A 55,848-nucleotide genomic window follows, 5' to 3' on the forward strand; every position below is an offset into this window, starting at 1 on the left:
GACAGTTCCCCGTTGACGTACGTCGTCGATGACGCGCTCATCTTCGAGAACATAGTATCCGTGGTCGATCCGGTCGCATCCCAGCACATCGAGACAGGTCAAGGTGTTATCGGCGCTGGGTACATGTTCCGAAGCGTGGGCAGTGCGGCCGAGACCGGCTTGTCCGGCGAGCCGGTAGGCATCCTCGAAGCGTTCCGGCGGACCTGCCGTCTCCAAGTTGTCGAGTCCGATCCCCGCAAGGTACTCGTGGGGCGTGTCGACGACCTGGCGGACCTGATCAAGAGCATGTTGTCCGGAGCAGGAACGGTCGATGCCTTTGATCATGCGTCCAGTCATCCCGAAATCGTGCTCGGCTTGGCGGATTCCTTCCGCGTAGGCTTCCATGGATCCGGCGAGCCCGAGATGTGTGAGGTGTTCGGGAACATCATCGAAGAACAGTTCCAGGTGGACGGTGTTGCTGAGCTCATGTGCATCCTCGAATGCTTCATAGACGATGCGGGTTAGGTCATCAGCGGAACGGAGCACATCCTTTACCCAGTTCGAGGTCTGGAACAGAGAATAAGACACTTCCGGCTCTCCGGGAGCGCTTCCCTGGGGGACCGGGATTTTCGTGTTCCTATACAGATCGGGGTCTGGGGGAAGGGAGTTGATATCCCTCCAGATGTGTTCCGGGGTGTCCGGCAGTTCCATTCCTTCACGGTGGGCGAGCTCTGCGAATGTGGACCCGCGCACGGTGCCGATCAGGTGGCAGTGCAGGTCGATCTTCGGGATCCGAGCGATCCAGTCGGTGCTTGCCGGGTGTTCTGATGGGCCCTCGGGTCGTTCCGGTGGGCTGGCCAGTGTTTCTTCTGCACCGCTCATGAGGCACTCACCTCACGTGCGAAGCGGTCAATCCATTGGTCTCTGGTTGGAACTAACTTTCGGGGGTCGAGTGTCGAGAATCCGGCTCGAACCGGATCGTCGGCGACGTCGCCGACGGTTTTCCGAATCTTTTCCGGAATGATGGCGTCCGGATTCACCGGCAGATCGCCGATGGAATCCGCGGACGCCGACTGAGCGTCGTTTCCGAGAAGATAGTTAATGAAATCGTGGGCTTCATCGGAGTGTGCGGCACCCCGGGGAATCATCGCGCGGTTGGTCGCCATGAAGGCTCCTGTCGTCGGTGTGGTCCACGCAACAGGCTCACCGGCGTCGATGAGGTCCGTGGCGAAACCACTGATGCTGTCTGCGGCGGCGATCTCACCTTGCGTAAGCAGGTTCGTCACCTCGGTGGTCGAGCTGTAGAACTGTAAAATCCCGGGCGCCCAGTCGTGCATGGTCTCGAAGGCGGTGTCGACATCGTAGGGACCGTCACCGAGAGACTCGGCGACGCCGCTGATGGCCAGTTGTCCGGCGGTCACTGAGATGTCGGGTAGGGCCAGACGTCCTTCGTAGTCCGGGTCATCGAAAAGGCTCCACTCCGAGGCCTGTTCGCGTGTCAACTCGTCAGTGCGGTACATCACCCCGTTCGGCTGGTAACTGTAGGCGGGCCCTTCGTAGGCATCTTCCTTGGCGAAGTCGGCGATGTCCTCCAGCGCCGGCACCTTCGACGGGTCGACGTGCTGAAATAGGCCTCGTTCCTGTCCGTACGCGGCGTAGAAGTCGCTGATCATCATGACATCCACGCCAGGGCCCTGTCCGCGGCTCAGTTCCAATTGTGAGATGCGTTCGGAGTTTGACCCGGTCGCCACTTCGATCTCGATGCCCGTCTCCTCTGTGAACGGATCGAAGATGGACTCCTGCATCTGCTCGACACCGAAAGGGAAGGTGCTGATAACGAGGGCGTCTGGATCCGGCTTGTTGCCGAAGGCAGTGCACCCCCCGGCCATCAGGGCGCAGACGAGGACGCTGGCTACGAGTGTCGCACGTCGTCTGAACTTCATGGTGGGGATTCCTTCCTGGTGGTGTTCAGTCGGCCAATGAGATGAGGTGTCCGGCGTCGGCGCTGACCGTGACAGCGTCCCCGCGTGTGGGTTGGGTATCACCGGTGACCCTCACAACAGACTGCAGGGTGGTCTCCCCCTGCTCATCGTGAGTGGAAACTGTGACGACTTCGTCAACCCCCCGGTAGGCCACGTCGGTGACAGTTCCGGTCAAGGTGAGTTCGCCGGAGTCTCCCTTACCGGTCGGGGACGCTGATGAGGAAGGACGGACCACCAGGTGTTCGGGGCGTACCGTTACAAGGCCGGACGATGTATGGAGGAAGTTCTCGTAGCCGAGGAAATCGGCGGCGAACTGGCTCGTCGGATGCCCGAACACGGCATCGGGGGTGCCCTGCTGCATGATTCTTCCCTCGCGCATGAGCACCATCTCGTCACTCATTTCCAGTGCCTCATGCTGGTCGTGGGTGACGAGAACGATGGTGAGACCTGTCTCCTGCTGGATTCTGCGGATCTCGGCACGCATGCGAACGCGTAGGCGTGCATCCAGATTGCTCAAGGGTTCATCGAGCAGCAGGAGTTTCGGGCTGATAGCGATGGCACGTGCTAGTGCCACACGCTGTTGCTGACCACCTGACAGGGAGCGGGGTTTACGATCGGTGAGGTGGGAGAGGCCGACAAGTTCGAGGCATTCGGCAACCTTGTTGGTTCGTGCCTCGCCTGTGATCCGGCGAAGCTTCAGTCCGTAGCCGACGTTGTCGCCGACGGTCATGTGGGGGAACAGGGCGTAGGACTGAAAGACCATGCCAAGACCGCGCTTCTCGGGAGGGGTACGGGTCGCGTCCTCGCCGTCGATGATGATGCGTCCCGAGGTGGGCTGGAGGTATCCAGCCATCATTCTGAGGGAGGTTGTCTTCCCGCAGCCACTGGGTCCCAGCAGGGTCGTGAGCTGGCCGCGGGGGATGGTGAGGTTGATGGAATCCACGGCGGTGGTGCCGCTGAAGACCTGGCTGACGTTATGGAATTCCGCTGCGGCGGTCATGAGTTGATTCCTCCGAAAATTTTGGTGAACCCGACTGCCCGTTCGGCGATGACGGCAATGACGACGGTCGCGGCGAGGATGAGTGTGGACGTCGCGGCGATCATCGGGGTGTAGCTCTGCTGGACATATTCGAGCATGGTGACCGGCAAAGTCTGCGTGTACCGGTTCTGAAGCAGCAGGGACAGGGGGACGTTATTGAACGAGGTGATGAAGCTAAGCAGGCCTGCGGAGAAGATGCCGGGACGGAGCATCGGGAAGGTGACAGTCCAGAAGGTCCGCATCGGGGAGGCGCCGAGGCCGCGGGCAGCATCCTCGAGGGTTCCGTCGGAACTGGCGAGCGTTGCGCCAGTTACCCGCACGGTGTACGGGATGAGCAGTGCGGTGTGCCCGATGAGTAGGACTGGCCAATTGTCGATGTTCAGTGTGACGATCAGCTGCTGGAAAAGGGCTAGTCCGACAACCAGTTCAGGGACAACGAGTGGTGAGAGGAACAGTGCCTCGACAATTCCCTTGCCCGGGAGTCGCCCTCGGTGGATGGCAATGGTGGCTGGGACACCGACGGCGAGAGCGAGGATCGTCGCGTAGAGGGCGATTTCCGCGCTAACCGCGAGGGAGTCGATGAACGGGCTGTAGTTCAGCGCTTCGGTGAACCAGCGGGTGGACAGCCCCTCGGGCGGAAAACGCAGGGTTTCTCCGTCGGTGAAGGACGTTGCCACGACAAAGAGGATCGGGACGATCATGATGATGTACGCGGCGACCGCGAGAACGGCGGCAACGGGGTGTCGGCTGGTCATGCGGTGGCTCCTTTTCGTCCGACCAGAGATGAGATTCCAGACATGAGGAAGACGAGAATGGTCATGATGATCGCCGTCGCGCTGGCGCTGGCCCAGTCGAGTGTCGAGGTCGAGTAGGAGAACAACTGGGTGGACAGCAAACGATTGGTGGATCCGCCCAGCAGGTATGGGGTCGTGTAGGCGGTGATGCATCCGGCGAAGACCAGGGTCGCCGCGACGACTATTCCAGGCAGGGACAATGGCAGGACAATGTTCCAGAATGTGCGTGTCCGGCCTGCGCCCAGGCCGCGAGCAGCATCATCGAGCCCCGGATCCACCTGGGTCACCGCCGAGTAGCAGGTGACGATGGCGAGAGGGAGGAAGAGTTGAGTGAGTCCCAGGATGATGGCAATCGGGGTGTAGAGCAGCTGAGGTGGGGTGTCGGAGAAACCCAGACCAGTGAAGAGCTGGCCGACGACACCGTTGGAGCCGAGGACCACGAGCCAGCCGAAGGTGCGGACGACATTGCTCAACAGCAGTGGGAAAATGGCGAGAACGAGGAGCACACCGGTCCAACGCGAGCGGCTCCGCGCGAGCATGTAGGCAACCGGGATTCCGAGAACGAGGCAGATCGCGGTGACCGCGACACTGTAGAGGAGGGTACGCCCGATAATCTGCAGGTCGAACGAGTTGGTGAGCATCTCGGCTATACGGCTGAAGATCTCACCCGGGCCAGTGTCCGGTGGTGCGAAGAGCATGGCTATCGCTGGTGCAAGACATCCGACGCCGAGAACTATCAGCCCCGGTAACAGCAGGAGCACAGGGGTGGAGCGGGAGCGCATGGGGATACTTCCGTCGAGGGGGTGAATGTAACCGGTTACATTCACGCTATGCGAACTGGGACAGAAGCGCTGACAGAGGCGTGTAAAATGTAGGTTTCACGAGATGCGTGTATGCGGTTTCATGGGTATGCGGGTGGATGATTCACTCGTTAGCCTCACGATGGAGGGAAGAATGGCAACACTGGCGGATGTCGCCGCGCTCGCCGGAGTCTCCAAGGCCACGGCCTCCAGGGCATTCTCTCGCCCGGAGGTGGTTTCCGCGGCCACGGCAACAAGAGTGATGGATGCCGCGGAGAAGCTGGATTTCGTGGCAAGTCGTGTGGCTCGGCAACTCGCGAGGGGTCGCACGGGAGTGATTGCCTTGACGGTTCCCACCCTCGACAACTCCTTCTTCACTCCGATCATCGCAGGTGCACAGGCTCAGGCCGACACCATGGATATGCAGTTGACAGTTGTGGTCCACCCGCTCGCTGACGTGGACGAGCTGCGATCGATCAACCGACTCCGGAAGAAAGTCGATGGCATCATCGCCGTCGCACCCGCAGGCTCCGACGATCTGGTGGCACTGGCTACCATGCCTACGGCTACCGTCCTGGTGGACCGCGAGATCAACGGGATCGACTCGGTGGCCGTCGGTACTCCGGAAGCGTTTGGAGTCATGGTCTCATCGCTTGCAGACTGCGGATGTCGGCGTATTACCTACATCGGCGGCCCGGCCGGATCCTGGCAGGACAAGGCTCGTGAATCCGCAGTGGCTACGGCGGCCGCTGTGGCGCACCTGGATCTGGACATCGTGACCTCCTATGATCCCACTTTTGCTGCCGGAGTCAGAGCCGCTGAGGAGGTGCGCAGTAGCTGTCCTGATGCGATTATTCCCTACGCTACGGCGGTTGGTTTGGGTGTCCAGCATGTCTACTTGGCCGCCGGGGAGAAATTACCTGTGATCACCAGTGAGCGTGACATCGCCGAGGCGCTGGGGCTCAACGTCCCGACAATTGACGTCGATGGCGAGGAACTTGGTCGACATGCGGTTTCGATGCTGATGGACCGGATGGCGAATCCTGATGGGCCACGTGATCGTCAACAATTGCCGGTCCACGTCCAACTCCCCAAGCGCGATGCTTATGGTTGTCAGTGATCGTTCCTGGCTTCGCGTTGTAGCCGGGTGATTCACGCCACCGGCGCCAGAAATATGACCTGATCAGGTCTTCTTCTGGCGTGACATTGGGTTTCGACTAGGCTGGACCGGTGACTCAAACAGCTCTTCTTCGAACGTGCGCGGCAGTGGCAGGTGCCGGGCTGCTGCTCGGAAGCGCCGCCTGCAGCTCCGACGACAGTGGCAACGGAAACGGTTCCGGGGACGGCTCCGATGCCGACCCGTCCGACCTGGCATTGACCGACTCGGCCGCCCCCGCCGGCTACGACTGGAATGACGTGGGCGAGGTCCTCAGTGACGAAGGTTTCAGCGACGACCTCCAGGCGCCCCTCATCGACCCGGAGCAGTGTGCCGCACTGGATCCCTCAGCGTTGAGCGTCCTGGTGGAACTCCGTGACAACCAGGACACCTCCGCCGCCGTCGAGTTCCTCCCGCACGACGAGACAGACCCCGCAATCGTCAACGCGATCGTCTCCACCGACCCGGACTTCCTGGCAATGCCGGAGGACATTAGCGAGTGCGAGACCTTCACCCAGACTTCCGAGGAGGACCCGCAGGCGGAGCCGGTGACCTACCAGGCCTCCGCTGAGCAGTCCGAGATCGTCGGGGCAGAGGACACGGAGGTCATCACCATCGTGAGCGATTCGGAGGGGGCCGGTGGGGGAGAGGCCACCTCCATCGTCACCGGCACCGTCAACGGCGTGGCCTTCCGTGTCAGCGGCAGCGGCATCGAGGAGCCCAGGATCCTGATGGACCTCGTGGACCGGCAGGTGGACCAGATCCGTGAGCATACCGACGAGGCGGAGGACTAGTGTTCGGCCGAGGGAACAGGAAGTCGCACAGGGACGCCAGGGACGCAGCCGCTCCCGACGTCCTGACCGAGTCCGCCGAAGTGACCGCCGCTGTCCGCCGGGTCGTGGCGCATATCGGCTGCGGGTACAGCCCGGACGGCGGGAACGTCCTCAGGCTCGGCGTCGAGGACGTCGACACGTCCGTCACGGTGGAGACGTCCCCGCTGGCGCTGACCCTGGGTGCCGTATGGCTGGGGCTGCCGGGCGAGGACGTGAAGGATGTGCGGCGCGTCCTCAACGACTGGAACGGCGGTCACTCCGTACCGCGCACATGGACCGCGCCGGATGAGGACGGGGATCTGCGCGTCCTCGCCGACACCACCATGACCTGCGCGGCGGGAGTGACCGCCGCGCAGATCGACGAATGGGCGCGCCGGGCCCTGGCCGGACTCTCGGAGCTCTCCGACTTCCTGGAGGGGCAGTGGCCGGACGCGGAGTACATGGAGGCCGATGAACTGGACGACGCCGGGGACGAGACTGAACCGGAACCGACGCTTTCCGCGCTGCAGCCGGTCACCCTCGAGCGCATCGCGGAGGTCATCCCTGGCAAGACGGTGACCACCAGCGAGGACGGGGCGTCGGGCAGACGCGGCAACGGCTTCGTCCGACCGGTCGGCGGCAATGATGCCGGAGCCGACATTGCGCTGCATGAGCGGGTCATGACGGTGACCGCCGGAGCTGTGTTCGGTGAGGCCGATGCGGACGCCGTCGACTGGCTCCGGGACGTGTGCACGCAGGCGAGCGCGCTGCCGGGCGGCGCGGTGTCGGTGGTGGATGAGGCCGGTGCCGGCGACAACGCGGGAGTCACGGTGACCTGTGCGCTGCACCGGCCCGTCGGCGCCGGACTCGCCGATGTGCAGCTGGTGGATGCCGTCTCCCGGGACCGCGAGACCGTGGAACGCTGTTTCGGCGAACTGATTGCCGTGATCACCGGGGACACCGATGCCTGAGGGGCACGTGATCCACCGACTCGCCACGGCGCTGAACAGAGAATTCGCCGGACGCGAGGTGGCGGTGTCCTCACCCCAGGGACGGTTCGGCACGGAGGCCGCGCAGCTCGACGGCGGGGTGCTCGTCGAGGCGGAGGCGTGGGGGAAGCACCTGTTCATCCACTTCGACTCCGGCATCGTGCACATCCACCTGGGATTGATCGGAACACTGGGATTCGAGCCTCCCGCCGCACCACGCGGCCAGGTCAGACTGCGCATCGCCAATGACGACATTGCCGCCGACCTGCGCGGGCCGCAGCGCTGCGCGCTGATCAACCCCGCGGAGGAGGACGCGGCGATCGCGAAGCTCGGCGCCGATCCGTTGCGTCCCGAGCCCGCGAAAGTGCAGCGGACCTCGGAACGTACGCGGCGTTCGTCGAAAGCCATCGGCGCGCTGCTGATGGACCAGTCCCTGTACGCGGGGGTCGGCAGCATCTACCGCACGGAGGTGCTGTTCCGGCTGGGGATCCACCCGTCAATCCCGGGCACGTCCCTTTCTGGGGAGGAGGTCGCCGCGATCTGGGCCGACATGGTGCCGCTGATGCGCTACGGCGAGGACGTGGGCCGCATTGACACGGTGCGCCCGGAACACACGCCCGAGGCGATGGGACGCGAGCCACGCAAGGACGACCACGGTGGCGAGGTGTACGTCTACCGTCGGGCGGGACTTCCGTGCCTGGTGTGCGGGACGCCGGTCGAGGTGGGGGAGCTGGCTGCGCGGAAGATCTACTGGTGCCCGGTGTGCCAGCCGGAGTAACCGGCCCCCACGCTGAACGTGCCGGGGGTCAAACGGCGCGCCCTGCCTCGGTGGCGGCGGGAACCTCGACGAGCCGACCGGTCTTGACGTCGTAGATGTAGCCGTGGATGGGAATGTCCGCGGGCACGAGCGGGTGCGACCTGATGCGTTGGACGTCCTCGAGGACGGATTCCTGCTGGTCGGGGATTGTGAGCCAGTTGATGTAGTCGCCTTCGCGCGATCCGGGGCCGGTACCGGTGTCACGGAACCCGTCCGGCCCCAGTTCGGCGGTCTCGAGACTGTTGGCGAGAAGGCCACGGATAACCTCGTCCGTGAAGAACTCCATGCCGCAGTCGCTGTGGTGGATCACGAACCACTCGCGTGTTCCGAGGAGCTTGTACGAGATGACCAGCGAGCGGATCGCATCGTCGCTCGCCCGACCGCCGGCATTGCGGATCACGTGCGCGTCCCCCTCCGCCAGGCCCGCGTAGGCTGCGGGGTCGAGTCGGGCGTCCATGCAGGTGAGAATGGCGAAGCCGCGGGCAGGCGGCAGTGCGAGTTCACTCTTGTCGCCGAATGATTCCGCGTAGGCGTTGTTGGCGGCGAGGACTTCCGGAAGGACTGACATGTCAACTCTTTTCGTGGAGGTCGGGGCCACGATTCTACGGTGGTCCGCCCACGGCAGAAAGGTTTCGATTCCCCGTGTACCGGTGCCTCAGTCCCCGTCGACGCCGAAGATCTCCGCCAGGTCCGTGAGAATGTGATCCGCCCCTACCGGGCTGACCGAGGTCATCCACGTGCCTTCGTCGACGTCGATCTTCTCCCCGTCGAGGGCCTTCCATGTTGCCGTGTCGAACACAGGCTTCGAGGCGGCCTCGAACTCCGTGGCCTTCGCGGTGCCGTCCTCCGGGACGGAGACGAGGACCATGTCGGCCTCCGCCTGCTCCAGGTTCTCCCTGGACACCACGAACATGCCGTAGTCCTGACCGGGGAATCCCGCTTCCTGGTTGTCGGGCCGCGGTAGGCCCGCCTTCGCCAGGACCGACCCGGAGAATGTCTCCTCCCCGTAGAGGCGGATGGTGTTGTCGTCGACGATGCGGACAATGCTGACGTTGCCGGGCTCGTCGAGCCGTTCCCTGATCCTCTCCGCGCGGGCGTCCAGATCATCAAGGCGTTGCTGTGCCTCGTCCTTCTTTCCCAGTGCTTCGCCGGTGAGCAGGAAATTCGCCTCCCACTCGTCGCCGGTTTTCTCACTGAACACCGTCGGTGCGATCTCCTCGAGCTGATCGTAGAATGCCTCGTGGCGGACGTCGGAGGACAGGATCAGGTCGGGCTCCAGTGAGGCGATCTTCTCCAGCTCGGGTTCGGATATATCGCCGACGGCTTCCACATCCTTCGCCAGGTCCTTCTGTTCGTCGCTCAGGTAGGACGGCACGAGATCCGCACCGATGTCGGATACCCCGACGACCGTGCCGCCGAGGTCGACGGCGTAGTCGAGGAAGGCATTGTCGAGCGCGATGATGCGCTCGGGGGCTTCGGGGATCTCGGTTGTGCCGCGGGCGTGCTCAATTGTGACGGGGAAGGAGCCGGATGCTGCGGTGGAGGAGGACTGGGAATCACCCGGGTCATCCTCCGGGGAGCAGGAGGCGAGGGACAGGACGAGCGTGCTGGCGGCAATGGCCGCGACGAGGATGCGTCGTGTGTTCACCACATAAAGATAGCATTACCTGACTCACTGGGGAAGAGGGTTCCCGGAGACCGGGATGGTGCACTGCTCATCGACGCCGTCCCCTGTGGCAGTGACCTCGACCCGGTCGACGAGGTCGGCGGAGGAGATCCATGGTGTCCATTACTTACTTTGTGTCAGCAACCCCAGGGGATGGCGGGACCAACCTCTGGGGTTGCCGACGGAAAGTAAGTGGCGGCCCGGCTTCGGTGGAGGCCCGCCAGCACCCCGCCAGCACCCCGCGCCGCATGTGGGATACTGGATCCCGTGGCTGACAACAATGGCAAGAAGAAGATCTCGAATGTCCTGGCGAACCGGTACGCCTCCCCCGAACTGACCCGCATCTGGAGCCCCGAGGACAAGATCCTCGCCGAGCGCCGCCTGTGGATCGCGGTGATGAAGGCACAGAAGGGGATGGGCGTCGATATTGCGGACGGCGCCATCACCGACTACGAGCGGGTCATCGACAACATCGACCTGGCGTCCATCGCCGAGCGGGAGAAGGTCACCCGCCACGACGTCAAGGCCCGCATCGAGGAGTTCAACGCCCTGGCCGGTCACGAGGACATCCACAAGGGGATGACCAGCCGCGACCTCACCGAGAACGTCGAGCAGCTGCAGATCCACCGGTCGCTGACCGCCGCCCGTGACAAGGCCGTCGCCGTCCTCGCCCAGATCGGACGCCACGCCGCCGAGTACCGCTCCCTGGTCATGGCCGGCCGCTCCCACAACGTCGCCGCCCAGGCCACCACCCTCGGCAAGCGCTTCGCCTCCGCCGCCGATGAGCTGATGATCGGCATCGAGCGCATCGAGAACCTGCTGGACCGCTACCCGCTCCGCGGGATCAAGGGCCCCATGGGAACCAGCCAGGACATGCTTGACCTGCTCGGTGGTGACCCGGGCAAGCTCGCCGGGCTGGAGCGCACCATCGCCGATGAACTCGGCTTCGCCCGCATCCTCGATTCGGTGGGCCAGGTCTACCCGCGCTCCCTCGACTTCGATGCGCTGTCCGCCCTGGTGGAGATCGGTGCGTCCATGTCCTCGCTGTCGATGACCATCCGTCTGATGGCAGGCAACGAGACCGTCACCGAGGGCTTCAAGGAGGGCCAGGTCGGCTCCTCGGCGATGCCCCACAAGATGAACGCCCGGTCCTGCGAGCGCGTCGGTGGCCTGCAGATCATCCTGCGCGGCTACATGACAATGGCCTCCGACCTCGCCGGATCGCAGTGGAACGAGGGCGATGTGTTCTGCTCGGTGGTGCGCCGTGTGGCCCTGCCGGACGCCTTCTTCGCCTTCGACGGCATGTGCGAGACCTTCCTCACCGTCCTCGACGAGTTCGGTGCCTTCCCCGCCATGATCGACCGCGAACTGGAGCGCTACCTGCCGTTCCTCGCCACGACCCGCATCCTCATGGCTGCGGTGCGTACCGGGGTCGGACGCGAAACCGCCCACGAGGTCATCAAGGAGAACGCTGTCGCGGTCGCGCTGAACATGCGCGAGAACGGCGGTGGCCAGGATCTGGTGGAGCGTCTCGCCGCCGACGAGCGGCTTCCGTTGGATGAGGACGCCCTGAACAACGCCCTCTCCGACCGCCACGCGTTCATCGGGGCGGCCGAGGACCAGGTCGACCGGGTCCTGGACCGGATCAGCACCCTGGTCAAGCGTTACCCGGACGCCGCCGCCTACACACCCGGGGACATCCTGTAGCGATGACCGGTACCGGACCCCACCCCGGCGAGCCCCACGACCTGTCCTACAGTTCGCGGCTGAATGCCCTGCGCGCGGGGGTGCTGGGGGCGAACGACGGGATCGTGTCGATCGCGGCGATGCTGCTTGGTGTGATCGCCACCGGGGCCAGCGCGACGACGGTGTTCGCCGCGGGACTCGCGTCCACGATCGCCGGTGCGGTGTCGATGGCATTGGGGGAGTACGTCTCGGTGTCCGCCCAGCGCGACTCCGAGAAGACCATGATCGCCAAGGAGACCACCGAGCTCCGGGAGATGCCGGAGGCCGAGCGCCGGGAGCTCTCCGGGATCTTCCAGGGCTACGGGGTCACGAAGGAGACCGCGGACCGGGCTGCGGAGGAGATCGCCGCGGGGGATCCCCTCCCGGCGCACCTGCAGCTGGAGCTCGGGCTGGACTCCGAGGACCTGACCAATCCGTGGACCGCCGCCGGGGCCTCGGCGGTGTCCTTCATCCTTGGTGCTCTGCTGCCGCTGCTCTCTGTGCTGATTGCGCCGGACAACGCCGCCGCGGTCGTCCTCACCGTGGTGACGCTGCTGACGCTTGCGTCGACCGGGTGTGTCTCGGCGAAGCTCGCCGGGAACCCTGTGCTCCGCTCCGCGGCGCGCCTGGTCGTGGGTGGGGCACTGGGCCTGGCGCTGACCTACGGCGTGGGGTCGCTGTTCGACGTCCCGGCGTAGGCATGTTCCGCCGGGGTCCACCCCGCCGACGCCTACTCCACGACGACCAGCAGGTCGCCGCCCTCGACCTTCGTCGGCTGGCTCATCACCACGCGGGCGACCGTGCCGGCGACCGGGGTGGTGATCGTGGCCTCCATCTTCATCGCCTCGATCACCGCCACGGCGTCGCCGGCCTCCACCTCGTCACCGACCGACGCGTTCACGGTCACCACACCGGCGAACGGTGCGGCGACGTGGCCTGCGACGGACGGGTCGGCCTTCTCCGCGGCGGCGGTCACGGACTCGACCGACCGGTCGCGCACACGCACCGGGCGGATCTGGCCGTTGACGTTGGCCACGACCTGGCGCATGCCCTTCTCATCCGGCTCACCGACCGCGTCCAGGCGCACCACCAGCGGGGAGTGGTCCTTGATGCGCACGGCGGTTTCCTCGCCCTCGACCAGGCCGTACAGGAACTGGCGGTCGGACATCACCGAGGTGTCGCCGAAGGTGCGGCGGTGCTCCTCGAAGCTGGTCGTCTCCTTCGGGAACAGTAGGCGGTTCAGCGCTCCGCGCCGTCCGTCGGAGGCGGCATCGACGGGCACGTCCGGGCCCTCCAGCAGCGCCTCCTCGTCCCCGGGCACGGAGACGGTCCGCGAGGACGTGTCGCCGCGCCCCTCCAGTGCCCTGGTGCGAAGTGGCTCGGGCCAGCCGCCGGGAGGCGTGCCCAGCTCACCGCGCAGGAACGCGATCACGCTGGCCGGGATGTCGTACTTCTGCGGATCCTCAGCGAACTCCGCCACTGAGACACCGGCCCCGACGAGGTGCAGTGCCAGGTCACCGACGACCTTGGAGGACGGGGTGACCTTCGTCGGGCGTCCGAGCAGGTCGTTGACCCCGGCGTAGGCGTCCTCGATGAGCTCGAAGCGGTCGCCCAGGCCGAGAGCGACAGCCTGGGTGCGCAGGTTGGACAGCTGACCACCGGGGATCTCGTGGGTGTACACGCGGCCCGTGGGCCCGGGCAGTCCGGACTCGAAGGGGCCGTAGAGCGAGCGCACGGCCTCCCAGTAGGGCTCCAGTGAGTTCACGTTGTCCAAGGACAGCCCGGTGTCGCGGCTGGTGTGCGCGAATGCGGCGACGATGGCCGACAGCGACGGCTGCGAGGTGGTTCCCGCCATCGCGGCGGAGGCGCCGTCGACCGCGTCGGCACCGGCCTGCGCGGCGGCGAGGTAGGTGGCGAGCTGGCCGCCGGCGGTGTCGTGGGTGTGGACGTGCACCGGCAGGTCGAAGTTCTTGCGCAGTGCGGTGATCAGGGTGGACGCCGCGGCGGGGCGCAGCAGTCCGGCCATGTCCTTGATGGCGAGCACGTGCGCACCGGACTCCACGATCTGCTCCGCCAGCCGGAGGTAGTAGTCCAGGGTGTACAGGTCCTCGCCCGGGCTTGACAGGTCGCCGGAGTAGGCCATCGCGACCTCGGCCACACCGGTGCCGGTTTCCAGTACGGCGTCGATGGCGGTGCGCATCTGGTCGATGTCGTTGAGTGCGTCGAAGATGCGGAAGATGTCCACACCGCTGGCCGCGGCCTCGGTGACGAAGGACCGGGCGACCACATCGGGGTAGGGGGTGTAGCCCACGGTGTTGCGCCCGCGCAGCAGCATCTGGATGTTCGTGTTCGGCATCGCCTCACGCAGCTGGTCGAGCCGCTCCCACGGGTCCTCCTTGAGGAACTGCAGGGCCACGTCGAAGGTTGCGCCTCCCCAGGCCTCCACGCTGAGCAGTTCGGGGGTCAGCCGGGCGACGGCGGACGCGGCGTCGACCAGGGCGTTGGTGCGTACCCGGGTGGCCAGCAGCGACTGGTGGGCGTCGCGGAAAGTGGTGTCGGTGACGGCCAGGGCGTCCTGCGCACGCAGCTGGCGCGCGAACTCGGCCGGGCCGACCTCGCGCAGCACGTTGCGGGCGCCGCGCGGCAGGGCGGGCTCGTCGGCGTCACTGTTGTCGCCGGCGTTGCGGGCGTCGTTGATCGGGACGATGTCCGGCAGCTTGTGGTGCGGGACCACGTCGGTGGGGCGCTGTCCGTTGGGCTGGTTGACGGTGACGTCGGCGAGGTAGTCCAGGATCCGGCCGGGTTCGTCGTCGGCCGGCGGGGCCTGCAGCAGATGCGGGTGGTCGGTGATGAAGGACGTGGCGATGCGCCGGGTGCGGAAGTCCTCCTCGCGCAGCATCGCGCGCAGGAAGCCGATGTTGGTGGCGACACCGGAGACGGTGAACTCGTTGAGGGCGCGCTCGGCGCGGGCCACGGCCTGGGCGAAGTCGGCGCCGCGGCAGGTCATCTTCACCAGCATCGAGTCGAAGTGGGCGGTGATCTCGCCGCCCAGCGACGCCGCACCGTCCAGGCGCACACCCGCGCCGCCCGGGGAGCGGTAGGCGGTGACCGTGCCGGTGTCGGGACGGAAACCGTTGGACGGGTCCTCGGTGGTGATGCGGCACTGCAGTGCCGCACCACGGGTCACGATCTCGTCCTGGCGCAGACCCAGCTGTTCCAGGGTCGCGCCGGCGGCGAGGTGCATCTGGGATTTCACCAGGTCGACCTGGGTGACTTCCTCGGTGACGGTGTGCTCGACCTGGATGCGCGGGTTCATCTCGATGAACACGTGGTTGCCGGCCTCGTCGACGAGGAACTCCACGGTCCCGGCACCGGAGTAGTTGATCGACTCACAGAACTTCACCGCGTCCGCGCAGATGCGCTCGCGCAGTTCGGGGTCGAGGTGCTGGGCGGGGGCGATCTCCACGACCTTCTGGTGGCGGCGCTGCAGGGAGCAGTCGCGCTCGTAGAGGTGGATGACATTGCCTTCGCCGTCACCGAGGATCTGCACCTCGATGTGCTGCGGGTTGATCACCGCGCGTTCGATGTAGACCGCCCCGTCACCGAAGGCCGCGGCGGCCTCGCGGGACGCCTCGGCGGCCAGTGCGGGCAGTTCCTCGGGGGAGGGGATGAACCGCATGCCGCGTCCCCCGCCGCCGGCGACGGCCTTGACGAACAGCGGGTAGGTCCGGCCCTCGGCGAAGGACACGAGTTCGTCGATGTCGGAGCTCGGCGGTGAGTCGTCGAGGATCGGCAGCCCGGCCTTGGCGGCCGCCTCGACAGCGGCGGACTTGTCACCGGTCAGGTCGAGGGTCTCCGGCGACGGGCCGATGAAGGTCAGTCCGTTCTCGGCGCACCGGCGGGCCAGCACCGCGTTCTCGGACAGGAAGCCGTAGCCCGGGTAGACGGCGTCCGCCCCGGTCTGCACCGCGGCGCGAACGATCTCGTCGATGTCCAGGTAGGCCTTGACCGGGGACCCTTCCACACCGATCCGGACAGCCTCGGACGCGAATGACCGGTGGAAGGAGTTGCGGTCCTCCCTCGGGTAGACGGCGACCGTGGCCGCGCCGGTCTCGTAGGCGGCGCGGAAGGCGCGTACCGCGATCTCGCCGCGGTTGGCGACGAGGATCTTGTCGAACGATGGGAGGGCCATGTGAGGCATCCTTTCCGGTGAGGTACGTGGGTGCTAACCAGGATACCTTCACAGTTGTTTTGGGTAGTTAACCAGGCAGCGCGAGCGCCGTGCGGGGGGGTGAACCGCACAGCGCTCGCGCTGGTCAGGGAAGGGAAGTGAGGGTGTGGGTCAGCGGTGCCCGGTGGCGTCGGTCTGCTCCGCCACCGAGCGCTGAGGTTCGCCGCTGTAGGCCGACAGTGGGCGGATGAGGGCGTTGTTCTCGTTCTGCTCCACGATGTGGGCGGTCCAGCCGACGACACGCGACATCACGAAGATGGGCGTGAAGAACGGGATGTCGATGCCCATCATGTAGTAGGTCGGGCCGGCGGGGAAGTCCAGGTTCGGCAGGATGCCGGTCCGCTCCTCCATGGCGGCCTGCATGTTGTCGTACATCTGGACCCATTTGTCGCCGTCGTGGTTGTGGGCGGTCCGGCGCATGGCGGCCTCCATGGAGGGCACACGCGAGTCGCCCTTCTTGTAGACGCGGTGGCCGAAGCCCATGATCTTCTGCTTGTTCGCGGCCTTGTCCAGGACCCATTCCTTGGCCTTGGCGGGGTCGTCGACCTCGAGGAAGTTGTGCATCACGGCTTCGTTCGCACCACCGTGCAGGGCACCCTTCAGTGCGCCGACGGCACCGGTGACCGCCGAGTACACGTCCGCGGTGGTGGAGGTGATCACGCGTCCGGTGAAGGTGGAGGCATTGAAGGAGTGCTCGGCGTAGAGGATCAGGGACTCGTCGAAGGCCTTGACGTCGTCCATGTTGTTCGCCGGGGAGTCCGGGCCGTCACCGAAGCACATGTACAGGAAGTTCGACGCGATCCCGCGGGTGCGTGACGGCGGGATGAACTCCAGGTCGTGGCGGCGACGCATGTCGTAGGCGACGATCCCCGGCAGCTTCGCCAGCAGGCTCACCCCGGTACGGCGCACGGTGTCGGCGCTGCTGTCCTCGTTGGTGACGTCCTGCGTGCCGAGCCAGCTGATCGCGGTACGGACCACGTCCATGGGGTGGGCGGTCTTCGGCAGGGAGTTGATCAGGTCGAGCAGGCCGCGGGTGAGGGGACGCAGCGCGCGCTCACGCTGGCCGAACTCCTGGAACTCGCGCCAGGAGGGGAGTTCCTTGTTCCACAGGAGGTAGGCGACGTCCTCGAAGCTGCAGTGCTCCACGAGCTCCTGGACGGGGTAGCCGCGGTAGGTCAGGGAGTTGGTCTCCGGGTTGACCTTGGACACGGCGGTCTCGTCGACGACGACGCCGTTGAGGCCTTTGCGGATCTCGGTGTTCTCACTCATGGTTGAAGTCCTTTCAGTGTGTGGTGTCGCCGGGACTACTCGGCGTCGGGGCGGGTGTAGGTGAACACGCCCTGGTCGAAGGCGTTGTACTCGTTGTAGCGGAGCAGTTCGTAGAGCCGTGAGCGGTGCTGCATGCGGTCGAGCCATTCGGACTGGGTGCCGGTGTCGGCGATGTCGCCGAGCGCCTCCTCGACCTGACCCATGGCCACGCGCAGGGTGGTGACCGGGTAGATCACGGCGTTGAAGCCGATGTCCTCCAGCTGCTTCGCGGGAAGCAGCTGGGACTTGCCGAATTCGGTCATGTTCGCCAGCAGGGGGATGTCCACCGCCGCGCGGAACCTCTCGAAGTCCTCCGGGGTGTGCAGTGCCTCGGTGAAGATCAGGTCGGCACCGGCGTCGGCGTAGGCCTTCGCCCGCTCGATGGCGGAGTCGATGCCCTCGACTCCGGCGGCGTCGGTCCGGGCGCAGATGACGAACGAGTCGTCCCGGCGCTCCTTGACCCCTGCGGTGATGCGGCGGAGCATCAGCTCGGTCGGCACGACCTCTTTGCCGTCGAGGTGGCCGCAGCGCTTCGGGTTGACCTGGTCCTCCAGGTGGCAGCCGGCGACTCCGACGTCCTCGAGCTCGGAGATGGTGCGGGCCGCCGACATCGGTTCACCGAATCCGGTGTCCGCGTCGACGAGTACGGGCAGGTCGGTGGACCGGGCGATCTGGCGCGACCGTCCGGCGACCTCGGTGAGCGTGGTCAGTCCGATGTCCGGCAGGGCCAGGTCCGCGGCGACGACGGCGCCGGAGACGTACACGCCCTCGAACCCCTTCTCCTGGATCGCCCGGGCCACCAGCGGCGAGAATGCGCCGGGCAGCCGGGTGATCGAGGAGGACGCCAGGGACTCGCGGAACGCCTGACGGCGGTCGGTGGGGGTGACGTTGCTGGAGAAGAGGCCGGCCATCTAGAACAGCCCCCCGTTGATCGTCGGGGCCGTGGCCAGGACGTCCTCGGAGAAGGTGACGGTGAGCTGGTTGAGCTCGCCGGCGCCCAGCGACAGGGTGTTCTGGGCGGCCTCCAGGAAGCGGTCCTGCTCCTTGTCGTCGACCAGGCCCTCCGCCAGGGTGCGGAACTTGTTGATGTACTGGTCCCGGGTGAAGGGGTGGGCGCCCAGGGGGTGGGCGTCGGCGACGGCCAGCTCGTCCTCCAGGACGGTGCCGTCCCTGAGGGTGATGACGGCCTTGGCGCCGAAGGCCTTCTCGGCCGGGTCGGTGGAGTGGTAGCGGCGGGTCCACTCCGGGTCCTCGACGGTGGTGATCTTGTTCCACAGCTCGATGGTCTCGGGACGGTGGGCGCGCTCGGGGGAGTAGCTGCGCTCGTGGTGCCACTCGCCGTCCTCCAGTGCCACGGCGAAGATGTACATCACCGAGTGGTCCAGGGTCTCGCGGGAGGCGTCCGGGTCGAACTTCTGCGGGTCGTTCGCGCCGGTGCCGATCACGTAGTGGGTGTGGTGGCTGGTGTGCAGGACGATGGACTCGATCTGCGACTTGTCGCTGATCTGCCTGCCTATGCGGCGCGCCAGGTCGATCGGGGCCTGGGACTGGTACTCCGCGGAGTGCTCCTTGGTGTAGGTGTCCAGGATGCCGCGCTTCTCCTCGCCCGCGCCGGGCAGCGGCACGGTGTAGGACGCGTCCTTGCCGTCGAGCATCCAGGCGATGAAGCCGTCCTCACCCTCCCAGATGGGTGCGGGGGCTCCCTCGCCGCGCATCGCACGGTCGACGGACTCGATGGCCATCTTGCCGGCGAAGGCGGGGGCGAAGGCCTTCCAGGAGCTGATCAGACCCTTGCGCGACTGGCGGGTGGCCGTGGTGGTGTGCAGTGCCTGGCCGATGGCCTGGTAGATGGTCTCGGTGTCGAGGCCGAGCTGCGTGCCGATGCCGGCGGCGACCGACGGGCCGAGGTGGGCGACGTGGTCGATCTTGTGCTCGTGCAGGCAGATGCCCTTGACCAGGTCGACCTGGACCTCGTAGCCGGTGACGATGCCGCGGACCAGCTCGGCGCCGCCCAGACCCTTGTGCTGGGCGGTCGCCAGGATCGGCGGGATGTTGTCGCCGGGGTGGGAGTACTCGGCGGCGAGGAAGGTGTCGTGGAAGTCCAGTTCACGCACGGCCGTGCCGTTGGCCAGGGCGGCCCACTCCGGGGAGTAGGTGCCGGGGACGCCGAAGACGGTGGAACCGGGGGAGTAGGGGTGGCTCAGGGCCTGGGAGCGCGCGGTCGACGGCGGGCGGCGGAGGACCGAGGCGACGGCGACGGACGCGTTGTCGATGATGCGGTTGACCGCCATGTCGGCGGAGTCTGCGGGCACGGCCACCGGATCAGCCGCGATTTCGGCGATCTTCCAGGCGAGGTGCTCCTTCTGCGGGAAGTCCTCCGCTGAGGGGTGGACGCGGACGTTGTGCTTCTCCACTGCGTGGGTCTCCTAGGGGTAGGCGTTGAGCTGGCTGGTGTACACGCCCGTGATGCCGGTGACCGGAGTTACGTGGGAACTTCGGCTGTGACCGAAGACACAGGCTGTTGTGGTGACCACTATGCCATCTCGTCGTCCGGAAGTTGTTTGTTTCTTGAATCGACGGGGGTGGGGATGCAGCCTCGTGGGGTGCCGGGCACCCGGAGCATGGCCGCTGTGGTCCAACCACCGGCTATCTGCGGTTTCGGGAAACCGTCCACGACATTCCCCCGGATGCCGGAGCCCTCCCCCGGTGAGTATCCGTGGACCGTCCGCCGAGCGTTTCCGCGGGGGTGGTTCGAGTCCGCCGGGGCAGGCGGATCCCCGGGGCCCGGACGGCGGTGCGTCCTGTCCTTCCGCGATTACCCCTGGTGCAGCGGGATTGCCCCTCCCGGGATCGATTCGAGCAGATGACGGGTGTACTCCTGCTCCGGGTGGTCGAACAACGCGTCCGTCCCGCCCCGCTCGACGATCCTGCCGTGCTGCATCACCAGTGTCTCGTCGGCGATCTGTTTGACCACCGCGAGATCGTGGGTGATGAACAGGTACGTCAGGTCCATCTCCCGCTGCAGTTCATTGAGCAGGTCCAGGACCTGCGACTGCACCAGCACATCGAGCGCGCTGACCGCCTCGTCGAGGATCAGTGCGTCCGGCCCCAGCGCCAGCGCCCTGGCGATGGCCACGCGCTGGCGCTGACCGCCGGACAGTTCGCCGGGGAAGCGGGTGAGCATCGACTGGGGCATGGCGACCATGTCCAGCAGGTCACGCACCCGCTTCTCACGCTCCTTCCTTGATCCCGCCCCGTGGATCCGCAGCGGCTCGGCGATGGTGTTGAACACGGAGTACATCGGGTCGACCGACCCGTAGGGGTTCTGGAACACCGGCTGGACGCGTCGGCGGAACGCCAGCTCGTCCTTGGTGCCGAGACCGGTGACGTCCGCGCCGTCGAACAGGACGCGACCACTGGTCGGTTCCAGCAGACCGAGGACCATCTGGGCGACCGTGGACTTGCCCGAACCGGACTCGCCGACCAGGGCGAGGGTGTGGCCCCGGGGCAGGGAGAAACTGACGTCCTCGGCGGCGGTGAAGTCGGTCTTGCGCCATGGCCTGTCGCCGGGCACCTGGAAGACCCTGGTGAGGTTCTCGACCGCGATCAGGGGATCGGACGACGCGGGTTCAGCGGCGTCAGCGGTCCCGACGGCCCCAGGGGATTCCGTGACCGCCACCTGCCGGTCCGCACGCCGCGCCGCGACGGACGGCGCGGCGGCCACGAGCTTCTTGGTGTACGGGTGCCACGGATCCTGGAGGATGTCCAGGGCCGGTCCGGACTCGACCACCTGTCCCTGGCTCATCACCACGATGCGTTGGGCGCGCTCGGCGGCGAGACCCAGGTCGTGGGTGATCAGCAGGACGGCGGTCCCCAGTTTCCTGGTCAGTCCCTCGAGATGGTCGAGGATCTGGCGCTGCACGGTGACGTCCAGGGCGGACGTCGGCTCGTCGGCGATGAGGAGCCGGGGACGCGCAGCCAGGCCGCAGGCGATCAGCGCGCGCTGGCGCATTCCACCGGAGAACTGGTGCGGGTACTGGCCGATTCGCCGGGAGGCGTCCGGCAGACCGGCCTCCTCCATCAGCTCGATCGCCCGGGAGTGGGCGTCGGAGCCGGCGGCGATGTTGTTGGCCTTCAGCGCCTCCTTGATGTGATGGCCGATCGTCCACACCGGGTTCAGGTTGCTCATCGGGTCCTGGGGGACCAGCCCGATCTCCTTGCCGCGCAGTTGGGTGAACCGGGTGGGCGACGCGTGGGTGATGTCCTCGCCGTCGAAGGTGATGGTCCCGGCGGTGACGTGGCCGGAGGCGGGCATCAGGCCCATGATGCTCATCGCCGTGGTGGATTTGCCGGAGCCGGATTCGCCGACCACGGCCACGGTCTCGCCGGGGTGGACGTCCAGGTCGAGTCCGGAGACGGTGGGCAGGGGTTGCTTGCGGGTGCCGAAGGCGAGGTCGACACCGCGCATCGAGAGCAGGGGGGCGTCGTTCATCGGGTGCGCTCCTTCGGGTCGAGGGCGTCCTTGAGTGTGTCGCCCAGCAGGATGAATCCCAGGACGGTGATCGCCAGGGCACCGGCCGGGTAGAACAGGATCTCCGGGTCGATACGCAGAACGTCCTGCGCGGCGGAGATGTCATTGCCCCAGGACACGGTGTCCGGCGGCAGGCCGACACCCAGGTAGGACAGTGTCGCCTCGGCGACGATGTAGATGCCGAGGTTGGTGGTCATCATCACGATGATCGGCGCCAGGCAGTTCGGCAGGATGTGCCGGACCAGGGTCCCGGTCCGTGACAGTCCCAGGGCGCGGGACGCGGCGACGTACTCGTTGTTCTTCGCCTGCAGCACCGCCCCGCGGACCATGCGGGCCATCTGGGGCCAGCCGAAGGCGGAGAGCACCAGGACCACCGTCCAGACGTTCCGCACGTCGAAGACCTGCATCAGCACGATGGCGGCGAGCAGCAGCGGGACGGCGAAGAAGATGTCGGTGAGCCGGGACAGGACGGCGTCGACCCATCCTCCGAGGTAGCCGGCGAGGGCACCGACGACGATGCCGAGGATCGCGACGACCAATGTGGTGAACACCCCGGTGACCACCGACGCCTGGGCGCCGTGGATGGTGCGCGCGTAGACGTCGTAGCCCTGCTGGGTGAAGCCGAAGGGGTGGCCGTCCCGGGCCGGCTCGAGCGAGTCCTCGAGGGTGGCGGTGGTCGGGTCGGTGCCGGTGAACAGGCCGGGGGCCACGGTGATGGCCAGGACCGCGAGGATGATCACGACCGACACCCAGAACATCGGCCGGCGGCGCAGGTTGCGCCAGGCGGTGCCCCAGAAGCCGGCGGGGGCCTTGTCGGGGAGCAGCTGGTCGCGGGTCAGGACGTCCTCGGTCTCGACCTCGGCGACCCAGCGTTGGTTGCGGTTGGTGGGGTCGGTGGTGTCAGGCATATCGGATCCTCGGGTCGAGCAGGGCGTAGAGCAGGTCGATGACAATGTTCGCCACCACGAAGATGACCACCAGGACGGTGACCACGCTGACGACGGTGGGTGCCTCGCCGATGCTGACGGACTGGAAGATCAGTCCGCCGACACCGTGGATGTTGAAGATGCCCTCGGTGACGATCGCCCCGCCCATGAGGACGGCGAGGTCGGCGCCGAGGAAGGTCACCACGGGGATCAGTGAATTGCGAAGGACGTGGTCGCGGATCACGTGCCACCGGGACAGCCCCCGGGCTGAGGCGGTGCGCACGAAGTCGGCGCGCAGGTTCTCCGCGACCTCCGAGCGGGTGAGTCTCAGGACGTAGGCGAAGGACACCAGCCCCAGGACGATGGCGGGGAGCAGGAGTCTGCCGAAGGAACCGTCGGAGCCGACCGTCGGTGGGACGACACCCCACTGGATGCCGAAGAGGAACTGGCCGACGAAACCGATGACGAAGGTCGGTACGGCGATGATCACCAGCGAGACGACCAGCAGGGTCGAATCGAAGACGGAGCCCTTCTTCAGCCCGGCGACCAGGCCGAAGGCGATGCCGAGCACCGCCTCGATGACCAGCGCCATGATCGCCAGCCGGATGGTGATCGGGAACGCCTCCCCGAGGACCTCGGTGACCGGTCTGCCGGAGAAGGTGTTGCCCATGTCCCCGGTGAAGAAACCGCCGAGGAAGAGCAGGTACTGGACGATGAACGGCTTGTCCAGGTTGTAGTCCGCCCGGATCTGGTCCAGGACGGCGGGCTCCGCGGCCTTGTCGCCGGCCAGGGCCAGGACGGGGTCGCCGGGCATCAGGAAGACCATCGCGTAGATGAGGAAGGTCGCCCCGAAGAACACGGGAATCAGTTGGAGGAGTCTCTTGCCGAGGTACCAGGCCACGGGTCACTCACCGTCCTTCGTGATCTCGGTGTAGACAGGCATGCCCTGCCAGTTCGTGTGCACGTTCTCCAGGTCGGGGTTCCAGGCGGTGGACGCCGCGTAGTACCACAGCGGGATCTGCGGCAGGTCCTGCATCAGAACCTCCTGGGCCTGGTCGAAGTACGGCTGCGCCGCCGCCGAGTCCGGGGAGGACGCCGCGTCGGCGAGCAGGTCATCGAACTCGGGGTTGGAGTACTCGCCGTCGTTGGAGCCGCCGCCGGTCCGGTAGTTGGACACCAGGAACGAGGAGATCGACGGGTAGTCGGCGTTCCAGCCGGAGCGGAACGCGCCGCCGACGGTCTTGTTCACCACGGCGTCCCGCACCCCCTGGAAGGTCGGGTAGGACTTGCCGGAGGACGGGATGTCCAGGGTCTGCCGGATGCTGTTGGTCACGGCCTCGATCCACTGCTCGTGACCTCCGTCCCCGTTGTAGGCGATCTGGAAGGAGTCCCCGCTGTAGGGCCTGATCTCGTTGGCTTTCTCCCACAGTTCGCGGGCCTTCTCGGGCTGGTAGGTCAGGACGTCCTTGCCGGGGATGTCGGCGATGCCGCCCTCGAGTGTGGGGGCACCGAAGTCCTCCGCGATGCGCCGGGAATTGAAGTAGACCTTCTCGATGATGGTCTCCCGGTCGATGGCCATGGAGATCGCGGCGCGGCGCAGGCGTCCCTCCTCGTCGGTCTGGAAGCCGGGGAGGTCCTCGGGGATGGTGAAGTTCTGGATGGCCGCGTAGGGCTTGTCGTCGTTGCTGTCCGGGAAGTCGGCGCGGTAACTCGGGTAGGCGTTGGGGCCGACGTCCTCACGCATGTGGTCCAGGTCGCCGGACTGCAGGTCAGCGTAGGCGGTGGACAGGTCGGAGTAGGCCTTGAACGCGATGCCCGGATTCTGGGGCTTGTCCTCCCCGTTGTAGTCGGGGTTGGCTTTCAGCTGGATCGACACGTTGTGCTGCCAGGCGTCGTCGCCGTCCATCTCGTAGGGGCCGTTGCCGATGGGGTTCTCGCCGAAGGCGTCCATGTCCTCGAAGGCGACCTCGGGGAGTGGCGCGAAGGCGTAGTAGCCGAGCTGCGTGGGGAACGACGCGTCCGGCTCGGACAGGTCGACGGTGAACTCGGTGTCGCTGATTTCGGTCAGGCCGGACATCTCTGTAGCGGAAGCCCCCTCGGCGGCGACGTCGTCGTAGCCCTCGATCGCCGAGAAGAAGTCGGCGCCGAGCTGGGCGTTCGCGGAGGTTGCCCCGTAGTTCCAGGCATCGATGAAGTTGCTGGACGTCACGGGCTCATCGTTGGTGAACTCCCAGCCGTCCTTGAGGGTGATGTCGAAGCTGGAGGAGTCCTCGTTCGGCTCGATGTCCTCGGCGACGGCGTTGTAGGGTTCGCCGTCCTCCGAGTACGCGACGAGGCCGGTGAACAGGGCCCGGAGGGCCTCTCCGCCGTTGATTTCGTTGGTGTTCGTCGGGATCAGCGAGTTCTGTGGTTCGCCGCCGAAGAAGGTGATGTAGTCGGACGGGATGTCGTCCCGGTCCGGTACACACGCCGTCGCCGTGACGGCCAGGGCGAGCCCGGTGAGGGTCGCCGCCAGCGCTCGGCCCGGCTGGGGTCGGATTCTCATTGAAACGCACTTTCATGGGTGGGCAGTGTCGACCGGAGAGGACCGGAAGTTCTGATTCCACACGATACAAAAGTCGGTTATGGAAAATCGGCGTTTCGGTCACGTTGCGCCGAAGTGCTCAGTCCGGGGACGACACTGCTCCGTGGCTTTCGCGCCACGTGCGGGCTAGACTCTGCAGGCCATGCAACAGATGCGTCCTGACCTGTCCGATTACACCCACTTCTCCGCGGGGAAGGTCCGGGAGATCTACGAGATCGACGGGGATACGCTGCTCATGGTGGCCACCGACCGTATCTCGGCCTACGACTTCATCCTGGACTCCCCGATCCCGGACAAGGGCCGCGTCCTCACCGCGATGAGCGACTTCTTCTTCGATGCCCTCGACTTCCCGAACCACCTGGCGGGTACGGCGGATGACGGGCGCATCCCCGAGAGCGTGCTGGGGCGGGCACAGGTCTGCCGCAAGCTGGAGATGCTCCCGTTCGAGTGCGTGGTGCGCGGGTACCTGACCGGATCCGGGCTCAAGGAGTACCGGGGGAACGGTGCGGTGTGCGGGGTCGCTCTGCCGGAGGGGCTCACCGAGGCGTCACAGCTGCCCGAGCCGATCTTCACCCCGGCGACGAAGGCGGAGATCGGTGACCACGACGAGAACGTCCCCTTCGAGCGCGTTGTCCGTGACCTGGGTAAGGAGCAGGCGGAGGAGCTGCGCGACGCGTCCATCGCCATCTACACCCAGGCCGCGGGGATTGCCGCGGAGCACGGGATCATCCTCGCCGACACGAAGTTCGAGTTCGGGCTCGACGAGGACGGCAACCTCGTCCTCGGGGACGAGGTCCTGACCCCGGACTCGTCACGCTACTGGCCGGCGGACTCCTACGAGGTGGGCAAGGTCCAGCCGAGCTTCGACAAGCAGTACGTGCGCAACTGGCTGACCGGCCCGAAGTCCGGCTGGGACAAGGACGCCGGGACACCTCCGCCGGAGCTGCCCGGCCAGATCGTCGAGGCCACCCGGGAGCGCTACGTGGAGGCCTACGAGCGGATCTCCGGGAACCGTTTCGCCGACTGGATCGGCAGCTGCTCCGGCATCTGAGAGTCCGCGCTACGATCGTGAGCCATGCATGTTGAACCCCCGGTAGCGAAGAAGCACCCGATCACCCGCAGTTTCCACGGCCGCGAGGTCGTTGACGACTACGAGTGGCTGCGGGACAAGGACAACTCCGAGGTGCTGGCCCACCTCACCGCGGAGAACGCCTACACCGATGCGCACACCGCGGATATCAAGCCGCTGGAGGACGCGGTCTTCACCGAGGTGAAGTCCCGTATCCAGGAGACCGACCTCTCGGTGCCGGTCCGCTCGGGGGCCTGGTGGTACTTCTCCCGGACCCACGAGGGCCGGAGCTATGTCTCGATGTGCCGCATCCCGGTCGATGAGTCGGATCCGTGGACCCCGCCGGAGATCGTCGCCGGGGAACCCGCGGCCCGCGAGGAGGTCATGCTGGACTGCAACGTCCTGGCGGAGGGCAAGGAGTTCTTCAGCCTGGGGGCCGCGAGCGTCACGCTGGATGGCACCCTGCTGGCCTACTCTGTGGACACCGTCGGTGACGAGCGGTTCACCCTGCGGGTCAGGGACCTGGTCAACGGCGTGCTGCTGGATGACCGGCTCGACAACATCGCCTACGGCGCCACCTGGGTCGGCGACGAGTACCTCTTCTACCAGCGGGTGGATGAGGCGTGGCGTCCCCACGAGATCTGGCGTCACCGTATCGGCACGCCCGAGGGCGAGGACGTGTGCGTGTTCCGGGAGGACGACGAGCACTACTGGACCGGTGTGGGGGTGACCCGGTCCGAGCGGTTCCTGCTCGTGTCGACGGCGTCGAAGACCACCGCGGAGACCTGGTACCTGGATCTGGCCGGCGACCCGGAAGACGAGCTGACCTGCATCAGGCCGCGAGAGAAGGATGTCCAGTACGACGTTGACCATGTGGTTGTGGGCGGCGAGGACGCCTGGCTGGTGGTCCGCGAGGAGCTGGAGGGTCTGCCGAACGGCGAGGTGGGCCGTGCGCCTGTGGGGCCGATCGCGTCGTTCGGCAGCGGTTCGTCCTACGAGGTCGTCGTGCCGCACCGTGAGGACGTCCGCGTCGAGGGCGTGGACTGCTTCGCCGACCACCTGGTGCTCGCCACCCGGGAGAACGCCATTGAGAAGCTCGCTCTGATGGACGTGGGGGACGGCTGGGGCGAGTTCGAACGCATCGATTTCGACGAGGAGATCTACTCGGCCGGCACCGTCGGCAACTCCGAGTGGGAGTCGCCGGTGCTGCGGTTCAGCTACACCAGCTACGTGACCCCGGCGCAGGTGTGGGAGATCGACCTGTCGACCGGGGAACGGCTGCTGCGCAAGGAGCAGACCGTGCTGGGGGACTTCGACCGCTCGCGCTACACCGCCTCGCGGCGCTGGGTGGAGGCCGGCGACGGGGCACGGATCCCGGTGTCGCTGATCCGCCGGACGGATGTGCCGCTGGAGCAGGTCAACCCCGTGCTGCTCTACGGGTACGGCTCCTACGAGGCGTCCATGGACCCGTACTTCTCGGTGTTCCGGCTGTCCATGCTGGACCGCGGCGTGGTTTACGTGGTCGCGCACGTCCGTGGCGGCGGGGAGATGGGCCGCAACTGGTACGAGCAGGGCAAGGAACTGCAGAAGAAGAACACCTTCACCGACTTCATCGCGGTGGCGGACGACCTGATCGCCGCGGGGCTGACGACCCCGGACCGGATGGTGGCCGAGGGCGGATCCGCAGGCGGGCTGCTGATGGGCGCGGTGGCGAACATGGCTCCGGACCGGTTCGCCGGTATCGAGGCGGTGGTTCCGTTCGTGGACCCGCTGACCTCGATCCTGATGCCGGAGCTCCCACTGACCGTGACTGAGTGGGAGGAGTGGGGCGATCCGTACCACGACCCGGAGGTCTACGACTACATGGCGGAGTACGCGCCGTACGAGAACGTGGGTGCCCAGGCGTACCCGCCGATCCTGGCGGTCAGCGGCCTGAACGACACCCGCGTGCTGTACGTGGAGCCCACGAAATGGATCGCGAAGCTGCGCGAGGTCGCCGGTGGCGTCGGGGAGAACGGTTCGCAGGGGCATTTCCTGCTGAAGACGGACATGGCCTCCGGGCACGGCGGGGTGTCCGGACGCTACGAGAAGTGGCGCCAGGCGGCCTTCGAGACCGCCTGGGAACTCGACCGGATGGGTGCGACGGAGTTGCTGTAGGCCCCGGTTGACGTGAACGGCGCTAACCCCGTTCGGGTGAATGCCGAATACCCGTAAACGGGGGCGGCGTTGCGCTGACCAGCACCATTGTGTTTTGGGTGATGTAGCTAACAGGCGTAATTTGCTTTTGCATGACTCATCCACACACCCCTCGTGTGACGACCGCCACAAGCGGCTCCACACCCCCGAAGAAGAAGAGCTCGAAAGCGAGCCACTGGCTCTACATCAGTGTCATCATCGCCGTCGTTGCCGGCGTCATCTTCGGCGTCGTGGCACCGGACGCCGCCATTAAGGTGAAGTTCCTCGGTGACATGTTCATTGACCTAATCGTCATGGTCATCCCCGTGGTCATCTTCTGCACCATCGTCATCGGCATCGGCCATGTCCGTGAGGCGGCCACCGTCGGGAAGGCGGGCGGACTGGCGCTGGTCTACTTCATCATCATGTCCACCTTCGCCCTGTTCATCGGGCTGGTCGTCGGAAACATCATCGAACCCGGCGGTAACCTGCACATCAGCAACGACACGAGCGGTGTCGACGACATCCTCGACGACGCGGAGGAGGGTGGCGCGGACGGGGTCGCCGGCTTCGTGCAGGAGATCATTCCCGACACCCTCGTTTCGGCGTTGACCGGAGGGTCGATCCTCCAGGCACTGTTCGTGGCGCTGCTGGTCGGCTTTGTCCTGCAGTCGATGCCCAACAAGGTCGCCGGCCCCTGCCTGTACGGCATCGAACTGCTGCAGAAGGTCGTCTTCAAGATCATGTCGTGGATCCTGTGGATGGCACCGGTGGGGGCCTTCGGCGCGATGGCCGCGCTGATCGCCGATTCCGGGGCGAAGGCGATTCTGGACCTGCTGACCCTGATGGTCGCCTTCTGGATCACCTGTGCACTGTTCATCGTCATCGTGCTCGGGTCGATGCTCAAACTCGTGACGGGACTCAACATCTTCAAGATGCTGCGGTACCTCGGACAGGAGTACCTGCTCATCGTCGGTACCTCGTCCTCGGAGTCGGCGCTGCCACAGTTGATGCAGAAGATGGAGTTCGCCGGCGTCGACAAGCCGACGGTCGGCATCGTGGTTCCCACGGGCTACTCCTTCAACCTGGACGGAACGGCGATCTACCTCACGATGGCCGCCATCTTCATCTCCGATGCGATGCACATCCCGATGAACATCGGTGAGCAGGTCGGGATGCTCGTGTTCATGATCATCGCCTCCAAGGGCGCCGCCGGGGTGTCCGGCGCGGGGCTCGCGACGCTGGCGGTGGGACTGCAGGCACAGCGCCCGGACCTGCTCGCCGGGGTCAGCACCATTCAGGGCATCGACAAGTTCATGTCCGAGGCGAGGTCGTTGACCAACTACACGGGCAATGCCGTGGCGACCTTCCTGGTCGGGAAGTGGACGAACTCGCTGGACATTGACCAGGCCCGGGCCGTGCTCGACCAGAAGGTGCACTTCGAGTACACCGCGGACGATGACGACGCCCCTGTTGAGCCGGTGGGGGCGAACCCGCAGCCCGCGGTGCAGGATCCCCAGACGGATGTATGGAAGCCGTAGTTCGCGCCGTCCGGCCCACGCGGTAAGGTTGTGCGGGTAAGCAAGCACCGGCGAACGCAGCTAACCGAAGCGATCACAAGAGGAATCCCGTGGCCCGAGTCGTAGTCAATGTCATGCCCAAGGCGGAGATCCTGGACCCCCAGGGCCAGGCCGTCGTCCGAGCACTGGGACGCATCGGCGTCACAGGCGTCAGCGATGTCCGCCAGGGCAAGCGCTTCGAGCTGGAGGTCGACGACAGCGTCACCTCCGGGGACCTCGACCGGGTTGCCTCGACCCTGCTCGCCAACACCGTGATCGAGGACTACGAGGTCCTCTCCGTCGAGGTCGCCGAGTGAGCGCGCGTATCGGGGTCATCACCTTCCCCGGCACCCTCGATGACGTGGACGCCGCCCGCGCCGTGCGGATCGCCGGCGCCGAGGCCGTCGAGCTGTGGCACGCCGACGCCGACCTGAAGGACGTGGACGCCGTCGTCGTACCCGGTGGGTTCTCCTACGGCGACTACCTGCGCTCCGGGGCGATCGCCGCCCAGGCGCCCGTGGTGCGGTCCGTGGTGGAGAAGGCGCAGGACGGACTGCCCGTGCTGGGCATCTGCAACGGCTTCCAGATCCTCACCGAGTCCGGGTTGCTGCCCGGTGCCCTGACCCGGAACCAGGGCCTGCACTTCCACTGCGTGGACACCTACCTTGAGGTCGTCAACGCCGATACCGCGTGGACGTCGGTGTTCAACCCGGGCCAGCGGATCCTGGTCCCGTCCAAGCACGGGGAGGGGCGTTTCCAGGCGTCGGCCGAGACCGTGGCCGAGCTCGAGGCGGAGGGCCGGGTGGTCTTCCGCTACACCGACAACTTCAACGGCTCCGCCAACGGCATCGCCGGGGTGAGTTCCGCGAACGGCCGCGTGGTCGGCCTGATGCCGCACCCGGAGCACGCCGTGGAAACACTGACCGGGCCGTCGCTGGACGGCCTGGAACTGTTCCTGTCCGCCGTCGGTTCTGTCGCCGCCTGATCCCGGATAGTAGGAAACAATCATGTCTGTCATCAACGACACCGTCGCCAACGCGGCCACGACCCCCGACCTCGACCAGCCCTGGGCGGAGCTCGGCCTGAAGCCGGACGAGTACCAGCGCATCCGGGACATCCTGGGACGCCGCCCCACCGCCGCCGAGCTCGCCATGTACTCGGTGATGTGGTCGGAGCACTGCTCCTACAAGTCCTCCAAGGTCCACCTGCGCTACTTCGGTGAGACCACCACCGAGGAAATGCAGTCCAAGATGCTCGCCGGCATCGGTGAGAACGCCGGGGTCATCGACATCGGCGACGGCAACGCCGTCACCTTCAAGGTCGAGTCGCACAACCACCCGTCCTACGTGGAGCCCTACCAGGGTGCCGCGACCGGTGTCGGCGGCATCGTCCGCGACATCATGGCCATGGGTGCCCGCCCCGTCGCCGTGATGGACCAGCTGCGTTTCGGCGCGGCGGACGCCCCCGACACCCAGCGCGTGCTGCCCGGCGTGGTCGCCGGCGTCGGTGGCTACGGCAACAGCCTCGGCCTGCCGAACCTGGGCGGCGAGACCGTCTTCGACGCGTCCTACGCCGGTAACCCCCTGGTCAACGCCCTGTGTGTGGGAACGCTCAAGTCGGATGACCTCAAGCTCGCCTTCGCCTCCGGTGTCGGCAACCGCGTGATTCTCTTCGGCTCCCGTACCGGCCTCGACGGCATCGGCGGTGTCTCCGTGCTGGCATCCGACACCTTCGAGGAGGGGGCTGAGCGCAAGCTGCCTGCCGTGCAGGTCGGCGACCCCTTCGCCGAGAAGGTGCTCATCGAGTGCTGCCTCGACCTCTACAACGCCGGCGTGGTCGTCGGCATCCAGGACCTCGGCGGCGCCGGGCTCTCCTGCGCCACCTCCGAACTGGCCGCCGCCGGTGACGGTGGCATGCACATCAACCTGGACAACGTGCACCTGCGCGCCGAGAACATGTCCGCCGCGGACATCCTCTCCTCGGAGTCGCAGGAGCGCATGATGGCCGTCGTGACCCCCGACAACGTCGACGCTTTCATGGCGGTCTGCGACAAGTGGGAGGTCATCGCCTCCGACCTGGGTGAGGTCACCGACGGCGACCACCTGGTCATCGAGCACCAGGGTGAGGTCGTGGTCGATGCGGACGCTGCCACCATGGCTGACGAGGGCCCAGTCTACGAGCGTCCCTACGCTAAGCCCGAGACGCAGGACGCGCTGAACGAGACACCGGAGCTGGCCCGTCCTGCCAGCGTCGACGCCGTGAAGCAGACCGTGCTTGACCTGGCTGCGTCCCCCGCGCTGTGCTCGCGTGCCTACATCACCGAGCAGTACGACCGCTATGTCCGCGGCAATACCGTGCTGGCGAAGAACGCCGACTCCGGTGTGCTGCGCATCGACGAGGAGACCGGACGCGGCATCGCCGTAGCCACCGACGCCTCTGGCCGCTACACCAAGTTGGACCCCAACACCGGTGCCCGCCTGGCGCTGGCCGAGGCCTACCGCAATGTGTCCGTCACCGGTGCGACCCCGGTTGCGCTCTCCAACTGCCTGAACTTCGGCTCCCCGGAGGACCCGGGCGTGATGTGGCAGTTCCGCGAGGCCGTGCACGGCCTGGCCGACGGTGCCGCTGAACTGGGTATCCCGGTGACCGGTGGCAACGTGTCCTTCTACAACCAGACCGGTACCGAGGCGATCCTGCCGACTCCGGTGATCGCCACCCTGGGCACCATCGACAACGTGGCGACCCGCATCCCGACCATCCCGGCCGCCGGTACCTACGAGTTGCTGCTCGTCGGTGCGGAGACCGCCGACGAGCTTGGTGGGTCGATCTGGCAGCAGGTCGCGCACAGCACCCTGGCCGGGCTGCCGCCGAGCGTGGACCTGGCGGCGGAGAAGAAGCTGGGTGCTGCACTGTCTGAGCTCCGTGGCATCGTGGCGTCCGCCCATGACCTGTCCGAGGGAGGGCTGTCGCAGGCCCTCGTGGAGTTCGCGGTGCAGGCCGGGGCGTCGGTGTCCGTCGACCCGGCTGCCGCGCTCGCTCCGTCCGCCGTGTCGGGCGACGCGGTGGTGGACGTGTTCACCGCGCTGTTCTCCGAGACCGCGACGCGAGTCCTGGTGGCCGTTGATTCCACTCGGGTGGACGAGGCGTCCACCACCTTCGCCGGGCACGGTATTCCGGTGTCCCGCCTCGGACACGCGACCGTCGGTGAGCAGAGTGGCTCCATCGACGTGACCACGTCCGGCGCGTCCTTCTCACTACCCGTCGCTGATGCACGCGGGGCCTGGGAAGGGACGCTGCCGCGGTTGTTCAGCCATGCGGTCGGGGCGAATTCGGCCCTGGAGTGAGATTCACGGGGTAAGGTTCGGTGGCAAAAGTTCCCTGGAGTCAGGAAGGACGTTGTCGCCGATGTCCCACTACGACCTCTACGTTTCGCTGGGACTGGACCGCTCCGCTCCTACGTCCGCTCTCGCACAGCAGCTTGACGAGCGGATTGAGTGGGCGAGATCCGCGGATCCCGCGCAGCTCGATGAACTCTCCACGGCCCGGGCCGTCCTGGGTACGGATGCTGTCCGACAGGACCATGATCGTTGGCTCTCCGTTCCACCGGGGCCGGACAATCCTGAGCTGACCGTGGATGTGCTCCGGCAGATGGCCGCGAATGCGTCACTGCCACCGCCACAGCAGCCGCCGTATCCGGCGCCGAAGAAGGCGGGGAAGGTGGGCGTCCTACCTGTGGCGGCGATGGTGATCGCCGGTCTCGCGGTCGGGGTGGGCATCGGGTTCGGGGCGTCCGCCGTAATCGGGGCAGACGATGGGGAGGCGGAGGGGGAGACCACCGAGGTGGAGGACGAAGACCAGGGGCGTGGATTCTCTGAGTCGGATCTTGAGGCTGCCGAGGGAATTGTCGAGGACATGCTCGAGCAGGACTCTCCGGAAGGTCTGGCATCCTGGGCGGAGGAGCACCTCGACGACCGCGCCGCCGACCGGATCCTCGACTTCTTCGCGATCGACGGGACAGATCCCGAAGATTTCCGCGAGATGGGTTCCTACATCGGTGAGGACGAACTTGGGGTGGGGGAAGCCACAGCTTTCAGTGCGATGCTGCTCTCGCGGGCGGGGGATGAGGAAAGACCTCTGGAGGATCTTGTGATGGAAATGGCTGAACCGGAGGGGTACACAACGGAGGAACTCATGAGTTCATTGTCGGTGCCGGTGCTGGATCCTGAGGACAGGGTCCTGGGAGTCATCGGCTTGACCGAGGTGGACGGGGACTACCGCGTGATCGATGTGGCGACCTACCCGCTCGCCGGGGATCTGCACGGCGGATTGGATGGTGATGACTAGGAGCGTGGGTCAGTAGTTGCGAACGGACCCCTGCCCAGAGAACTGGGACGACCGTGCCCACTCACCGAATCCAGACCAAGACGACCAGCAGACCATGCCCGGACCCCGCACGGGGCCTGACTACCCAGTAGCCCCGGCCACCGCCGACCCCGAGGACCTGAACGACAGCAACTTCAACAGGTTGTGCACCCCACAGATCAACTTCCACTCCGCCGCCGCGGCCGCCAACCCCCGCAACAACACATGCTTGCCCTGCCTGGTGGCAATCTGACCGAACACCGGCTCCACAACCGACTTCCTCTTCCGGTACACCGCCTGGCCTTTCTTCGTGCGCAGCCTCCGGCCCATCAACTCCCTGCCCGTCGCCCCGGCCGGTACCGGACCACACGGGGTGTCCGGAAGCGTCTCACCGTGTTTCACCCGCCCGGTCGCCACGAAGAATTCGGTACCCAACTCGCCGTAGACCCGCTCAACCTGCGCAGCCCAGCGCAGGTTCTCGGCCGAGCAGTACCCCGCATCCGCCAGCACCTCACCAGGGACCAATCTGCTATCACCACCGGCCCCGTTGCCAGCTGCAGCATCGGCGAAGACCTGCGAGAGCACCGGAACGAACGTCCGCGAATCCGCGGCATTGTTGTCCAACTCGGTCGCGACGATCACCTGGTGATCACCATCGACCACGGTCGCGGCGTTGAAGGAGTAGTCGAACCCACCATGGGCCTGCTTCATGATCCTGGACTCCGGATCAGTGAAGTTGCGCTGCGCGCGGCCTTTCGGCGTCGCCTTCTCGGCGGCGTCCTGACCGGTGTCGGCGACTGTCGCCTCGTCATCACCACGGTCACGCGCCCGGGCCTCGGCCTTATCACGGGCAGCGTCGGCGGTTTCTCGTTCGATCTGGGCTTTTGCCGCCCGGATCTTGGCCAACCGGCCTTTCTTCGTCGCCAACTCATCGGGCAGCTTGTCACCATGGGCGTCGCCCAGGGCCTTGTCTTCGATCGTGTCGGTGTCTTCAGCATCGACGAGCATGCCATTGACGAGTCCCTGAAGTTCGTCGACGTCGCCGGACAGTGACTGCTCGGTAGTCACCAGCCGGTCGTAGCTCATCGCTTTGCGCCGCGAGGCATCGGCGGTGACCTTCGTGCCGTCCAAAGCGATCGTGCCCAGGCTGACCATTCCCGCCGCCCGGCACAACTGCAGTACCTGGGTGAACACCCCGGCCAGGGCGTGCAGGTGCCGGCGGCGGAAGCGGGAGAACGCGCGGAAATCCGGGTGGTTGCCCGCCGCCAGCCAGCGGAAGGTGACCATGTCGGTGCACGCGGTTTCCAGTTTCCGTGAGGAGCGGACTGCGGTGGTGTAGCCGTAGATCAGGATCCGCACCATCATCCGCGAGTCGTACGGGGGTCGGCCTTTGGTGGCGGTGTAGGCGGCGTAGAACTCGGTGAGGTCCAACTCGTTGTCGACGACCTCGGCGATCATGCGGGCGGGGTGCTCGGCCGGTAGCCAGTCGTCGAGGGCTTCGGGCATCAGGGTGACCTGGTGCGGATCAAAAGGGGCGAAGCGTTTGTCCACCGGTGCCGAGCGAACATCCTCGGCAGGGGTGTGGGCCAGGATGTCGGCGGGGAACAGGCCGTCGTCGTGATCGGGGCCGGTGGACTTAGAAGCGCTCATGGGTATTATTGTCCCATGTCAACGCTTGTTTCGGTAGTGGATCCGGGGTGTTTCACGGTGGATCTGGCTACCGATTAAAGACCCACGCTCCTAGTTCGGAGCCCGATATCGACATCGGCAGGTGAGGATCTTTCCCCGATACTCTCAAGGGTAAGAGTAAGTACTTGCTAAGCTCCCACTTGTCTTCAGTGATGGGCGGCATGACACCGTCCGACGTTTCAGGAGAGTAGAAGGCTACATGGCACACTATGACATCTACCGGTCCCTGGGGCTGGACCGTAACGCATCGGGGGCGGATCTGGCCCGCGAGCTGGACAGTCGCCTGTCGGCGACGCCGCCCGGGGATGCCGCGGCCGTCGAGGAACTGACGACGGCCCGGTCAATCCTCGGCGACGGGGGACGGCGATCCCTCTACGACCAGCGTCTCGACGACCCGAACGCCCCGGAGATTGATGTGGACTCGCTCCGGGAGCTCGCGGCGCTGGATCTGGGTGGTCCCGGCAGTGCTGCTCCAGGTGGGGGCGTCCCGTCCTCCGACGCTGCCCCGGGGAAGGGACAGGAGTTCGGGAGGCAGGCCGGGCAGTTCGCCCGCCAAGCCGGAAGCACGTCGGCCGCGGCTGGTAAGCAGGTTAAGGATTCCTTCACGCAGTCCAAGGGTTTGGCGATCGGGCTGACCGCGTTGGTGACCGCGGTGGTCGTCCTCCTCGGGGGCTGGGGAATGGGGAAACTGCTCGGCGGGGACGGCCAGCCGGACTTCTCCGATGCGCAGGGCACCGTGGACGACATGCTTGAGCAGGACGATGTCGACGAACTGCGTGACTGGTTGCAGGACAATTCCCTGCATGAGATGAGGGATGACGTCATCTCCTCCCTGAATGCCAGTGAGGGCGGTTCGTTCAACGGCATGGACGCCGTTTTCGACGGCAGTGGTCTGGAGGCGGGCGTGGGCATGTCCCTCGAGCAGATGGCTATGACGGCCAACACTCCCGTTGATTCGATCCTCGAGGACGCGCAGGACGACGGAGTGTCGCGTGAGGAAGCGGAGTCAGTCGTCATGGTCGGGGTCAGGGACGGCGACGGGGACTACAAGGGGAATGTCACTCTCGCGGAACGCGACGGCGACTACAGCATCGTCCAGGTTTCCCCGTACTAGGAAAGAAGGGTAAGGACTCATGGCACACTACGACATCTACCGGTCCCTCGGACTGGACCGGAGCTCCCCGACCGGTGACCTGGCCAGCGAACTCGACAGGCGCATCGCGTCTGTTCCGCAGGACGACCCCGCGGCGAGGGAGGAACTGACCGTCGCCCGGTCGATCCTCGGCGACGACGGCCGTCGTTCCCTCTACGACCAGCGGATCGGGGATCCGGATGCCCCCGACATCGACATCGACTCCCTCCGGCAACTGGCATCCCTGAATCCGGGAGGTGACGGTCAGGCCGCTGCTGCGCAACCCGCCGGAGGTGGTAAAGGTCAGCAGTTCCAACGGCATGCGGTCCGGGAGGTCCGCACGTCGTTCAAGCAGTCCAGGGGACTGGCGATCGGGGTGACCGCGGTGGCTACGGCCCTGGTTGTCGGTGTCGCCGGTTGGGCGTTCGGACTGTTCGGCGGAGGCGACGAGTACAAGGACGCCAGGGATACTGTCGGTGACCTGCTCGACAATGACAGCGAGGACGATCTTCGCTCCTGGGTTCAGGACAACTCGACCTACCAGGACCGGGACAGTGTGATCTCCGCACTCCAGCTCGATGGCGACGGTTCCTTCAACGGCTTGGATGCCCTGTTCGGCGGCAGCGATCTGACGGCGTCGGACGTAGTCACCACAGAACAGCTCCGGATGAGCACGCCCGAGTGGAACGAAGACGACTGGTACGAGGACCTCGAGGACGAGGGCTACACCCGGGACGAGATCGACAGCATGCTCCTTGTGGGGGTCTCCGACCAGGAGGACAGCGTCAAGGGGGCCGTCCTTCTGATCGAGCGGGACGGTGACTACCAGGTGACCGACGTCAACACGCTCTGAGACCGCCGCCGGTCAGTTCATCGGGTACTGGCTCTCGTCCCGCAGAGGCTCGATGAGCGGCATCGGACGGTACTTCGTCCGTAGCTCACGCAGCGTCGCCGCATGCTGCTCCAGCCGCTTGTCCTCCGGGGTCGTCGGGGTGAACTTGCGGGCGAGCAGCGGATTACCGTCGATGTCCGTGGCGATGTAGGACATCGAGGCGTGGATCGCCACCGGCAGGTTGCCGGTGCCCTCGCGCGGATCACCGGCGCGCAGGTGAACCGACACGGACATGCTGCGCGCATCCGTCCTGATGATCCGGGCCTCCGCCTCGACCAGGTCGCCGATGTGCACGGGACGGTAGAAACGGAAACCGCCGGCGTACACCGCCACCGTCCGCTCGCCCGTCCACGCTGACGTGCAGGCGGATGCGGCCTCGTCGATCCACTCCATGGCGGTGCCGCCGTGGACGTTGCCGCCCCAGTTCACGTCCGTGGGTTTCGCCATGAAGCGGTGCGTCATCCTCGGTGCGGTGGTGGCTGCGGGGTCGGAGGAGTAGCTCTGCTTCAGCATCTCCTCCTCGATCGCCTTGCGCAGCTGCACGCGGGACAGGGCGGCCTCCCGGATCCGGTTCCCGCTCTCCGTCTCCGGTTCGAAGTGGGGGACCTGCTGTGACTTCCGGTTCTCGTCCATCGCCACGAAGATGACGAGGCAGTCGCATGCGCGGGTGAACACGCCCTCGCGCGGGTCCGCGGACAGGACCTCGTTGACGATGTGCATCGAGGAACGGCCGGTGTAGACGATCCTGGACCGCACCTCAACCACGTGTCCGGACGGGATCGGCCGGGTGAAGTGGATGTGGCCCACGTAGGCGGTCACGCAGTACGCGCCGGACCAGCCCACGGCACACGCGTAGGCTCCCTTGTCGATCCATTCCAGGACGCGACCGCCATGGACGCCGCGGGCGCCCTGCATCAACACGTCGGTGGGTGCGGCCATGAAGCGGAGCGTCGTCTCCGGATGCAGCGTTCTTCCCTGGTCTGCTGCCTCTGCCCCTGATACTGGCACGATCTCCCTTTCCGTCGTCTGGTGATGGTTCTCATCCTACAGGCCCTAATATGGCGGCATGACGGACAGCAGCCCAGATCCCGCCGCCCTGCGTACGGCCTTCCTCGATGTATGGCCGTGGGTGGTTGATCCGGACGCCACCGACCGCCCGTCCCGCCGGGCCGTCGCCACGGCCGTGCGGCTGAGTGTGGCCCAGCTGGGGGAGGACGCACCAGGTCACAGCGTTGAGGTCCGCGTCCCGCCCTTCGCTGCGGTGCAGTGCGTCGAGGGCTCGGTGCACCGCCGTGGGACGCCGCCGAATGTGGTGCAGTGCGATGCCCTGACGTGGCTCAGACTGGCCGGGGGGGTGATCGACCTCGATGGTGCAGTCGCTGCAGGTGCCGAGGTCTCCGGGGCGCATGCGGGGGATGTGTCCCACTGGCTGCCGGTAATTGCGGTGTCGGGTGGTGGTGCCAGGTAAGGTGGGGTCGGTTGATTTCTTGCACGGAAGTGCACCACCACAAGGCACATGAAGGCAGAGGACTGTGACTGACCTGACCGACACACCCGACAACTCAACGGGCGCCAGCTACGCCGCCGCCGGCGTGGATATCGAGGCCGGCGACCGTGCCATCGAGTTGTTCGCGCCGCTGGCGAAGAAGGCGACCCGCCCCGAGGTCCGTGGTGGGCTCGGCGGATTCGCCGGGCTGTTCGCCCTCGGGGAGTACGAGAAGCCTCTGCTGGCCGCCGGTTCCGACGGTGTCGGCACGAAGATCGCGGTGGCGCAGGCGATGGACAAGCACGACACCATCGGCCGTGACCTGGTCGCCATGGTCGTCGACGACCTGGTGGTCTGCGGTGCAGAGCCGCTGTTCCTGCAGGACTACATCGCCATCGGCAAGGTTGTCCCCGAGCATGTCGCCGACATCGTCTCCGGCATCGCCGAAGGCTGCGTCGATGCCGGCTGCGCCCTGCTCGGCGGCGAGACCGCGGAGCACCCGGGAATGATGGAGCCCGGCGAGTACGACGTCTCCGCCACCGCCGTCGGCGTGGTCGAGGAAGCGAAGGTGCTCGGGCCCGACCGCGTCCGGAACGGCGACGTGGTCATCGGCATGGCCAGCTCCGGCCTGCACTCCAACGGGTACAGCCTTGCCCGCCACGTCCTGCTGGAGAAGGCCGGCCTGGAACTGGACGGCCACATCGACGACTTCGGACGCACCCTCGGCGAGGAACTGCTGGAGCCGACCCGCATCTACGCCCTGGACTGTCTGTCACTGGCCGCGGAATGCGACGTGCACACCTACTCGCACGTCACCGGCGGCGGACTGGCCGCCAACCTGGCACGGGTCATCCCCGAGGGCCTCGTCGCCGAACTGAACCGCGGAACGTGGGAGCCGGGCGCGGTCTTCCGCACCATCGCCCAGCTGGGCAAGGTCTCCCGCGAGGAGATGGAGAAGACCTTCAACATGGGGGTCGGCATGGTCGCCGTCGTCGGGGAGGACGACGCGGAGCGCGCCCTGGCCATGCTCACCGCCCGCCACGTCGACTGCTGGACGCTGGGGCATGTCCGGCTCGGCGCTGAGGACGGGTCGGAGAACGCCCCGGGGGACCGTGCCGTGCTCGTGGGGGAGCATCCCGGGCACTGAGCCTGACCACTGTCCCTGACCGACCAGTGGAAGTCCTACCGGTGTTCGGGGGATTGAACTCGGAAAACCCCAGGTCGCGGAAAGTCCTACCCCCAAAAAACTGGTAGGACTTCTGGCGACGCGGTTCCGTGGCCGGGCACTGAAGGCTGCAGGGGAGGCGGATACGAAAAACCGGTGACCATGCAGGGAAACCTGCGTGGTCACCGGTTCTCCGGCGTAGAACAGTGGGGACGGGGGCTCAGCGCCCCTCGTCCTCCTCGGCGCTCCAGTCGTCCCACTCCTCGTAGTCACTCTCGTCGGAGTTCCCACTCTCGGTGGACAGCTCTCGCTGGAGACTCTCGAGATCCATGTCAGGAGAGCTGTACTTGAGCTGACGTGCAACCTTGGTTTGCTTTGCCTTGGCACGGCCGCGACCCATGGCCTGACCCCCTCGGGTTGTCTGTCGAGCGGCCAGGGATTTGAGCCGCTCGTGCGTATTTCGGTGTTCCTTTTCTGCCCCCACCATAGCGGGTGTGCGCGCACTTGTCAGACACAGCCCCACCCGGGAACGCCCGGAAATGCCGTCAGTGCAGGTCAGATGGGATCAAATCTTCCCCTTAAGCTTGTTCACCGCCGCACGTCCCGGGCGCACCGAGGTGTCGACGTGAATATCGTCCGGGTCGACGGAGACGTCGATGCCGTCCACGGTCAGTGGCGGCACCTCCGCCGCGGTCGCCAGTTTCTCCACCACCTGGCGTTTCACTAGCGCCAGTGCCACCGGTCCGAAGTCGGCGTCCTGCACCGTGCGGCCTATCCTGCCCACGGTGCGGCCCCCTGCGGTCACCGGCGTGCCGGGCTCCGGAGTCCGCTGGACGGAACCGTCCAGCTGCAGGACCACCAGTTGCCGGGGCGGGCGGCCCAGGTTGTGGACCCGGGAGACGGTCTCCTGACCCCGGTAGCACCCCTTGTTCAGGTGCACGGCGGACGTGGTGGGGATGTCGTCCGCGCGGGCGAGCTGGGTGGCTCCGTCGGCCCCCGGAACGTCCTCACCGATGTAGGCGGAGACCTCGTGCGGGATGAGTTTGTCGTCGGTGTCGACCCCGAGTTCCGGCCACCGGTCGCGGATCCGCAGGGCGTCCTCCGCCCATCCGCCCGTGGGCCGCGCGCCATCGGCGACCACGGCGTCCCACAGGCCGGTCACGCGGTCGCGCGGGATCCAGAGGTCGGTGACCGGACGCCCGCCCAGGGTGCGGGTGGACCAGTACTGCACGCTCTCCCCGAAGGGGGAGGACGTCCCGGCCCGGCCCGGTTCCGTCGTGGCGGTGTCGTGCAGGGCATGCGGGTTGACCAGGCTGAGCCGGGTTAGCTCCGGGGTGTCCACCTCCACCTGCGACCAGAAGACCATTTTGTTCAGGAAGTCCTGCAGTGCGCTGCCGTCACCGGGGACGTCGAGCAGGAACGTGTTCTCCTGCACGGCGGCGATGCCGAAGATGTGCTCCACGCGGCCCTGGGCGTCCAGCAGCAGGCCGTGGGACGCCGACCCGGGGGCCATGGCGTCAACCTTCTGGGAGATGAACCCGTTGAGCCAGGTTGCGGCCTCCGGGCCGGACACCCGCAGTGCGGTGTGGTCCCACCCGTCGATGACCCCGGGTTCCCCCTCGTCGACCCGGGACTGCTCGACCAGCGGCGCGCCGTAGTGGCGTGCCGTGGTGAAACCGGTCCCGGAACCGTCCTCGGTGCTGGCCCCGGGGACATGGTCCACCAGCGGGCTGCACGAGTGTTGCAGGTCTTGCGTATCACTCACAGTCCCCACCCTAGCCCCACCCGTGCCCGCGTGTCAGCCGGACCGCCGTCCTAGACTGGTCGACCATGAGTGATTCCACCGCCATAGTCGTCGACGTCCACCCCGCGGGAGACAGTGCTCCCGAGCAGGTCGACGGGTCTGTCCCCGTCATCCACATCGACGATGCCGCTGCCCGCCGCGGCGACGGAATCTTCGAGACCCTGATGGTCCGCGACGGCCGGGTGCGCAACCTGGAACTGCACCTGGAGCGTTTTGTGCGCGGTGCCCGCCTCCTTGATCTGCCGGAGCCGGACGTGGACCGGTGGCTGTCCGCCGTCGGGCTGGCCCTGGACGCCTGGGCCACCGCCGGTGGAGGGGAGGCGTCCCTGCGGTTCCTGTACTCGCGCGGACGGGAGGCCACCGGGCTGTCCACCGGGTGGGTGACCCTGTCGCCTGAGCCGGCGTCGGCCCTGCGTGACAGGTCGGAGGGGGTGCGGGTGATGTCCGCCCACCGTGGATTCAGCCTGAGTATCGAGGACGATTCCCCCTGGGCGCTCGTCGGCGCGAAGACACTGTCCTACGCGATGAACATGGCGGCCCTGCGGTACGCGAAGTCCCAGGGGCTGGACGACGTGATCTTCATCGGCGACGGTGACGGAGGTGGCCGGGTCCTCGAGGGGCCCACCTCCACTGTCGTGGCGGTCACCGGGCGGCGGATGGTCACCCCGGTGCAGCAGGCCGGCGTGCTGCCGGGCACCACCCAGGCGTCCCTGTTCCGGCTCGCCGCCGAGCGGGGCTGGGAGACCGGTGAGGAGGAACTCACCGTCGACGACCTGAGAGCCGCGGACGGGGTCTGGCTGGTGTCGTCGGTGCGGATCCACGCGCGCGTCACCGAGCTCGACGGTGCGGAACTGCCGCGTCCCGGGGTCGCCGACGAGGTCGAGGCGCTCGCCGTGGAGGCGGCGACCCGGTAGTCGACCGGTGGTCAGCCGATCACGCGGGAGAGCTCCGCGGACATCCACGGGGTGAGTTCGCCGCCGTCGGCCGGCATACGCTCGTCGACCCAGCCGAGGTTGTTGTTCGGCATCAGGCCGTACAGGCGCTTGCCCGGCCCGAAGGACGCCGGACCGGTCTCCGTGGCCAGGGTGGAGGCGCTCTCCAGTTCCCAGGCACGCTCGGTGCGGGGACGCCCGTACATCACCTCGACCACGCCGTCACTGTGGACGGTGAGGAACTCGATGTCGTCCTTCTCGCTGATGCGGACGAAGCCGGTTTCGCGACGGTCCTGTCCGACCGCCTCCCCCTCTTCGTCGAGCCGCCAGATCCGGGAACTGTAGCTCAGGTAGTTCTCGCCGTCGTGGGCGAAGATGATCTGCTGCCCGAAGGCGTAGTCGGCGTCGCCGTTGGTGGGGGAGGCGTGCCCCTCGCCGCGCCATGCGCCGACCAGGGGCAGCAGGCCCAGCAGGCCGTCGTGCAGGTTAGGGCCCTGGCGCAGGTTGGCGGTGTCCTCGGCGACGGGCAGGTCGCCGAGGGCGGGGATGTTGCGTCCTGCGGTCTGCTTCGCCTGTTCCTCCGCCCGGGAGACGGCCTCGTTTCCGCTGATACCGGTGTTCGCGCTGTTCTCGCTTGTCATGCCCGACAGCATACCGGTGCGGTCGTGGCGGCTGCGTCACAGTCCGGGCTGCTCGTCCTCGCCCAGGGGGCCGGACTGCGGCGCCAGGTCGGTCACGCTGACGGTCGTGTAGTTCTGTTCCGCCTCGATGAACAGCGATCCGCCCGAGCTGTACACGCGGCGGGGCTTGCTGTGCAGGGGCAGGGACGTCCCCGGCATCTCCAGGGTGAACGCGTCCATCACCTTCTCCCGGGTATCCGCCGGGAGGTCGTCGGGGTCCGTGCCGTCGGGCGTGTCGGTGATCTCGACCGGGGTGAGGTAGACGTCGCCCTCCCACACCCGCAGGCGCATGGACACCTCGTACTCCCCGTCGGCGCCGGACCTGAGGCCCTCGGGGGTCCCGGACAGGAAGGCCTTCGTCTCCCATCCGCCGGTGGGCGAGGAGTCGTCCTGCGACCGCAGTGCGAGGTCGGGAATGCCGAACTTCTCGCCGAGTTCCACGGTGTCCATCTGGATGCGGGTGAACACCTCGCGGGCGGGGGCGTCGGTGAAGGTCCCGGACAGGACAGCGTCCCGGTCGAGGGTGATCTCCGTCGCCGAGGAGGACATGGTGACCCTGCCGAACCCGGGGACCTCGACGTCACGGGCGTCGACGTGGATGGAGGGGACCTCGTGGGTGAACACCGCGGCGAGGTAGGGCATGCCGGTCACCACAACGTCCGGCGGGTTCGCCAGGTGGGAGTCCTCGTGGATCCGCTCCGAGATCCTCTTCTCGACCCGCGCGGCGACCAGACTGTCGGCCACCACCGCGACCCCGGCGAGGACGGCGATGACGACGACCACGGTCAACAGGATGCGTCCGGCGCGGCTGAGGCGGCGCCTCCCGGATTTCTCCACGGGGACGGCGGCGGCGGGGGCGGCGGGCTTGTCGGGCACCGTCCCAGCATACAAAGCAACCCCGGTTTCGTTATGTTACGAGTTCGTTTCGTCCCTGTTGCGGTAACCTGTCGGTGTGATTGCGCAGGTCCGGCAAGTGTATTGTGGGCATGTCACCGGGTCGGGTCACGCCCGGCGCACTCCCCCGAAGGAAGGACGACGGCCGTGAAACTGACCGTGCTCTCTGACAAAGACGATGTTTCAGAGGTGCTTCCGTCGCTGGCTCTGCTGTCCCATGAGGTCATCCTGCTCCCTCCGGCGGCCGGGTCCGTCAAGGAGGTGGGGGACGCCGAGGTCGTGATGATCGACGTCACGGGATCGAATCTGCTGGGAGCCCGCGACCTGTGCCGTTCCGTCGCCGCGGCACACCCCACGCTGCCGGTGTCCGTCGCCATCGAGGAGACCAGCGTGATCGCACTGGACGGCTCCTGGGCCGTCGACGATTTCCTGCTGCCGTCGGCGACACCCACCGAGGTGGACGCCCGGCTGCGGATGCTGATGACCCGCCGTCCCGTCCCCGTCGAGGAGGCGGAGGACAGCCAGGTCGCGTCGATCGGTGCGCTGATAGTGGACGAGGTCACCTACGTCGCCCGCGTCGAGGGCCGCCCGCTGGACCTGACCTACAAGGAGTTCGAGCTCCTGTACTTCCTCGTCAAGCACGCCGGGCGTGTCTTCAGCCGTGAGCAGCTCCTGCAGGATGTGTGGGGCTACGACTACTTCGGCGGGACGCGCACCGTGGACGTCCACGTCCGGCGTCTCCGGGCGAAACTGGGCCAGGACTACGAGAAGGTCATCGCCACGGTGCGTAACGTGGGGTACAAGGCCGTGGAGATAGACAGCGAAGCCCACGTGCACTGACCAGGCGCGACAGAGCAGGAGAAGGCCATGGAAAACACCCAGGACGCCCTCGTATACCGCGAGCTCAACCCGGCGGACGGAGGTGCCGGTCCGGCCCTTGAGCTGTTGCGCACCGTGGCCGAGGCCGATGGTGTGGAGGCGTACAGCGAAGCGTTCCTGCGCAGTCTGGAGGGGACCTCCGGCTACCGGCACCTCGTCGCGGAGACCGTTGGGGGTGACGACGGGGGGAGTGTTGTCGGTCTTCTGAGCGTCAACCCGTCCAATGTCTCCGAGATCGCCGTGCGCCCCGACGTCCGCAGGCGGGGTATCGCCACCGGGCTGCTGCGGGAGATGGGGCGGATGCTCGACGGTGAGCAGCAGCTCAGCGTATGGTCCCACGGTGCCCTCGACGAGGCGGAGGGCTTCGCCGGGAACCGTGGGGCGAGGACCGTCCGTGAACTGCTGAAGATGTCGGTGGACTGCTCCACGGGGTCGGAGGGCGGCCGTGCGCGCCGGGAGGAGATGCTCACGGGCCGTGACGGGGCGGCCACGACCGTCACCGAGACGGGTCTGCGCGTCATGGACTTCACCGAGTCCCGTGAGGCCTTCGGCGCGGACACCGTCGACGATGAGTGGCTGCGGGTCAACAACGAGTCCTTCGCCTGGCACCCGGAACAGGGCGGCTGGGACCTCGGACGACTGCGCTCCGCGCGGGACGTCGACTGGTTCGACCCGGCAGGCCTGCTGTTCCTCTGGGGAGGGGACGAACTGCTCGGTTTCCACTGGACGAAGCGTCCCGAGGGGGACACCCACGGGGAGGTGTACGTGGTCTGCCTCGCCGACGCCGCCCGCGGCAGGGGACTGGGGACGCCGTTGACCATCCTCGGGATCGGCTACCTGCTGGACGGCGGCGCCGAGGCGGTGGACCTCTACGTCGAGGGCGACAACGTCCCGGCGGTCGCGACCTACCGCAAACTCGGCTTCGAGATCGTCCACCGCGACGTGGTCTACCGGGGGATTCTCTAGCTCCCGGCAGTATTCACTTTCCGTTCACTTTTGCGGTGCCTGTCGTCCACCAATGCCCGTTAACGTTCGCGGTTGTCGAAAGTTGTCCAACCACAACGCACAGCATCTAAGGACGTCAACAGTGAAGAATCTGACCCAGCGCCGTCGCACGGTGACCGCAGCGGCCGCCACCGTCGCCGCCGGATCCCTCATCCTCACCGGCTGCTCCAACTCGGACAGCGATAACGGAGGGGACGCGGCCGAGAGCAACTACGAGCTGACCAACACTGAGGGCGAACTCCGCGGTGAGGGAGCCAGTTCACAGCAGAAGGCGATCGAGCAGTTCAGCGTCGCCTACTCCTCGGCCGTGCCCGGAGCCACCCTCGCCTACAACGCCACCGGGTCCGGCTCCGGACAGAAGCAGTTCATCGCCGACCAGGTCGATTTCGCCGGCTCCGACTCCCCGCTGGACGAGGAGCAGGCCGGCCAGGCCGCCGAGCGCTGCGACGGCAACGATGCCTGGCATCTGCCGGCCGTCGTCGGCCCCGTCGCCGTGGCCTACAACCTGGAGGGTGTCGGCGAGCTCAACCTCTCCACCGAGACCGTCGCCAAGATCTTCAAGGGTGACATCAAGAACTGGAACGACGAGGCCATCGCCGCCGAGAATGAGGGCGTCGACCTGCCCGACAAGCCCATCGACGTGCTCTACCGCGCCGAGGAGTCCGGAACCTCGGACAACTTCCAGTCCTTCCTGAAGACCGCCACCGACGGACTGTGGGAGGACGAAGGCAAGACCTTCCCGACCGGTGTCGGGTCGGGCGCCCAGGGCTCTTCGGGTGTCGCCGACCAGGTCGCCGCCACCGACGGCGCGATCACCTACGTCGAGTCCGGCTTCGCCACCGCGAACGACCTCGGGATCGCCAACCTCGACTTCGGTGCCGGCCCGACCGAACTCAGCCCGGAGACCGTCAACAAGGCTCTGGACAGCGTCGAGTTCTCCGGCGAGGGAAATGACCTCGTCGTCGACTCCGAGGCACTGTTCAGCATGGAGGAGGAGGGCGCCTATCCGCTGGCCCTGACCACCTACGAGATCGTCTGCTCCGCAGGCTACGACGAGGAGACCGCCGGCCAGGTCAAGGACTTCCTCCACACCATCCTCGACAACCAGAACGACCAGCTCGAGGAGGCCGGCTACATCCCGCTGAGCGGTTCCTTCAAGGAGAAGCTCGAGACCGCCGTCGACGAACTGCAGTAGGAAGAGCCAGTAGATGTCCAATTCCACGGACAACCACCTCTCGGGCAGTCCCGCCGAGACCGCCGGGGACGACGGGGGTAACGGGACCGGGGCGACCGCCACGGTCACGGGCACGCCGGGCAGGAAGCCGGTGGTCAAGGCCCGCGCCAGCAAGCGTCCCGGCGACCGGATCTTCGAGACCCTGTCGACCGGCGCAGCCGTCCTGATCACGGTCATCATCGGTGCGATCGGCCTGTTCCTGATCCTCCAGGCTGTGCCAGCCCTGTCCCGGGAGCGGGACGGCCTGTTCAGCTTCTTCACCTACGGCGACCGGTGGAACCTGGACTACGGATCCAATGACGGCGGGTGGATGCAGTTCGGCATCCCGAACATGTTCTTCACCACGGTGATGGTGTCGGTTCTGGCGCTGATCATCGCCATGCCGATCGCCCTGGGCATCGCCATTTTCCTGTCGAACTACTGCCCGAAGCGTGCGGTGAAACCCCTCGGGTTCATCATCGACCTGCTGGCTGCGGTGCCGTCGATCGTCTTCGGCATCTGGGGCATGCAGGTGCTCGGACCGGCCCTGGGTGGGTTCTACGAGTGGCTGGTCGGCTGGGGTGGGGGTTTCATCCTCTTCGACTGGCAGCAGGGGACGTCCCCGGCGTTCTCCACCAGCCGCAACATCTTCACCGGTGGTGTCGTCCTGGCGATCATGATCCTGCCGATCATCGCCGCCACCGCCCGGGAGGTGTTCGTCCAGACCCCGCGTGGCCAGGTCGAGGCCGCACTGGCCCTCGGCGCGACCCGGTGGGAGGTCGTGCGGATGACCGTCCTGCCGTTCGGCAAGTCCGGCTACATCTCCGGCGCCATGCTGGGGCTCGGCCGCGCCCTCGGTGAAACCATGGCGTTGTACATGGTCATAGCCTCCGCCCCGGGGTTCAGGGGCTCGCTGATGGACGGAGGAACCACCTTCGCCACGGCGATCGCGAACGCCGCCCCCGAGTTCAACGACGATCTCAAGGCCGGTGCCTACATCGCCGCCGGCCTGGTGCTGTTCGTGCTGACCTTCCTGGTCAATGCCGCCGCCCGTGCCGTCGTCAACAACAAGAAGTAGGAGATGTCACCGACTATGACGACTACCTCGCACGACCTCGAGAACCGCCCCCACGCGGCACTGGCCCCCAGCGGGTTCTCCGACATCTCCACAGGGCGCAAGCTGCGCAACAACATGGCCACCGTCATCGTGTACGTCGCGATGGGCGTCGCCGTCGTCCCGCTGGTCTGGGTGCTCTGGGTCCTGATCCAGAAGGGACTGCCGGTCATCCTCAGCAGTGACTGGTGGGCCTACGACATGTTCGGCCAGCTGTCCAACGTGGCCGGGGGCGGCATCAGCCACGCGATCATCGGCACGCTGACCCAGGCCCTGGTGACCACGCTGATCTCCGTGCCCGTCGGCGTGCTCACCGCCATCTACCTGGTGGAGTACTCGCGTGGCGGCTGGCTGGGGCGCACCACCACGTTCATGGTGGACGTCTTGACCGGTGTGCCCTCCATCGTGGCCGCCCTGTTCGTCTACGCGTTGTGGATCACCATGTTCGGCTTCGAGCGCTCCGGCTTCGCCGTATCCCTGGCACTGGTGCTGCTGATGATCCCGGTGATCGTCCGGAACACCGAGGAGATGCTGCGCATCGTCCCGATGGACCTGCGTGAGGCCGCCTACGCCCTCGGCGTCCCGAAGTGGAAGACGATCATGCGCATCGTGCTGCCGACCGCGCTGTCCGGCATCGTCACCGGCGTCATGCTCGCCGTTGCCCGCATCATGGGTGAATCCGCCCCGGTGCTGATCCTGGTGGGTGCAACCCCGGTGATCAACTGGAACGTCTTCGACGGCAACCAGAACTCGCTGCCCCTGTTCATGCTGGAGATGTACAAGCTGCAGGCGAACTCCGAGGTGCTCGCCCGCCTGTGGGGCGCCGCACTGACGCTGGTCGTCATCATCGGTGCGCTGAACATCGGTGCCCGCATCATCTCCGCCAAGTTCTCCATCAAAGCCGACTAGAAGCACCGAAGGATTCCTGACATGGCCAAGCGCCTCGACCTCAAAGACGTCGACATCTTCTACGGCGACTTCCACGCCGTCCAGAACGTGAACCTCGAGGTTCCGCCCCGCTCCGTGACCGCCTTCATCGGACCGTCCGGCTGCGGCAAGTCCACCGTGCTGCGCACCCTGAACCGGATGCACGAGGTGATCCCCGGCGCCTACGTCGAGGGGGACGTCCTGCTGGACGGGGAGAACATCTACGGACGCCACGTCGACCCGGTCGCCGTGCGCAACACCATCGGCATGGTCTTCCAGAAGGCCAACCCGTTCCCCACGATGTCCATCGAGGAGAACGTGATCGCCGGGCTGAAGCTCTCCGGCGAGAAGAACAAGAAGAAGCTGCGCGACATCGCCGAGAAGTCACTGCGTTCGGCCAACCTGTGGGAGGAGGTCAAGGACCGCCTCGACAAGCCCGGCGGCGGACTCTCCGGTGGTCAGCAGCAGCGCCTGTGCATCGCCCGGGCGATCGCGGTGGAGCCGGAGGTGCTGCTCATGGATGAGCCGTGCTCGGCGCTGGACCCGATCTCGACCCTGGCCGTGGAGGATCTCATCCACGAGCTCAAGGAGGAGTTCACGATCGTCATCGTGACCCACAACATGCAGCAGGCCGCGCGCGTGTCCGACCAGACCGCGTTCTACTCGCTGGAGGCCACCGGGAAGCCGGGGCAGCTGGTGGAGGTCGGTCCGACGAAGAAGATCTTCGAGAACCCGGAGCGCAAGGAGACCGAGGACTACATCTCGGGACGCTTCGGCTGATCCGGGTCGCATTCCCGGAAAGCAGGTCCGGATCCGGGACAGGTGGTACCCCCACCCCCTCGCTCATTTCGTGCCACACTGGAAACAACAGTTTCTTGACCGGTCGTTGACCGGTGGGCAGAAGGGAAGGAGCGCCGTATGAGTCCTGTACACATCGTGCTGATGGGGGTGAGCGGCAGCGGCAAGGGGCAGCTGGCCGCTGAACTGGAGCGCCGCACCGGTTTCACCGCGGCCACCGCGGCGGACCTGCAGCCCGACGAGGTCCGCTCACGGATGGGATCCGGTGAGTTCCTGACCCCCGAGGAGCGTCTGCCCTGGGCCTACTCCATCAGGGACTGGTTGTCGGCGCAGGCGGCGGAAGGCACGTCCACGGTGGTCGTGAGCCTGGGCCTGGGGCGCCGGGCCCGCGACATCTTCCGCGAAGCTGAGGGGTTCGTGTTCTTCGTCCACGTGCACGCCACCGAGGACGTGATCCGGGACCGCGTCCTGCGACGCACGGGGGAGCACCCGGACGCGGAGGTGCTGCGGCAGCAGTACGCGGAACTGGAGCGCCTGCGCGCCGACGAAGCCGGCGTCCGGTTGGACGCAGGCCAGACCCCGGAGGTGCTGGCGGATGCCGCACTCGCCGCGCTCACGGTCGCGGAGAAGGCCTAGAACGAGTCGGAGCCGTAGCGGCGCCGGATCTCGTCGAACTGCTCGCGCATGGTCTCCTGCTGCTCTTCGCTGCGGCGGGAGACCTCGTACTCGTCCGGCTGCATGCCGGTGGCCAGGTACACCACACGGGTGCCGATGTTCACCGCGTGGTCGGAGTAGCGCTCGAAGAACCGGGACAGCAGCGTGACGTCCACCGCGGCGGAGACGGGGTAGGGCCAGTCCTTCTTGCCGGTGACCTGGAACATGTGCTCGTGGAGGTCGTCGACGGCATCGTCGTCGAGGGCGAGCTCCATGGCCTTCTCCGGGTCATAGGTGACCAGGACGTCGTGCAGCTTCCCGCCGACACCGTCGACCAGACGGGCCATCTCCCGGAAGTAGGGCTCGGTGATCTCGGGGACGGCCGGGTCCGGGTGACGACGGCGGGAGAGCCGTGCCACGTGCACCGACAGGGCAGCCATGCGGGCCAGGTCCTCGACGATGTAGGTCCCGGAGACGACCTGACGCAGATCCCTGGCCACGGGGCCCTCGAGTGCGAGCAGCTCGAAGGAGCGGGTCTCGGCCCGCTTGCGGAGCTCCTCGACCCCGTCGATCGAACTCAGGACCTGCTCGGCCGTATCGATGTCCTGGTTGAACAGGGCCTCACAGGCCGACGACATCATCCCGCGGACCTTGTCCGCCATGAGAGCGAGTTCATGTGCGAAGATCCGCATCTGTTCCTGGTACACAGTGCGCATAGTCGCGAGTCTACGGCCCCGGAAGACTTTTCGCCGCCTAAGTTACCTCCCGGCCATCCACCGTTCATCCGCCGTTGTTGGCGGCGTCCTCAACCTCCGGAACGCCGGCGAATTCCTCCTGCGGATCGTCCAGCCAACCGTCCGGCAGTGACACCTTCCCGGGCGACCCCTGGCGTCCGCGGGCGCCGTCGGAGTCGGCCGCCAGGGCGTCCGACCCCCGCATCGGGTCCAGGACACGCCGCAGTGACTCCAGATCGTTGATCTGGCTGAGCTGGCGTCGGACCTCCCCACCCGCGGGGAAGCCCCGCATGTACCAGGCCATGTGCTTGCGCATCTCGCGCACGCCGTACTTCTCGCCCTCGTGGGCGGACAGCAGTTCGGCGTGGCGCATGATGATGGTGCAGACCTCGCCGAGGGCAGGCTCGTCCGGGATGGGCAGTCCACGCAGGTTGGCGGACAGTTCGGCGAACAGCCAGGGGCGCCCCAGGCAGCCGCGTCCCACGACCACGCCGTCGCAGCCGGTGTGCTCCATCATCGCCGCCGCGTCCGAGGCCTTGAAGATGTCGCCGTTGCCGAGGACGGGCACCCCGGTGCCGTCCATGTGCTCGACGAGGCGGGCGATCTCGTCCCAGTCGGCGGTGCCGGAGTAGCGCTGGGCGGCGGTGCGCCCGTGGCAGGCGACGGCGGCGGCTCCCTCGTCGGCGGCGATGCGTCCGGCGTCGAGGTGGGTGTGGTGTTCGTCGTCGACGCCGACGCGGAACTTCACGGTGACCGGGATGGCAGTGTCCCCGCCGTCGCGTCCCGCGTCCGCGACCCCCTTCACGGCGGCCTGCACGATCGAGGCGTAGAGGCGGCGCTTGAAGGGCAGGGCGGATCCGCCGCCGCGGCGTGTGACCTTGGGGACCGGGCAGCCGAAGTTCATGTCGATGTGGTCGGCGAGGTCCTCCTCGGCGATCATCCGCGCAGCACGGTAGGTGTACTCCGGGTCGGTGGTGTAGAGCTGCAGGCTGCGGGGGTCCTCGTCCGGGGCGAAGGTCGTCATGTGCAGGGTCTTCGGGTTGCGCTCGACCAGGGCGCGGGCGGTGACCATCTCGCAGACGTACAGGCCCGCGACGCTTCCCATGCGCTCGCGTTCCTGCTCACGGCACAGTGTGCGGAAGGCGACGTTGGTCACCCCTGCCATCGGGGCGAGGACGACGGGGGAGTCGAGGTCGAACCTGCCGATGGACAGTGCCGGGGCAGGTGTGGTGGTCGGGGTGCTGACAATGCTCACCGTTACGATTCTCACACCGCAGGACGCTGCAGCGCAAAGCGTGCGGGACGTTGTCCCCGACCCCTCGCGAGGGTGATCTGTCCTTCACTCACTACACTGGAATGTGGACGGTCACACCCGGACAGTGTCCGCTGCCACCTGTTGTGATATTAATGGTGGCAGACATCACGTTTGCCTGAGAAACAAGTCGTGATAATTACAGACATATTGCCGAACCACCGGGAAAATTTGAGGAGAAAGAGTGTCTGAGCGCATCGCACACAGCGGTCTGCAGTCGAAGATCATGTCGGCCGAGGAGGCCGCGGAATTCGTCAACAACGGGGACAAGGTGGGGACTTCCGGCTTCACCGGTGCCGGCTACCCCAAGGTACTGCCCACGGCCATCGCCAACCGTGCGAAGGCGGCCCACGGACGTGGTGACGAGTTCCAGATCGAACTGTTCACCGGCGCATCCACCGCCGTCGACTGCGACGGCGTCCTCGCCGAGGCCGAGGCCATCAGCTTCCGTACCCCCTACAACTCCGACCCGGTGCTGCGCGGGCAGATCAACGCCGGTGAGTCGAAGTACTGGGACATCCACCTGTCCCACCTGGGCAAGCAGGTCCAGGAAGGCTTCTTCGGCAAGTTCAACGTCGCCATCATCGAGGCCGTCGCCATCCGTGAGGACGGCACCGTCGTCCCGTCCTCCGCCGTCGGCAACAACCTCGAGTACATCGACGCCGCCGACAAGGTCATCATCGAGGTCAACGACTGGCAGTCCCGCGACCTCGAGGGCATGCACGACATCTACCGCATCGAGCAGCCGGGCAAGCGCACCCCGATCCCGATCACCGCCCCCGGTGACCGCATCGGTGGTACCGCGATGGAGTTCGACATCAGCAAGGTCGTCGCCGTCGTCGAGACGGACGCACCCGACCGCAACGCGCCGTTCACCCCGGCCGACGAGACCTCCAAGAAGATCGCCGGCTACTTCCTCGACTTCCTCGAGGGCGAGGTTGCCGCGGGGCGCCTGTCCTACGACCGCTACATCATGCAGTCCGGCGTGGGTAACGTGCCGAACGCCGTGATGGCGGGCCTGCTGGATTCCAAGTTCGAGAACATCACCGCCTACACCGAGGTGATCCAGGACGGCATGGTCGACCTGATGGACGCGGGCAAGATGACCGTCGCCTCGGCGACATCGTTCTCGCTGTCCCCGGAGTACGCGGAGAAGATGAACGCGGAGGCCGCGAAGTACCGCGAGAACATCATCATGCGCCCGCAGCAGGTCTCGAACCACCCGGAGGTCATCCGCCGGCTCGGCCTGATCGCCACCAACGGCATGATCGAGGCCGACATCTACGGCAACATCAACTCCACCAACGTGTCCGGTTCGCGCGTGATGAACGGTATCGGCGGCTCGGGTGACTTCACCCGCAACGCCTTCATCTCCTCCTTCATCAGCCCGTCGATCGCCAAGGGCGGCGACATCTCCGCCATCGTGCCCTTCGCGTCCCACATTGACCACCATGAGCACGACGCCATGGTGATCATCACCGAGAACGGCTACGCCGACCTCCGTGGGCTGGCCCCGCGTGACCGGGTGAAGAAGATGATCGCGATCGCCGACCCGTCCTACCAGCCGCTGCTGGAGGAGTACGTGGAGGCCGCGTCGAAGTCGAAGTTCCAGCAGACCCCGCACGACCTGTCCAAGGCCTTCGAGTTCCACACCCGCTTCCTCGAGACCGGTTCGATGCGCAAGTAGTCGGGCAGTACCGTATGCACTGCTGTTGTGCTGCGGCTGCGCTGCGCTGAATGCCCCCGGTCCCGGTGGCCGGGGGTTTTCGCGTTGCTTCTCACTTGATCCCGGCAGAGTCCATACTTTCACACTGCGAGCGATTTTCATGCGACCCTTGCAGTCCCCTGACCTGCGTGTCTCAGTATGTGGAAAGTGTTTCGGGTGTGAATGTCGACCGGGGCCCGGGGTACTGTGGGGAGGGGACGCCTCGTGCGATAGAATTCTCCTCGCACCGTCATCATGTCGACGGGGTACATCGGGGCCTTTAGCTCAGTTGGTAGAGCTACGGACTTTTAATCCGCAGGTCGTGGGTT

The 55,848-nt window shown here is 66.5% G+C and carries 49 protein-coding genes (1 of these 49 cut by a window edge); 26 read left to right on the plus strand and 23 right to left on the minus strand.

What is annotated here, in order from left to right; translation table 11 throughout:
- The 5 genes in view from ACTIL2_RS01290 to ACTIL2_RS01310 are tightly spaced (at most 25 nt apart) and all read right to left on the minus strand, a layout consistent with a single transcriptional unit that may run on beyond the window.
- Positions 1–861 carry the 5' portion of an adenosine deaminase family protein gene (locus ACTIL2_RS01290; protein ID WP_442335634.1) on the minus strand. 297 nt of this gene lie to the left of the window's left edge, so 861 of the gene's 1,158 nt are visible here — the first part of the coding sequence; its start codon is at positions 859–861; its stop codon lies beyond the left edge, outside the window.
- Positions 858–1,922 (minus strand): ABC transporter substrate-binding protein, encoded by a 1,065-nt coding sequence (locus tag ACTIL2_RS01295; protein WP_442335635.1) that lies wholly within the window; start codon positions 1,920–1,922, stop codon positions 858–860. The genes ACTIL2_RS01290 and ACTIL2_RS01295 overlap by 4 nt, the downstream gene beginning before the upstream one ends.
- A 25-nt stretch (positions 1,923–1,947) precedes the next feature.
- On the minus strand, positions 1,948–2,961 hold the full coding sequence (locus tag ACTIL2_RS01300) for an ABC transporter ATP-binding protein (RefSeq protein ID WP_442335636.1): 1,014 nt from the start codon (positions 2,959–2,961) through the stop codon (positions 1,948–1,950).
- Entirely contained in the window at positions 2,958–3,755 is a 798-nt protein-coding gene (locus tag ACTIL2_RS01305; RefSeq protein WP_442335637.1) for an ABC transporter permease, read from the minus strand. Before ACTIL2_RS01305 ends, ACTIL2_RS01300 begins: the two co-directional genes overlap by 4 nt.
- Entirely contained in the window at positions 3,752–4,492 is a 741-nt protein-coding gene (locus ACTIL2_RS01310) for an ABC transporter permease (RefSeq protein ID WP_442335638.1), read from the minus strand. Before ACTIL2_RS01310 ends, ACTIL2_RS01305 begins: the two co-directional genes overlap by 4 nt.
- A 256-nt stretch (positions 4,493–4,748) precedes the next feature.
- Between ACTIL2_RS01310 and ACTIL2_RS01315 the strand changes: the two genes are divergently transcribed.
- From ACTIL2_RS01315 to ACTIL2_RS01330, 4 genes are all read left to right on the plus strand, one after another.
- Positions 4,749–5,714: a LacI family DNA-binding transcriptional regulator gene (locus tag ACTIL2_RS01315; protein ID WP_442335639.1), complete on the plus strand. Its 966-nt coding sequence runs from the start codon at positions 4,749–4,751 to the stop codon at positions 5,712–5,714.
- A 110-nt stretch (positions 5,715–5,824) separates the two neighbouring features.
- Complete coding sequence (locus ACTIL2_RS01320) at positions 5,825–6,544, plus strand: hypothetical protein (protein ID WP_442335640.1); 720 nt, start codon at positions 5,825–5,827, stop codon at positions 6,542–6,544.
- Entirely contained in the window at positions 6,544–7,533 is a 990-nt protein-coding gene (locus ACTIL2_RS01325; RefSeq protein WP_442335641.1) for a YbjN domain-containing protein, read from the plus strand. Before ACTIL2_RS01320 ends, ACTIL2_RS01325 begins: the two co-directional genes overlap by 1 nt.
- The gene (locus ACTIL2_RS01330) at positions 7,526–8,329 is read left to right on the plus strand and encodes an Fpg/Nei family DNA glycosylase (RefSeq protein ID WP_442335642.1); all 804 of its coding nucleotides are present in this window, start codon (positions 7,526–7,528) and stop codon (positions 8,327–8,329) included. Before ACTIL2_RS01325 ends, ACTIL2_RS01330 begins: the two co-directional genes overlap by 8 nt.
- A gap of 28 nt (positions 8,330–8,357) precedes the next feature.
- On the opposite strand, the gene ACTIL2_RS01335 is transcribed toward ACTIL2_RS01330, so the two are convergent.
- Both ACTIL2_RS01335 and ACTIL2_RS01340 read right to left on the minus strand, forming a co-directional pair.
- On the minus strand, positions 8,358–8,936 hold the full coding sequence (locus ACTIL2_RS01335; protein WP_442335643.1) for a beta-class carbonic anhydrase: 579 nt from the start codon (positions 8,934–8,936) through the stop codon (positions 8,358–8,360).
- Positions 8,937–9,023: 87 nt separating this feature from the next.
- The gene (locus ACTIL2_RS01340) at positions 9,024–10,016 is read right to left on the minus strand and encodes an ABC transporter substrate-binding protein (protein WP_442335644.1); all 993 of its coding nucleotides are present in this window, start codon (positions 10,014–10,016) and stop codon (positions 9,024–9,026) included.
- Between the two features lie 285 nt (positions 10,017–10,301).
- Here ACTIL2_RS01340 and purB point away from each other — a divergent pair, with 285 nt between their 5' ends.
- Complete coding sequence (purB, locus tag ACTIL2_RS01345; protein WP_442335645.1) at positions 10,302–11,741, plus strand: adenylosuccinate lyase; 1,440 nt, start codon at positions 10,302–10,304, stop codon at positions 11,739–11,741.
- Positions 11,742–11,743: 2 nt separating this feature from the next.
- Positions 11,744–12,457: a VIT1/CCC1 transporter family protein gene (locus ACTIL2_RS01350; protein ID WP_442335646.1), complete on the plus strand. Its 714-nt coding sequence runs from the start codon at positions 11,744–11,746 to the stop codon at positions 12,455–12,457.
- Positions 12,458–12,489: 32 nt separating this feature from the next.
- Here ACTIL2_RS01350 and ACTIL2_RS01355 read toward each other — a convergent pair whose 3' ends face one another.
- From ACTIL2_RS01355 to ACTIL2_RS01390, 8 genes are all read right to left on the minus strand, one after another.
- Positions 12,490–15,951, minus strand: coding sequence for a pyruvate carboxylase (locus ACTIL2_RS01355; RefSeq protein WP_442335647.1), 3,462 nt, complete (start codon positions 15,949–15,951; stop codon positions 12,490–12,492).
- Positions 15,952–16,101: 150 nt separating this feature from the next.
- Positions 16,102–17,259 carry a bifunctional 2-methylcitrate synthase/citrate synthase gene (locus ACTIL2_RS01360; protein ID WP_442335648.1) on the minus strand — a complete coding sequence of 386 codons (1,158 nt, stop codon included), beginning with the start codon at positions 17,257–17,259 and terminating at the stop codon, positions 16,102–16,104.
- A 35-nt stretch (positions 17,260–17,294) separates the two neighbouring features.
- A complete protein-coding gene (gene prpB, locus ACTIL2_RS01365; RefSeq protein WP_442335649.1) occupies positions 17,295–18,209 on the minus strand; it encodes a methylisocitrate lyase in 915 nt (304 codons plus the stop codon).
- Positions 18,210–19,712: a 2-methylcitrate dehydratase PrpD gene (gene prpD / locus ACTIL2_RS01370; RefSeq protein ID WP_442335650.1), complete on the minus strand. Its 1,503-nt coding sequence runs from the start codon at positions 19,710–19,712 to the stop codon at positions 18,210–18,212.
- Positions 19,713–20,113: 401 nt separating this feature from the next.
- A complete protein-coding gene (locus tag ACTIL2_RS01375) occupies positions 20,114–21,790 on the minus strand; it encodes a dipeptide ABC transporter ATP-binding protein (protein WP_442335651.1) in 1,677 nt (558 codons plus the stop codon).
- Complete coding sequence (locus ACTIL2_RS01380; protein WP_442335652.1) at positions 21,787–22,737, minus strand: ABC transporter permease; 951 nt, start codon at positions 22,735–22,737, stop codon at positions 21,787–21,789. Before ACTIL2_RS01380 ends, ACTIL2_RS01375 begins: the two co-directional genes overlap by 4 nt.
- A complete protein-coding gene (locus ACTIL2_RS01385) occupies positions 22,730–23,656 on the minus strand; it encodes an ABC transporter permease (protein ID WP_442335653.1) in 927 nt (308 codons plus the stop codon). The genes ACTIL2_RS01380 and ACTIL2_RS01385 overlap by 8 nt, the downstream gene beginning before the upstream one ends.
- Before the next feature lie 3 nt (positions 23,657–23,659).
- Positions 23,660–25,300, minus strand: coding sequence for a peptide ABC transporter substrate-binding protein (locus ACTIL2_RS01390; protein ID WP_442335654.1), 1,641 nt, complete (start codon positions 25,298–25,300; stop codon positions 23,660–23,662).
- Between the two features lie 190 nt (positions 25,301–25,490).
- Between ACTIL2_RS01390 and ACTIL2_RS01395 the strand changes: the two genes are divergently transcribed.
- The 7 genes from ACTIL2_RS01395 (at position 25,491) to ACTIL2_RS01425 (ending at position 34,486) form a co-directional block, all read left to right on the plus strand.
- Positions 25,491–26,390, plus strand: coding sequence for a phosphoribosylaminoimidazolesuccinocarboxamide synthase (locus tag ACTIL2_RS01395; RefSeq protein WP_442335681.1), 900 nt, complete (start codon positions 25,491–25,493; stop codon positions 26,388–26,390).
- A 24-nt stretch (positions 26,391–26,414) separates the two neighbouring features.
- The gene (locus ACTIL2_RS01400) at positions 26,415–28,565 is read left to right on the plus strand and encodes a S9 family peptidase (protein WP_442335655.1); all 2,151 of its coding nucleotides are present in this window, start codon (positions 26,415–26,417) and stop codon (positions 28,563–28,565) included.
- A gap of 131 nt (positions 28,566–28,696) precedes the next feature.
- Entirely contained in the window at positions 28,697–30,124 is a 1,428-nt protein-coding gene (locus ACTIL2_RS01405) for a cation:dicarboxylate symporter family transporter (protein ID WP_442335656.1), read from the plus strand.
- Between the two features lie 89 nt (positions 30,125–30,213).
- Positions 30,214–30,459 carry a phosphoribosylformylglycinamidine synthase subunit PurS gene (gene purS, locus ACTIL2_RS01410; protein WP_442335657.1) on the plus strand — a complete coding sequence of 82 codons (246 nt, stop codon included), beginning with the start codon at positions 30,214–30,216 and terminating at the stop codon, positions 30,457–30,459.
- Positions 30,456–31,127 carry a phosphoribosylformylglycinamidine synthase subunit PurQ gene (gene purQ / locus ACTIL2_RS01415; protein WP_442335658.1) on the plus strand — a complete coding sequence of 224 codons (672 nt, stop codon included), beginning with the start codon at positions 30,456–30,458 and terminating at the stop codon, positions 31,125–31,127. Before purS ends, purQ begins: the two co-directional genes overlap by 4 nt.
- Before the next feature lie 22 nt (positions 31,128–31,149).
- On the plus strand, positions 31,150–33,486 hold the full coding sequence (purL, locus tag ACTIL2_RS01420) for a phosphoribosylformylglycinamidine synthase subunit PurL (RefSeq protein WP_442335659.1): 2,337 nt from the start codon (positions 31,150–31,152) through the stop codon (positions 33,484–33,486).
- A gap of 61 nt (positions 33,487–33,547) precedes the next feature.
- On the plus strand, positions 33,548–34,486 hold the full coding sequence (locus ACTIL2_RS01425) for a hypothetical protein (RefSeq protein WP_442335660.1): 939 nt from the start codon (positions 33,548–33,550) through the stop codon (positions 34,484–34,486).
- A gap of 120 nt (positions 34,487–34,606) precedes the next feature.
- On the opposite strand, the gene ACTIL2_RS01430 is transcribed toward ACTIL2_RS01425, so the two are convergent.
- On the minus strand, positions 34,607–36,055 hold the full coding sequence (locus ACTIL2_RS01430; RefSeq protein WP_442335682.1) for a transposase: 1,449 nt from the start codon (positions 36,053–36,055) through the stop codon (positions 34,607–34,609).
- Between the two features lie 337 nt (positions 36,056–36,392).
- On the opposite strand from ACTIL2_RS01430, the gene ACTIL2_RS01435 reads away from it, so the two are divergent.
- On the plus strand, positions 36,393–37,307 hold the full coding sequence (locus ACTIL2_RS01435) for a hypothetical protein (RefSeq protein ID WP_442335661.1): 915 nt from the start codon (positions 36,393–36,395) through the stop codon (positions 37,305–37,307).
- A 19-nt stretch (positions 37,308–37,326) separates the two neighbouring features.
- Positions 37,327–38,178, plus strand: coding sequence for a hypothetical protein (locus tag ACTIL2_RS01440; RefSeq protein ID WP_442335662.1), 852 nt, complete (start codon positions 37,327–37,329; stop codon positions 38,176–38,178).
- Between the two features lie 12 nt (positions 38,179–38,190).
- On the opposite strand, the gene ACTIL2_RS01445 is transcribed toward ACTIL2_RS01440, so the two are convergent.
- On the minus strand, positions 38,191–39,156 hold the full coding sequence (locus tag ACTIL2_RS01445; RefSeq protein ID WP_442335663.1) for an acyl-CoA thioesterase: 966 nt from the start codon (positions 39,154–39,156) through the stop codon (positions 38,191–38,193).
- Positions 39,157–39,283: 127 nt separating this feature from the next.
- On the opposite strand from ACTIL2_RS01445, the gene ACTIL2_RS01450 reads away from it, so the two are divergent.
- Positions 39,284–39,685 carry a sterol carrier family protein gene (locus tag ACTIL2_RS01450; RefSeq protein WP_442335664.1) on the plus strand — a complete coding sequence of 134 codons (402 nt, stop codon included), beginning with the start codon at positions 39,284–39,286 and terminating at the stop codon, positions 39,683–39,685.
- Positions 39,686–39,758: 73 nt separating this feature from the next.
- On the plus strand, positions 39,759–40,850 hold the full coding sequence (purM, locus tag ACTIL2_RS01455; protein WP_442335683.1) for a phosphoribosylformylglycinamidine cyclo-ligase: 1,092 nt from the start codon (positions 39,759–39,761) through the stop codon (positions 40,848–40,850).
- 238 nt (positions 40,851–41,088) lie between these two features.
- Here the strand turns inward: purM and ACTIL2_RS01460 are convergent, their stop codons facing one another.
- Entirely contained in the window at positions 41,089–41,268 is a 180-nt protein-coding gene (locus ACTIL2_RS01460) for a DUF3073 domain-containing protein (RefSeq protein ID WP_442335665.1), read from the minus strand.
- Positions 41,269–41,433: 165 nt separating this feature from the next.
- Positions 41,434–42,633: a CAF17-like 4Fe-4S cluster assembly/insertion protein YgfZ gene (gene ygfZ, locus ACTIL2_RS01465; protein ID WP_442335666.1), complete on the minus strand. Its 1,200-nt coding sequence runs from the start codon at positions 42,631–42,633 to the stop codon at positions 41,434–41,436.
- Between the two features lie 65 nt (positions 42,634–42,698).
- Between ygfZ and ACTIL2_RS01470 the strand changes: the two genes are divergently transcribed.
- A complete protein-coding gene (locus ACTIL2_RS01470) occupies positions 42,699–43,586 on the plus strand; it encodes an aminodeoxychorismate lyase (RefSeq protein WP_442335667.1) in 888 nt (295 codons plus the stop codon).
- 11 nt (positions 43,587–43,597) lie between these two features.
- Here ACTIL2_RS01470 and ACTIL2_RS01475 read toward each other — a convergent pair whose 3' ends face one another.
- Both ACTIL2_RS01475 and ACTIL2_RS01480 read right to left on the minus strand, forming a co-directional pair.
- On the minus strand, positions 43,598–44,245 hold the full coding sequence (locus tag ACTIL2_RS01475; protein WP_442335668.1) for an FABP family protein: 648 nt from the start codon (positions 44,243–44,245) through the stop codon (positions 43,598–43,600).
- 36 nt (positions 44,246–44,281) lie between these two features.
- The gene (locus ACTIL2_RS01480) at positions 44,282–45,160 is read right to left on the minus strand and encodes an LmeA family phospholipid-binding protein (protein ID WP_442335669.1); all 879 of its coding nucleotides are present in this window, start codon (positions 45,158–45,160) and stop codon (positions 44,282–44,284) included.
- A 165-nt stretch (positions 45,161–45,325) separates the two neighbouring features.
- Here ACTIL2_RS01480 and ACTIL2_RS01485 point away from each other — a divergent pair, with 165 nt between their 5' ends.
- From ACTIL2_RS01485 to ACTIL2_RS01515, 7 genes are all read left to right on the plus strand, one after another.
- Entirely contained in the window at positions 45,326–46,018 is a 693-nt protein-coding gene (locus ACTIL2_RS01485) for a winged helix-turn-helix domain-containing protein (protein WP_442335670.1), read from the plus strand.
- A gap of 27 nt (positions 46,019–46,045) precedes the next feature.
- Positions 46,046–47,023 carry a mycothiol synthase gene (gene mshD / locus ACTIL2_RS01490; protein ID WP_442335671.1) on the plus strand — a complete coding sequence of 326 codons (978 nt, stop codon included), beginning with the start codon at positions 46,046–46,048 and terminating at the stop codon, positions 47,021–47,023.
- Between the two features lie 130 nt (positions 47,024–47,153).
- Positions 47,154–48,257 (plus strand): phosphate ABC transporter substrate-binding protein PstS, encoded by a 1,104-nt coding sequence (pstS, locus tag ACTIL2_RS01495; RefSeq protein ID WP_442335684.1) that lies wholly within the window; start codon positions 47,154–47,156, stop codon positions 48,255–48,257.
- Positions 48,258–48,270: 13 nt separating this feature from the next.
- Positions 48,271–49,353, plus strand: coding sequence for a phosphate ABC transporter permease subunit PstC (pstC, locus tag ACTIL2_RS01500; protein WP_442335672.1), 1,083 nt, complete (start codon positions 48,271–48,273; stop codon positions 49,351–49,353).
- 15 nt (positions 49,354–49,368) lie between these two features.
- The gene (gene pstA, locus ACTIL2_RS01505; RefSeq protein ID WP_442335673.1) at positions 49,369–50,298 is read left to right on the plus strand and encodes a phosphate ABC transporter permease PstA; all 930 of its coding nucleotides are present in this window, start codon (positions 49,369–49,371) and stop codon (positions 50,296–50,298) included.
- A gap of 21 nt (positions 50,299–50,319) precedes the next feature.
- Entirely contained in the window at positions 50,320–51,096 is a 777-nt protein-coding gene (gene pstB, locus ACTIL2_RS01510; protein WP_442335674.1) for a phosphate ABC transporter ATP-binding protein PstB, read from the plus strand.
- 138 nt (positions 51,097–51,234) lie between these two features.
- Positions 51,235–51,750 carry an AAA family ATPase gene (locus ACTIL2_RS01515; RefSeq protein ID WP_442335675.1) on the plus strand — a complete coding sequence of 172 codons (516 nt, stop codon included), beginning with the start codon at positions 51,235–51,237 and terminating at the stop codon, positions 51,748–51,750.
- Here ACTIL2_RS01515 and phoU read toward each other — a convergent pair.
- Positions 51,747–52,484 (minus strand): phosphate signaling complex protein PhoU, encoded by a 738-nt coding sequence (phoU, locus tag ACTIL2_RS01520; RefSeq protein ID WP_442335676.1) that lies wholly within the window; start codon positions 52,482–52,484, stop codon positions 51,747–51,749. The genes ACTIL2_RS01515 and phoU overlap by 4 nt on opposite strands.
- 64 nt (positions 52,485–52,548) lie before the next feature.
- Positions 52,549–53,757 carry a tRNA dihydrouridine synthase DusB gene (gene dusB, locus ACTIL2_RS01525; protein WP_442335677.1) on the minus strand — a complete coding sequence of 403 codons (1,209 nt, stop codon included), beginning with the start codon at positions 53,755–53,757 and terminating at the stop codon, positions 52,549–52,551.
- Between the two features lie 241 nt (positions 53,758–53,998).
- On the opposite strand from dusB, the gene ACTIL2_RS01530 reads away from it, so the two are divergent.
- Complete coding sequence (locus tag ACTIL2_RS01530) at positions 53,999–55,501, plus strand: acetyl-CoA hydrolase/transferase family protein (protein ID WP_442335678.1); 1,503 nt, start codon at positions 53,999–54,001, stop codon at positions 55,499–55,501.
- Positions 55,502–55,848 lie beyond the last annotated feature (347 nt).

Origin of the sequence: Corynebacterium sp. (assembly GCF_052107835.1) — a bacterium.
In the GTDB taxonomy this organism is placed as follows: Bacteria; Actinomycetota; Actinomycetes; order Mycobacteriales; family Mycobacteriaceae; genus Corynebacterium.

Excerpts from the sequence above, each read along its gene's own strand:
- phoU (WP_442335676.1), bottom strand. The coding sequence starts at position 52,484 with ATGCGCACTGTGTACCAGGAACAGATGCGGATCTTCGCACATGAACTC.
- ACTIL2_RS01380 (WP_442335652.1), bottom strand. The coding sequence starts at position 22,737 with ATGCCTGACACCACCGACCCCACCAACCGCAACCAACGCTGGGTCGCC.
- pstB (WP_442335674.1), top strand. The coding sequence starts at position 50,320 with ATGGCCAAGCGCCTCGACCTCAAAGACGTCGACATCTTCTACGGCGAC.
- ACTIL2_RS01470 (WP_442335667.1), top strand. The coding sequence starts at position 42,699 with ATGAGTGATTCCACCGCCATAGTCGTCGACGTCCACCCCGCGGGAGAC.
- ACTIL2_RS01435 (WP_442335661.1), top strand. The coding sequence starts at position 36,393 with ATGGCACACTATGACATCTACCGGTCCCTGGGGCTGGACCGTAACGCA.
- ACTIL2_RS01360 (WP_442335648.1), bottom strand. The coding sequence starts at position 17,259 with ATGAGTGAGAACACCGAGATCCGCAAAGGCCTCAACGGCGTCGTCGTC.
- ACTIL2_RS01395 (WP_442335681.1), top strand. The coding sequence starts at position 25,491 with ATGCGTCCTGACCTGTCCGATTACACCCACTTCTCCGCGGGGAAGGTC.
- ACTIL2_RS01310 (WP_442335638.1), bottom strand. The coding sequence starts at position 4,492 with ATGCTCTTCGCACCACCGGACACTGGCCCGGGTGAGATCTTCAGCCGT.
- ACTIL2_RS01335 (WP_442335643.1), bottom strand. The coding sequence starts at position 8,936 with ATGTCAGTCCTTCCGGAAGTCCTCGCCGCCAACAACGCCTACGCGGAA.
- ACTIL2_RS01405 (WP_442335656.1), top strand. The coding sequence starts at position 28,697 with ATGACTCATCCACACACCCCTCGTGTGACGACCGCCACAAGCGGCTCC.
- purL (WP_442335659.1), top strand. The coding sequence starts at position 31,150 with ATGTCTGTCATCAACGACACCGTCGCCAACGCGGCCACGACCCCCGAC.
- pstA (WP_442335673.1), top strand. The coding sequence starts at position 49,369 with ATGACGACTACCTCGCACGACCTCGAGAACCGCCCCCACGCGGCACTG.
- ACTIL2_RS01305 (WP_442335637.1), bottom strand. The coding sequence starts at position 3,755 with ATGACCAGCCGACACCCCGTTGCCGCCGTTCTCGCGGTCGCCGCGTAC.
- ACTIL2_RS01355 (WP_442335647.1), bottom strand. The coding sequence starts at position 15,951 with ATGGCCCTCCCATCGTTCGACAAGATCCTCGTCGCCAACCGCGGCGAG.
- ACTIL2_RS01390 (WP_442335654.1), bottom strand. The coding sequence starts at position 25,300 with ATGAGAATCCGACCCCAGCCGGGCCGAGCGCTGGCGGCGACCCTCACC.
- prpB (WP_442335649.1), bottom strand. The coding sequence starts at position 18,209 with ATGGCCGGCCTCTTCTCCAGCAACGTCACCCCCACCGACCGCCGTCAG.
- ACTIL2_RS01440 (WP_442335662.1), top strand. The coding sequence starts at position 37,327 with ATGGCACACTACGACATCTACCGGTCCCTCGGACTGGACCGGAGCTCC.
- ACTIL2_RS01450 (WP_442335664.1), top strand. The coding sequence starts at position 39,284 with ATGACGGACAGCAGCCCAGATCCCGCCGCCCTGCGTACGGCCTTCCTC.
- mshD (WP_442335671.1), top strand. The coding sequence starts at position 46,046 with ATGGAAAACACCCAGGACGCCCTCGTATACCGCGAGCTCAACCCGGCG.
- pstC (WP_442335672.1), top strand. The coding sequence starts at position 48,271 with ATGTCCAATTCCACGGACAACCACCTCTCGGGCAGTCCCGCCGAGACC.
- ACTIL2_RS01475 (WP_442335668.1), bottom strand. The coding sequence starts at position 44,245 with ATGACAAGCGAGAACAGCGCGAACACCGGTATCAGCGGAAACGAGGCC.
- ACTIL2_RS01330 (WP_442335642.1), top strand. The coding sequence starts at position 7,526 with ATGCCTGAGGGGCACGTGATCCACCGACTCGCCACGGCGCTGAACAGA.
- ACTIL2_RS01445 (WP_442335663.1), bottom strand. The coding sequence starts at position 39,156 with ATGGCCGCACCCACCGACGTGTTGATGCAGGGCGCCCGCGGCGTCCAT.
- ACTIL2_RS01295 (WP_442335635.1), bottom strand. The coding sequence starts at position 1,922 with ATGAAGTTCAGACGACGTGCGACACTCGTAGCCAGCGTCCTCGTCTGC.
- ACTIL2_RS01315 (WP_442335639.1), top strand. The coding sequence starts at position 4,749 with ATGGCAACACTGGCGGATGTCGCCGCGCTCGCCGGAGTCTCCAAGGCC.
- ACTIL2_RS01400 (WP_442335655.1), top strand. The coding sequence starts at position 26,415 with ATGCATGTTGAACCCCCGGTAGCGAAGAAGCACCCGATCACCCGCAGT.
- ACTIL2_RS01375 (WP_442335651.1), bottom strand. The coding sequence starts at position 21,790 with ATGAACGACGCCCCCCTGCTCTCGATGCGCGGTGTCGACCTCGCCTTC.
- ACTIL2_RS01425 (WP_442335660.1), top strand. The coding sequence starts at position 33,548 with ATGTCCCACTACGACCTCTACGTTTCGCTGGGACTGGACCGCTCCGCT.
- ACTIL2_RS01300 (WP_442335636.1), bottom strand. The coding sequence starts at position 2,961 with ATGACCGCCGCAGCGGAATTCCATAACGTCAGCCAGGTCTTCAGCGGC.
- ACTIL2_RS01460 (WP_442335665.1), bottom strand. The coding sequence starts at position 41,268 with ATGGGTCGCGGCCGTGCCAAGGCAAAGCAAACCAAGGTTGCACGTCAG.
- ACTIL2_RS01350 (WP_442335646.1), top strand. The coding sequence starts at position 11,744 with ATGACCGGTACCGGACCCCACCCCGGCGAGCCCCACGACCTGTCCTAC.
- ACTIL2_RS01515 (WP_442335675.1), top strand. The coding sequence starts at position 51,235 with ATGAGTCCTGTACACATCGTGCTGATGGGGGTGAGCGGCAGCGGCAAG.